The organism is Halopseudomonas sp., from assembly GCF_038130085.1.
In the GTDB taxonomy this organism is placed as follows: domain Bacteria; phylum Pseudomonadota; class Gammaproteobacteria; order Pseudomonadales; family Pseudomonadaceae; genus Halopseudomonas.
This window is the reverse complement of the sequence record NZ_JAYPMU010000018.1, coordinates 1-57671: the sequence shown is the minus strand read 5'-3', so window position 1 is coordinate 57671 and position 57671 is coordinate 1. Positions and strand designations below refer to the sequence as shown.

The 57671-nt window shown below is 59.6% G+C and carries 52 protein-coding genes (2 of these 52 only partly in view); 14 read left to right on the top strand and 38 right to left on the bottom strand.

What is annotated here, in order from left to right; all coding sequences use genetic code 11:
- Positions 1–23 carry the 3' end of a S9 family peptidase gene (locus AAFM31_RS13485; RefSeq protein WP_341708448.1) on the top strand. It extends 2125 nt beyond the left edge of the window, so only the last 23 of its 2148 coding nucleotides appear in the window; the start codon falls outside the window, past its left edge; the stop codon is at positions 21–23.
- Here AAFM31_RS13485 and putP read toward each other — a convergent pair.
- The 3 genes from putP to AAFM31_RS13470 all read right to left on the bottom strand — a co-directional run.
- A protein-coding gene (gene putP, locus AAFM31_RS13480; RefSeq protein ID WP_341708447.1) for a sodium/proline symporter PutP crosses the window boundary here: on the bottom strand, positions 1–1437 show its 5' portion. The gene continues 39 nt to the left of window position 1, outside the view; the window shows 1437 of its 1476 coding nt (coding positions 1–1437); its start codon is at positions 1435–1437; its stop codon lies off the left edge, out of view. The genes AAFM31_RS13485 and putP overlap by 62 nt on opposite strands.
- A gap of 163 nt (positions 1438–1600) precedes the next feature.
- Positions 1601–4756 carry a bifunctional proline dehydrogenase/L-glutamate gamma-semialdehyde dehydrogenase PutA gene (gene putA, locus AAFM31_RS13475; protein WP_341708446.1) on the bottom strand — a complete coding sequence of 1052 codons (3156 nt, stop codon included), beginning with the start codon at positions 4754–4756 and terminating at the stop codon, positions 1601–1603.
- Between the two features lie 347 nt (positions 4757–5103).
- The gene (locus tag AAFM31_RS13470) at positions 5104–5871 is read right to left on the bottom strand and encodes an AraC family transcriptional regulator (RefSeq protein ID WP_341708445.1); all 768 of its coding nucleotides are present in this window, start codon (positions 5869–5871) and stop codon (positions 5104–5106) included.
- Positions 5872–5998: 127 nt separating this feature from the next.
- On the opposite strand from AAFM31_RS13470, the gene lon reads away from it, so the two are divergent.
- The gene (gene lon, locus AAFM31_RS13465) at positions 5999–8401 is read left to right on the top strand and encodes an endopeptidase La (RefSeq protein WP_341708444.1); all 2403 of its coding nucleotides are present in this window, start codon (positions 5999–6001) and stop codon (positions 8399–8401) included.
- 56 nt (positions 8402–8457) lie between these two features.
- Here the strand turns inward: lon and AAFM31_RS13460 are convergent, their stop codons facing one another.
- The gene (locus AAFM31_RS13460; RefSeq protein ID WP_341708443.1) at positions 8458–10446 is read right to left on the bottom strand and encodes a FimV/HubP family polar landmark protein; all 1989 of its coding nucleotides are present in this window, start codon (positions 10444–10446) and stop codon (positions 8458–8460) included.
- A gap of 334 nt (positions 10447–10780) precedes the next feature.
- Between AAFM31_RS13460 and cmoA the strand changes: the two genes are divergently transcribed.
- Complete coding sequence (gene cmoA / locus AAFM31_RS13455; RefSeq protein ID WP_341708442.1) at positions 10781–11521, top strand: carboxy-S-adenosyl-L-methionine synthase CmoA; 741 nt, start codon at positions 10781–10783, stop codon at positions 11519–11521.
- Positions 11518–12486, top strand: coding sequence for a tRNA 5-methoxyuridine(34)/uridine 5-oxyacetic acid(34) synthase CmoB (gene cmoB, locus AAFM31_RS13450; protein WP_341708441.1), 969 nt, complete (start codon positions 11518–11520; stop codon positions 12484–12486). Before cmoA ends, cmoB begins: the two co-directional genes overlap by 4 nt.
- A gap of 3 nt (positions 12487–12489) precedes the next feature.
- On the opposite strand, the gene AAFM31_RS13445 is transcribed toward cmoB, so the two are convergent.
- The 4 genes from AAFM31_RS13445 to AAFM31_RS13430 are packed head-to-tail and all read right to left on the bottom strand — an operon-like array spanning position 12490 to position 16431.
- Complete coding sequence (locus AAFM31_RS13445) at positions 12490–13284, bottom strand: thioesterase family protein (protein WP_341708440.1); 795 nt, start codon at positions 13282–13284, stop codon at positions 12490–12492.
- A gap of 51 nt (positions 13285–13335) precedes the next feature.
- Positions 13336–14058: a hypothetical protein gene (locus AAFM31_RS13440; RefSeq protein ID WP_341708439.1), complete on the bottom strand. Its 723-nt coding sequence runs from the start codon at positions 14056–14058 to the stop codon at positions 13336–13338.
- On the bottom strand, positions 14045–15073 hold the full coding sequence (locus tag AAFM31_RS13435) for a TIGR01620 family protein (RefSeq protein ID WP_341708438.1): 1029 nt from the start codon (positions 15071–15073) through the stop codon (positions 14045–14047). The genes AAFM31_RS13440 and AAFM31_RS13435 overlap by 14 nt, the downstream gene beginning before the upstream one ends.
- Positions 15070–16431 carry a YcjX family protein gene (locus AAFM31_RS13430; protein ID WP_341708437.1) on the bottom strand — a complete coding sequence of 454 codons (1362 nt, stop codon included), beginning with the start codon at positions 16429–16431 and terminating at the stop codon, positions 15070–15072. The genes AAFM31_RS13435 and AAFM31_RS13430 overlap by 4 nt, the downstream gene beginning before the upstream one ends.
- A 75-nt stretch (positions 16432–16506) precedes the next feature.
- Here AAFM31_RS13430 and AAFM31_RS13425 point away from each other — a divergent pair, with 75 nt between their 5' ends.
- Positions 16507–16908, top strand: coding sequence for a TM2 domain-containing protein (locus AAFM31_RS13425; RefSeq protein WP_341708436.1), 402 nt, complete (start codon positions 16507–16509; stop codon positions 16906–16908).
- Positions 16909–17083: 175 nt separating this feature from the next.
- Here AAFM31_RS13425 and AAFM31_RS13420 read toward each other — a convergent pair whose 3' ends face one another.
- Together AAFM31_RS13420 and rnd are read right to left on the bottom strand one after the other, a co-directional pair.
- Positions 17084–17377 carry a YcgL domain-containing protein gene (locus AAFM31_RS13420; protein ID WP_341708435.1) on the bottom strand — a complete coding sequence of 98 codons (294 nt, stop codon included), beginning with the start codon at positions 17375–17377 and terminating at the stop codon, positions 17084–17086.
- Positions 17374–18495, bottom strand: coding sequence for a ribonuclease D (rnd, locus tag AAFM31_RS13415; protein ID WP_341708434.1), 1122 nt, complete (start codon positions 18493–18495; stop codon positions 17374–17376). The genes AAFM31_RS13420 and rnd overlap by 4 nt, the downstream gene beginning before the upstream one ends.
- A gap of 214 nt (positions 18496–18709) precedes the next feature.
- On the opposite strand from rnd, the gene AAFM31_RS13410 reads away from it, so the two are divergent.
- Positions 18710–20125: a methyl-accepting chemotaxis protein gene (locus AAFM31_RS13410; RefSeq protein WP_341708433.1), complete on the top strand. Its 1416-nt coding sequence runs from the start codon at positions 18710–18712 to the stop codon at positions 20123–20125.
- Between the two features lie 39 nt (positions 20126–20164).
- Here the strand turns inward: AAFM31_RS13410 and AAFM31_RS13405 are convergent, their stop codons facing one another.
- The 17 genes from AAFM31_RS13405 to leuC all read right to left on the bottom strand — a co-directional run bounded on the left by AAFM31_RS13405 (position 20165) and on the right by leuC (position 39077).
- Positions 20165–20443, bottom strand: a complete 279-nt coding sequence (locus tag AAFM31_RS13405; RefSeq protein ID WP_341708432.1) for a helix-hairpin-helix domain-containing protein — start codon at positions 20441–20443, stop codon at positions 20165–20167.
- A gap of 151 nt (positions 20444–20594) precedes the next feature.
- Positions 20595–21809, bottom strand: coding sequence for an O-succinylhomoserine sulfhydrylase (locus tag AAFM31_RS13400; RefSeq protein WP_341708431.1), 1215 nt, complete (start codon positions 21807–21809; stop codon positions 20595–20597).
- Positions 21810–21853: 44 nt separating this feature from the next.
- Positions 21854–23359, bottom strand: coding sequence for an amidophosphoribosyltransferase (gene purF / locus AAFM31_RS13395; protein WP_341708430.1), 1506 nt, complete (start codon positions 23357–23359; stop codon positions 21854–21856).
- Between the two features lie 48 nt (positions 23360–23407).
- Positions 23408–23890, bottom strand: a complete 483-nt coding sequence (locus AAFM31_RS13390) for a CvpA family protein (RefSeq protein WP_088275171.1) — start codon at positions 23888–23890, stop codon at positions 23408–23410.
- Between the two features lie 68 nt (positions 23891–23958).
- On the bottom strand, positions 23959–24543 hold the full coding sequence (locus AAFM31_RS13385; protein ID WP_341708429.1) for an SPOR domain-containing protein: 585 nt from the start codon (positions 24541–24543) through the stop codon (positions 23959–23961).
- On the bottom strand, positions 24536–25828 hold the full coding sequence (gene folC, locus AAFM31_RS13380; RefSeq protein ID WP_341708428.1) for a bifunctional tetrahydrofolate synthase/dihydrofolate synthase: 1293 nt from the start codon (positions 25826–25828) through the stop codon (positions 24536–24538). Before folC ends, AAFM31_RS13385 begins: the two co-directional genes overlap by 8 nt.
- Positions 25828–26721: an acetyl-CoA carboxylase, carboxyltransferase subunit beta gene (gene accD, locus AAFM31_RS13375; RefSeq protein WP_341708427.1), complete on the bottom strand. Its 894-nt coding sequence runs from the start codon at positions 26719–26721 to the stop codon at positions 25828–25830. The genes folC and accD overlap by 1 nt, the downstream gene beginning before the upstream one ends.
- Before the next feature lie 65 nt (positions 26722–26786).
- Positions 26787–27590 (bottom strand): tryptophan synthase subunit alpha, encoded by an 804-nt coding sequence (trpA, locus tag AAFM31_RS13370; RefSeq protein ID WP_341708426.1) that lies wholly within the window; start codon positions 27588–27590, stop codon positions 26787–26789.
- An 11-nt stretch (positions 27591–27601) separates the two neighbouring features.
- Positions 27602–28819, bottom strand: coding sequence for a tryptophan synthase subunit beta (trpB, locus tag AAFM31_RS13365; RefSeq protein ID WP_341708425.1), 1218 nt, complete (start codon positions 28817–28819; stop codon positions 27602–27604).
- Positions 28812–29426, bottom strand: coding sequence for a phosphoribosylanthranilate isomerase (locus tag AAFM31_RS13360; RefSeq protein ID WP_341708424.1), 615 nt, complete (start codon positions 29424–29426; stop codon positions 28812–28814). The genes trpB and AAFM31_RS13360 overlap by 8 nt, the downstream gene beginning before the upstream one ends.
- Positions 29427–29486: 60 nt before the next feature.
- The gene (gene truA / locus AAFM31_RS13355) at positions 29487–30347 is read right to left on the bottom strand and encodes a tRNA pseudouridine(38-40) synthase TruA (RefSeq protein WP_341708423.1); all 861 of its coding nucleotides are present in this window, start codon (positions 30345–30347) and stop codon (positions 29487–29489) included.
- On the bottom strand, positions 30347–33346 hold the full coding sequence (locus tag AAFM31_RS13350; RefSeq protein ID WP_341708422.1) for a FimV/HubP family polar landmark protein: 3000 nt from the start codon (positions 33344–33346) through the stop codon (positions 30347–30349). Before AAFM31_RS13350 ends, truA begins: the two co-directional genes overlap by 1 nt.
- A gap of 178 nt (positions 33347–33524) precedes the next feature.
- Positions 33525–34544, bottom strand: a complete 1020-nt coding sequence (locus AAFM31_RS13345) for an aspartate-semialdehyde dehydrogenase (RefSeq protein ID WP_341708421.1) — start codon at positions 34542–34544, stop codon at positions 33525–33527.
- Between the two features lie 102 nt (positions 34545–34646).
- Positions 34647–35759 carry an aspartate-semialdehyde dehydrogenase gene (gene asd, locus AAFM31_RS13340; RefSeq protein WP_341708420.1) on the bottom strand — a complete coding sequence of 371 codons (1113 nt, stop codon included), beginning with the start codon at positions 35757–35759 and terminating at the stop codon, positions 34647–34649.
- 80 nt (positions 35760–35839) lie between these two features.
- Entirely contained in the window at positions 35840–36922 is a 1083-nt protein-coding gene (gene leuB, locus AAFM31_RS13335; protein WP_341708419.1) for a 3-isopropylmalate dehydrogenase, read from the bottom strand.
- A 71-nt stretch (positions 36923–36993) separates the two neighbouring features.
- Positions 36994–37638, bottom strand: coding sequence for a 3-isopropylmalate dehydratase small subunit (gene leuD / locus AAFM31_RS13330; RefSeq protein ID WP_341708418.1), 645 nt, complete (start codon positions 37636–37638; stop codon positions 36994–36996).
- 11 nt (positions 37639–37649) lie between these two features.
- Positions 37650–39077, bottom strand: a complete 1428-nt coding sequence (gene leuC, locus AAFM31_RS13325) for a 3-isopropylmalate dehydratase large subunit (protein WP_341708417.1) — start codon at positions 39075–39077, stop codon at positions 37650–37652.
- Between the two features lie 148 nt (positions 39078–39225).
- Here leuC and AAFM31_RS13320 point away from each other — a divergent pair, with 148 nt between their 5' ends.
- From AAFM31_RS13320 to AAFM31_RS13310, 3 genes are all read left to right on the top strand, one after another.
- Positions 39226–40107 carry a LysR family transcriptional regulator gene (locus tag AAFM31_RS13320; RefSeq protein ID WP_341708416.1) on the top strand — a complete coding sequence of 294 codons (882 nt, stop codon included), beginning with the start codon at positions 39226–39228 and terminating at the stop codon, positions 40105–40107.
- Between the two features lie 136 nt (positions 40108–40243).
- Entirely contained in the window at positions 40244–43477 is a 3234-nt protein-coding gene (locus tag AAFM31_RS13315) for an EAL domain-containing protein (RefSeq protein ID WP_341708415.1), read from the top strand.
- Between the two features lie 132 nt (positions 43478–43609).
- Entirely contained in the window at positions 43610–44146 is a 537-nt protein-coding gene (locus AAFM31_RS13310; RefSeq protein ID WP_341708414.1) for a glycine zipper 2TM domain-containing protein, read from the top strand.
- 150 nt (positions 44147–44296) lie between these two features.
- Here the strand turns inward: AAFM31_RS13310 and AAFM31_RS13305 are convergent, their stop codons facing one another.
- On the bottom strand, positions 44297–45190 hold the full coding sequence (locus AAFM31_RS13305) for a LysR family transcriptional regulator (protein ID WP_341708413.1): 894 nt from the start codon (positions 45188–45190) through the stop codon (positions 44297–44299).
- Between the two features lie 101 nt (positions 45191–45291).
- Here AAFM31_RS13305 and AAFM31_RS13300 point away from each other — a divergent pair, with 101 nt between their 5' ends.
- Entirely contained in the window at positions 45292–46065 is a 774-nt protein-coding gene (locus tag AAFM31_RS13300; RefSeq protein ID WP_341708412.1) for a ferredoxin--NADP reductase, read from the top strand.
- A 49-nt stretch (positions 46066–46114) separates the two neighbouring features.
- Here the strand turns inward: AAFM31_RS13300 and AAFM31_RS13295 are convergent, their stop codons facing one another.
- From AAFM31_RS13295 to aroC, 4 genes are read right to left on the bottom strand one after another with little or no spacing between them, the layout of a single operon-like run.
- Positions 46115–46300 carry a PLDc N-terminal domain-containing protein gene (locus tag AAFM31_RS13295; RefSeq protein ID WP_371833037.1) on the bottom strand — a complete coding sequence of 62 codons (186 nt, stop codon included), beginning with the start codon at positions 46298–46300 and terminating at the stop codon, positions 46115–46117.
- Between the two features lie 60 nt (positions 46301–46360).
- Entirely contained in the window at positions 46361–46831 is a 471-nt protein-coding gene (locus AAFM31_RS13290; RefSeq protein ID WP_341708411.1) for a hypothetical protein, read from the bottom strand.
- Positions 46832–46844: 13 nt separating this feature from the next.
- Positions 46845–48005: an MFS transporter gene (locus AAFM31_RS13285; RefSeq protein WP_341708410.1), complete on the bottom strand. Its 1161-nt coding sequence runs from the start codon at positions 48003–48005 to the stop codon at positions 46845–46847.
- A gap of 16 nt (positions 48006–48021) precedes the next feature.
- A complete protein-coding gene (gene aroC, locus AAFM31_RS13280; RefSeq protein WP_104737528.1) occupies positions 48022–49113 on the bottom strand; it encodes a chorismate synthase in 1092 nt (363 codons plus the stop codon).
- A 117-nt stretch (positions 49114–49230) separates the two neighbouring features.
- Between aroC and AAFM31_RS13275 the strand changes: the two genes are divergently transcribed.
- Complete coding sequence (locus AAFM31_RS13275; RefSeq protein WP_341708409.1) at positions 49231–50004, top strand: sulfite exporter TauE/SafE family protein; 774 nt, start codon at positions 49231–49233, stop codon at positions 50002–50004.
- Between the two features lie 101 nt (positions 50005–50105).
- A complete protein-coding gene (locus AAFM31_RS13270; RefSeq protein ID WP_341708408.1) occupies positions 50106–50885 on the top strand; it encodes a hypothetical protein in 780 nt (259 codons plus the stop codon).
- A 57-nt stretch (positions 50886–50942) separates the two neighbouring features.
- Here AAFM31_RS13270 and prmB read toward each other — a convergent pair whose 3' ends face one another.
- Positions 50943–51854, bottom strand: coding sequence for a 50S ribosomal protein L3 N(5)-glutamine methyltransferase (gene prmB / locus AAFM31_RS13265; RefSeq protein ID WP_341708407.1), 912 nt, complete (start codon positions 51852–51854; stop codon positions 50943–50945).
- A 145-nt stretch (positions 51855–51999) separates the two neighbouring features.
- Between prmB and AAFM31_RS13260 the strand changes: the two genes are divergently transcribed.
- Positions 52000–52572 carry a Smr/MutS family protein gene (locus AAFM31_RS13260; RefSeq protein WP_341708406.1) on the top strand — a complete coding sequence of 191 codons (573 nt, stop codon included), beginning with the start codon at positions 52000–52002 and terminating at the stop codon, positions 52570–52572.
- A 54-nt stretch (positions 52573–52626) separates the two neighbouring features.
- Here AAFM31_RS13260 and AAFM31_RS13255 read toward each other — a convergent pair whose 3' ends face one another.
- Entirely contained in the window at positions 52627–53304 is a 678-nt protein-coding gene (locus tag AAFM31_RS13255) for a nitroreductase (protein WP_341708405.1), read from the bottom strand.
- A gap of 210 nt (positions 53305–53514) precedes the next feature.
- Positions 53515–54036 carry a hypothetical protein gene (locus AAFM31_RS13250; RefSeq protein ID WP_341708404.1) on the bottom strand — a complete coding sequence of 174 codons (522 nt, stop codon included), beginning with the start codon at positions 54034–54036 and terminating at the stop codon, positions 53515–53517.
- A 252-nt stretch (positions 54037–54288) separates the two neighbouring features.
- Here AAFM31_RS13250 and AAFM31_RS13245 point away from each other — a divergent pair, with 252 nt between their 5' ends.
- Positions 54289–54660, top strand: coding sequence for a hypothetical protein (locus AAFM31_RS13245; protein WP_341708403.1), 372 nt, complete (start codon positions 54289–54291; stop codon positions 54658–54660).
- Positions 54661–55052: 392 nt separating this feature from the next.
- Here the strand turns inward: AAFM31_RS13245 and AAFM31_RS13240 are convergent, their stop codons facing one another.
- The 3 genes from AAFM31_RS13240 to AAFM31_RS13230 all read right to left on the bottom strand — a co-directional run bounded on the left by AAFM31_RS13240 (position 55053) and on the right by AAFM31_RS13230 (position 57144).
- A complete protein-coding gene (locus AAFM31_RS13240; protein ID WP_341708402.1) occupies positions 55053–55352 on the bottom strand; it encodes a hypothetical protein in 300 nt (99 codons plus the stop codon).
- Between the two features lie 573 nt (positions 55353–55925).
- Positions 55926–56294 (bottom strand): hypothetical protein, encoded by a 369-nt coding sequence (locus tag AAFM31_RS13235; RefSeq protein WP_341708401.1) that lies wholly within the window; start codon positions 56292–56294, stop codon positions 55926–55928.
- Positions 56295–56388: 94 nt separating this feature from the next.
- The gene (locus AAFM31_RS13230; RefSeq protein WP_341708400.1) at positions 56389–57144 is read right to left on the bottom strand and encodes a hypothetical protein; all 756 of its coding nucleotides are present in this window, start codon (positions 57142–57144) and stop codon (positions 56389–56391) included.
- Positions 57145–57671: the final 527 nt, after the last annotated feature.

Here is a 57671-nt window from a genome sequence, read left to right as displayed (position 1 = left end):
CTTACCTTCCGGGGCCGGGGTAATCAGCGTCACCACGACAATCGCGATGGTTGCCAGGATGAAACCCGGGATGATCTCGTAGAGACCAACGCTATCGATCTGCTTCCAGACCACCACGGTCACACCACCAACGATGATGCCGGCCAGCGCGCCAAAGCGGTTCATCCGACGCCAGAACAGCGACAGGATAATCGCCGGACCGAAGGCAGCGCCAAAGCCGGCCCATGCGTAGGATACGAGCCCCAGTACGGTGCTCTCCGGGTTGAAGGCAAACACCAGAGCCAGTGCCGCGATACCGATCACCGCCGCACGACCAACCCACACCAGCTCCTGCTGGGATGCATCGCGACGGAACAGCGCCTTGTAGAAGTCCTCTGCAAGCGCAGATGAAGACACCAGCAGCTGAGAATCGGCGGTAGACATGATCGCCGCCAGCACGGCAGCCAGCAGAATACCGGCAACCAGCGGATGCATCAGCGCCTGAACCAGTGCGAGGAACACGGTCTCGGCATCAGCCAGACCGGCCTCACCAAAGTAGCCAATCCCGATCCAACCGATAACCAGGGACGCCAACAGGCAGACACCAGTCCACAGCACGGCAATGCGGCGGGCTGTCGGCAGGGCAGCATCACTTTCGATTGCCTTGAAGCGCGCCAGAATGTGCGGCTGACCGAAATAGCCGAGACCCCAACCCAGCAGCGAGATAATGGCAATGAAGCCCAGAGGCTCGCCTTCAACATTGGTCCACAGATTGAGCAGCTCCGGGTTGCGCGCCTCCATTGCACCATGCACGGCATCCCAACCACCTACGACGTTGAGCGCCATAACCGGCACGATTACCAGCGCGGCGGCCATCAACAGGCCTTGAATCACGTCTGTCCAGGACACCGCCAGGAAGCCACCAAAGAAGGTGTACGAGATGATCGCCAGAGTACCGACCACCACTGCCACCTCATAACCGAAACCAAAGGTGCTCTCGAACAGCTTGCCTGCCGCAACCAGACCGGAGCTGGTATAGAACAGGAAGAACAGCAGAATGAAGATTGCGGAAATCACGCGCAACATGCGGCTGTTGTCTGCAAAGCGGTTCTCGAAGTACGCGGGCAAGGTCAGCGAGTCGCTGGCCAGATGCGAGTAAACGCGCAGACGACGCGCAACAATCAGCCAGTTTCCCCAAGTGCCGAGTAGCAGGCCGATCGCAATCCAGGAGGCCTCATAGCCCGCCGAAAGTGCGTAACCGGGCAGCCCCAGCAACAACCAGCCGCTCATGTCCGACGCGCCAGCAGACAGCGCTGCGGTACCCGGACCGAGTGAGCGCCCACCGAGGATGTAGTCCGACAGGTTAGTGGTGCGCTTGTAGGCGATATAGCCCAACGCGAGCATCACCCCGATGTACACAATAAACGTCGCTGTAACGACTGCAGTATTACCTTCCATTTTTATTCTCTCTCTTAGAGATGCTTGAATCGGTCTCGCCGGCGGACTGCACACCCGCCGGCGCCATGACGGTCAATGTCGTCAGCGTGAGCCGCCCGCGCATCCATGGTTGCTGAACTGTCCTTGCTGCTCATTCATCCCTGTTGCTTCTTTACCAGTTACCTTACGGCTCCCCATCGCCCAGCGACAGCAGACTGGCGTTACCACCCACAGCTGTGGTGTTGATTGTCCGCGTGCGCTCAGTGACAAACCGTAGCAGATAATGCGGACCACCCGCCTTGGGGCCGGTACCCGACAAGCCCTGACCACCGAAAGGCTGCACGCCAACGACCGCACCGATCTGGTTACGGTTGATGTACACATTACCAATTCGTACCCGCGCATCAATATGCTCGGCGGTGTCCTCGTTACGCGTATGCACGCCGAGGGTCAGGCCAAAGCCGGTTGCGTTGATCTCGTCAATGATCTTGTCGAGATCACGTGCACGCCAAGTCACCACGTGCAGAATTGGACCAAAATGCTCGTCGGTCAATTCGTTGATGCTGTCCAGGCGGAAGGCAACCGGTGCCACAAAGTGCCCGTTCAGCGCGTCTGGAACCGGCGTCTCAGCGATCAGGCGACCAGCCTGCTTCATCTCACGCACGTGCTTGAGCAGACCGTCGCGAGCATCGGCATCAATCACCGGACCCACATCAGTATCGCGGCGTGCCGGATCACCGACATGCAGCTCGGCCATAGCCCCCTTTAGCAACTCGATTACGCGCTCGGCAATATCCTCCTGCACGAACAGTACCCGCAGCGCCGAACAACGCTGGCCAGCGCTCTGGAAAGCAGAGCTGACTACGTCGTTCACGACCTGCTCAGGCAGCGCGGTGGAATCCACGATCATAGCGTTCTGACCGCCGGTTTCGGCAATCATTGGCGCGATGGCGCCGTTGCGCGCAGCCAGCGCGCGATTGATCACGTGCGCTGTCTGCGTAGATCCAGTAAAGGCCACGCCAGCAATGCGCGGGTCAGACGTGATCACGCTGCCTACCTGCGCTCCATCACCCGGCAGAAGCGCCAGCACGTCACCGGGCAAACCGGCCTCGTGCATCAGTTCAACACAACGTATAGCCACAAGACTGGTCTGTTCAGCCGGCTTGGCAACCACGGTGTTTCCGCAAACCAGCGCAGCACTGACCTGACCCAGGAAGATCGCCAATGGGAAGTTCCACGGACTGATACAGGCGAACACCCCCCGCCCCTGCAGGTACAACTCATTGCTTTCGCCAGTCGGCCCGGGCAGCGTAATGGTGGCGAAGCGCTGACGCGCCTGCATCGCGTAGAAACGGCAGAAGTCGACCGCTTCGCGCACTTCATCGATACCGTCCTGCAGCAGCTTGCCAGCCTCGCGGGTACACAACGCCATCAGCTCGGGCATGTGCTCTTCAAGCTTATCCGCGGTGCGTTCAAGAATCGCCGCGCGCTCATCAACCGGCGTTGCATTCCAGCGTACGAAAGCGTCACTGAGGCCATCAATCGCTGTACGGGTCTGATCTGCCGAAGCCCACACTACCTCGCCAACCTGATGACTCAGCTCGTACGGACACATGACTGCGCGCGACTCACCGTTCAAGCGCTTGCCGTTGACCAGCGGAGCGCCGGTCCAGCGGGCATCCCACCACTTGTCCAGCTCCTCTTTGAGAGGCAACCATTCGCTCAGGATATTCATGTTCACGCCGCGTGAGTTGCGGCGTGACTCGCCGAACAGTGCTGGCGGCAGCGGAATACGCGGATTAGCTAACGGCTCATGGCGCTTGAGCGTGGTAACCGGGTGTGCAGTGAGGCTCTCGACCGGCACTCGCGGATCAACCAGCTTATGCACAAACGACGAGTTGGCCCCGTTCTCCAGCAAACGGCGCACCAGATAGGGCAGCAGATCCTTGTGGGCACCAACCGGCGCGTAAATGCGGACCGGGCACTTGGCTTGCTCGATAACGGTATCGTAGAGCGCATCGCCCATGCCGTGCAGGCGCTGGAATTCAAACTCGCGGCGACCTGCCAACTCCAGAATGCAGGTAACAGTGTGTGCGTTGTGGGTAGCGAACTGCGGGTAGATATGCCCTTCAGTCAGCGGGCTGAGCAGGTAGCGGGCACAAGCCAGATAGGAGACATCAGTCGCCTCCTTACGGGTAAATACCGGGTAGCTGCTAAGACCAGCCTGCTGCGACCACTTGATCTCGGAGTCCCAGTAGGCGCCCTTGACCAGACGGACCGGGATACGGTCGCCCTGCGAGCGGGCAACCAGTGTCAGCCAGCACAGGACTGGCAGTGCACGCTTGGAGTAGGCCTGAACCACGAGGCCGAAGTTGCCCCACCCCTGCACATCCGGGTGGCGGTAAACGCGCTCGAACAGCTTGAGTGACAGCTCAAGGCGGTCCGCTTCTTCGGCGTCGATGGTAATACCAACATCGCCAACACGGGCCTGACGCACCAGAGCAAGAACGCTATCTCCCAGCTCCTTGAGCACCTGCTCCTCACGGGCGGTGTCGTAATGCGGATGCAGCGCAGACAGCTTGATCGAAATAGTTGGCTTCGGACTGCGGCCTTTGTATTTGTCTTCTACCAGCGCGGCAATCGCCTTGCTGTAATCCTGAAAGTACTTTTCGGCATCGGCGCGGGTCAGTGCTGCTTCGCCGAGCATGTCAAAGGAATAGGTGTAGCCATCATCGCGCTGGGGCTTACCGTTCTTCAGCGCTTCAGTAATGGTGCGGCCAAGCACGAACTGACGGCCCATGATTTTCATGGCCTGCATCATTGCCGCACGGATAACTGGCTCGCCGCTGCGCTTCACCAGGCGACCCAGAACGGTACCGGGCGTGCCATCCTGTCGCTGGTCCATGTTGACCACTTTGCCGGTCATCACCAGCCCCCAAGCGGCGGCATTAACCAGGGTGTGCTCACTCTGGCCCAGATGACGATCCCACTGCGCCGCGTTCAGCTTGTCGCGGATCAGTGCGTCAGCGGTGTCGGCATCCGGCACGCGCAGCAGCGCTTCAGCCAGACACATCAGCATGATGCCTTCCTGAGTATCCAGGCTGTATTGCTGCAGCAGCGCATCGATACTGTCGACCGCGTTGTCACGCTTGCGCACGTCCACGATCAACTGACTGGCCTTGCGCGCGATAGCGCTCAGATCCTGCCCCTGCGCCAGCTCAATCAGTTCACGCAGGTAGCCGTCTTCGTCAACGGCGTAGTTGGCACTGACCCTGTGCAGGAATTCACTTGGCTGGCTGCGCAGGAAATCGCCCTGCAGCACCTCGCTGGCTTTAAACATTCTGGCATGCTCCTGGATTGACCGACGCTCAACGGAGCGCTCGGACATATGAGTTCGCCTACTACAACCCTAGACCATCCGGGCACAGAGAACGAATCATCCCGTTTGTTGTGATTGACTCGGCACGATCGCCGACCGGCCCATGGGCAGTCACAGGGGCCGACAGTCGACTGTAGAAGCGCAGAACGCAGGAATCTTGCAGAAAGCTCTGATGTTTTTGTTAAAAACTCGGGACACTGCCGCAGCATTCGGCGGCTTGATTGCCGATAAGACGCGCGCGTCGTTGGCGATCAGAGGGGTGGTAACGTCAAGGCTGGCGGCCACACGGGACCGCGAGAGGGATTAGTTCAGAGGCGCCCGAGACGCAAGCCGCGGGGCGTCTGCCCCCACTGACGACGCACTGCATGGGTCAGCGCACTTTGACTGGAGAACCCGCAGCGACTGGCGACCTCCGCCACCGGGAGGTCGGTCTCCTGCAACAGCCGCGAGGCCTCCCGCAGACGCAATGCAAGTACATACTGATGAGGAGTCACCCCGGTAGACTCGCGAAACAGCGCATGAAAGTGGCTGCTGCTCACGCACACCTGAGCAGCCAGCGCAGCAACGCTGATCGGATGATCCAGGTTGGCTGCAACGTAGGCGTCCAGACGCTGCAATTCCGTGGAGTTCAGCGCACTGCGGCGTGGCGGCTCGACCAGATTATCCGAAACCCGACGCTGCAATGCGGCCAGTAGCACCCCACCCAGATGCCAGTTGAGCCCATCCTGGTCAGGCCGCGGGTCAGCCAGCGCGTGCTGGGCGAAATCCAGCAACCCCTGCATCTGATGATCCAATTGCAGAAAACGTGGTCGCTCAAACAGCCGCGCCATGCTGTCGCCCAGACCGTACTCACCGCCAGCGCCCGGCAGGTCCATTATCAGCATGTGGTTCTGGCCGCGCCCGGAAAAGGCATGCGCCTCGCCCCCCGGCACCACACAAGCGTGCAAACGATTGACCGCTCCGCCTTGCCCCTGAACCTCAAAATCGGCGCAGCCGCTCAAGCCGATCACCAGCTGGTGCTCGGGGTGCGCGTGAATCGCGGTCTGAACGGGCAAATCCAGTATTCGGGTTCGCATCAGGCGGACATCGGGAAAAGGAAAAACGACGCTCATCCTGCCACAAAACGCTACACATTTCTGCTATTGAAATCGTTCTGCGCCGTCGCCACTTCTTCAACATGAGCCGTACACACAAGGTGAACCGATGAACGATCAGGATACCGATTACATTGAGCACGCCGCCGAGGATGCCAACGAAGGGCGCGGCACTGGTCTGGTAGTACCCGAGCAGAACCTGCCAGACAAACTGTACTTACTGCCGATCAACAACCGACCTTTTTTTCCTGCCCAGGTCATGCCTGTGGTGGTCAATGAGAGCCCCTGGCACGAAACCATCGAACGCGTCGCCAACACTCAGCACAAAGCCTTGTCGCTGTTCTACGTTGACGCACCGCTGCCCGCAGACGGCGAGCTCGACCCAGCCCAGTTGCCCACAACCGGCTGCGCAGTACGCATTCACCACGCGGTCCGTGAAGACGGCAAGATCCAGTTCATTGCGCAGGGCCTGACGCGAGTCCGCATTACCCAGTGGCTAAGCCACAAGCCACCCTACCTGGTCGAGGTCGAGTACCCCCGCTCGCCCGCTGATGAGCGTGATGAGGTACGCGCCTATGCGATGGCCCTGATCAATGCGATCAAGGAGCTGTTGCCGCTAAACCCGCTCTACAGCGAGGAACTGAAGAATTACCTCAACCGTTTCAGCCCCAACGACCCGTCGCCGCTTTCAGACTTTGCTGCCGCACTGACATCCGCCAAGGGCGGAGAACTGCAGGAGGTGCTCGACACGGTTGGCGTCCTGCGCCGAATGGAGAAGGTGCTGGTACTGCTGAAGAAAGAGATCGATGTCGCCCGCCTTCAGGGAGAGATCACCGCTGAAGTGAACCGCAATCTGGGCGAGCATCAGCGCAAGTTCTTCCTTAAGGAGCAGCTCAAGATCATCCAGAAAGAGCTGGGCATGTCCAAGGATGACCGTACCGCCGATATCGAACAGTTTCGTCAACGCCTGCAGGGCAAAACCTTGCCCGATGCAGTAGCCCAGCGTATCGACGAGGAGCTGGACAAGCTGTCAGTGCTGGAAACGGGCTCGCCCGAGTACGCGGTAACCCGCAACTACCTGGACTGGGCAACCGCCCTGCCATGGGGTATTACCCATCCCGATCGTATTGACCTGAAACGGGCACGACGCATTCTTGATCGCGATCACGACGGCCTGGAGGATGTCAAAAGCCGGATCCTGGAGTTCCTTGCCGTTGGTGCGTTTCGCGGATCGATCTCTGGCTCAATCATTCTGCTGGTAGGCCCACCCGGCGTGGGCAAGACCAGTATCGGTCGTTCGATCGCAGAAAGCCTGGATCGTCCCTTTTACCGCTTCAGCGTTGGCGGCATGCGCGACGAGGCTGAGATCAAGGGCCATCGACGCACCTATATCGGCGCGATGCCCGGCAAATTTGTGCAGGCATTGAAAGACGTTGGCGTCATGAATCCGGTGATCATGCTGGATGAGATCGACAAACTCGGTGCCAGCCATCAAGGTGACCCAGCCTCTGCGCTCCTGGAAACCCTTGACCCTGAACAGAACAGCCAGTTCCTCGATCACTATCTGGACCTGCGACTGGATCTGTCCAACGTCTTGTTCGTCTGCACCGCCAATACGCTAGACAGCATTCCGGGCCCACTGCTGGACCGCATGGATGTGATTCGGCTGTCCGGGTATATCAGCGAGGAAAAACTGGCGATTGCCAAGCACCACCTCTGGCCGCGGCAGCTGGAACGCGCCGGGCTGCGCAAGAGCCAGCTGCGCATTACTGATAAGGCGTTGCGTGAGGTCATCGAAGGCTACGCCCGCGAGGCTGGCGTACGGAACCTGGACAAGCAGCTCGGAAAACTGGTGCGCAAATCCGTGGTGCAACTGCTGGAAGAGCCGGACACCCGCATCAGCATCAAACCGGCGGATCTGAAGAAGCTGCTCGGCACACCCGCCTTCCGCACCGAAAAGCAGCTCAAGGGTACCGGCATCATCACCGGGCTTGCTTGGACCTCAATGGGCGGAGCAACGTTGCCGGTCGAAGCTACGCGCATCCACACCCTTAACCGCGGTTTCAAGCTCACCGGCCAATTAGGCGACGTGATGAAGGAGTCGGCCGAGATCGCCTACAGCTACCTGTGCGCCAATCTGGCTGCTTACAAAGCGGATCGCAGCTTCTTCGACGAAGCATTCGTGCACCTGCACGTTCCGGAGGGTGCCACGCCGAAGGACGGCCCATCCGCCGGGATTACCATCGCCAGCGCACTGCTGTCGCTGGCCCGACAGAAGGCCCCCCGCAGTGGCCTGGCAATGACAGGAGAGATCACCCTGACCGGACACGTTCTGCCAGTGGGAGGCATACGCGAAAAGGTTATTGCTGCCCGCCGGCAGGCAATCCATGAACTGATTCTGCCTGAGGCCAACCGTGGCGATTACGATGAACTACCCGCCTACCTGCGCGAAGGCATGACGGTTCACTTTGCCAGCCACTTCCGCGACGTAGCCAAACGCCTATTCGACTGAAGGCGTAAACACAAAAAAGGGCGACCACAGGGTCGCCCTTTTTCTTACCGGCGCTTTCAGCGCTTGTTGCCCTCATCATTCAGGGTGCTGAGGTTAGCCTGCGACTCGAAGTCATCCAGATCGTCTAATTCCTCGATTTCCGGAAACTCGTGCAAGCTGCTCTCGAACACCTCGTCGTCGAGCGCAATCGGATCAAGCTTGCTGTTCTTGCGCGCCGGCGTGGGGTTCAACCCCTCGATCAAGTCCCAATCGGGGTCCAGGGTAAAGTCGTTCAGGTTCAGCTGGGAGTCAGCCAAATCGGCGTCCTCCAGCTCGGCGCCGGACTCAAGCACATCTTCCACGGTATCTACCGGGGCTGCTACCTGGTCAAGCTGCGGGAAACGCGCCCGGAGCTGATCAACCCGCAGCATGTCACCACCCAGCGCGCGAATCGCCTCAGCCTGCTCAGCAAAGCCGTCTGAATCGCCCAGCTCGCCCATAACCCGCGCCTGCTTGAAACGCAGCTCCAAACGCTCAGGCTCCTCGGCAATCGCCTTCTCCAGCGCATCGCGAGCTTCGGGGAAACGCCCGTAGGTGATGTACAGCTCGATACCACCAAGGTTGTCCACTACCTCGCTCTCCGAACCAGCCACGGCAGCGGCTCCGGCGACGGCTGCCGGGGCAACAACACGCACCGGGGAGGCCGCTTCGGACGCTGCCGTCGGACGCGCCATTGGCGTCGGACGGGTTGGCGGTACAAAGCGTTCTTCGTCAGGTTGCTTGCGCTTGCGAGACACCAGCCAGCCAACAAAGAAGGCGAGCACCGCGAGCAATACCGGCCACCAGACAAACGAAGACTTCGACTCCTCAGTCGCGGTGGGCACATCCGCGGCAATCGCGCCCGCGACGGGGTCATCACTACCCGTTGGAGATACGGCGTCACCGCCCTCTCCCTCGCCCAACGTACCACCCACGGCGGTGCGCGCAGCAGCGGCTTCCTCGGCCTCGCGGGCGGCATTCAATACTTCCAGCTCAGCCTGCAGGCTGGCTATCTGGCGATCACGACTATCCAGCTCACTTAGCAGCGTATTGAAACGCCCTTCCAACTCGTTGAGGCGTGACGCCAGGACTGCAGATTCGGCTTCCGCCTCGCTGACTGCGTCTTCCTCAATGCGCAAGCGACCTTGCGTACTATCAGTAGTTGCCGCAGCCCCGACGGCATCATCTGCACTGTCTTCGACGGTCTCGGCAATGCGCTGCTCGGATGTTGGTTGCGGTGCAGGAGCAGTTGGTCCAGGAGGTGCCGAGGGTGCCGACTCCCTGACAGGTGCCTGCCCACCGCTTGCTCCCAGCTGCTGTGCCGTCGGCAACACCAGCGTCTGGCCCACCTTGAGACGATTGATATCGCCATCAACAAAGGCTTGCTGGTTGAGCGCGTGAATAGCCGTCATGGTGTCGCCGATGGACACGCTGGCCGCCGGACGACTGCGCTCGGCGATACCCCAAAGAGAATCCCCTGAGACGGTAGTGTAACTTCCGGCATCGGGTTGTGGGGTCAGATTCGGCAGCGGAGCCTGCGGGCGAGGAGCAGTCCGGACTGGCGCTGCGCTGGGCCGCGCTGGGGCGACAACCGGTGCAGCAGCAACCGGCGCAGAGGCGGTAGATGTATACACCGGCGGATCAAGCAGCACAGTGTATTCACGCAGCATCCGGCCATTGGGGCGGCGCAACTCAACCAGGAAATTCAGGTAGGGCTCGCGTACCGGCTGGGTGGAGCGAACCAGTATCGTCAATCGTCGATTCTGCAGAACCGGTGTAAAGCGAAGACTGTCGAGAAAGTAAGGCTTATCAATACCGGCGTTGTCGAAGTCTGTCGTCTGCGCCAGCCTTACGACCACATCATCGGGACCAAGCCCCTCGGCGCCCTGCAGTTCGATCACTGCGTTCAGCGGCTGATTCAGTGCTGACTCCAGCTGGATTTCCCCCAGCCCCAGCGCACCCGCAACACCTGCATACAGCGCTGCCAGTGAAGCAGCACCCAGGACTATTTGGCGTTTCGCAGCCATACCCTTTCCTCGTTTAACTGTGAGCGCCGGTAAAATCCGGGCACTCTGCATCCATTGCTCTTGTAGAAGGCGATTTGGAGTCCAAAGCACCTGTCCTGCACAAGGCCGCAGCAGCGGCATTATGCCATCCGCCAGCGCGGAAACGAATGCCGAACAAAGCCCCATAGTCAAAAAAACGATACAAAACCGCGACCCAAGAGCGCCCAGCCAATAAATCGTCCATGTGACTCAGCGCACACTCTATGGTTCAGTCAAGCAATCAGCAGTCCATCCTGTCAAGGCAGGCGACTTGAGTTAGAATGCGCAACCTCACGATGCCACCCGGGATCCCGCCATGTCCGAGGTAGACAAACTGTTCGCCAGCCCCATCAGCAAAGTCGATGATTTTCGCTTCGACGACGCGGTCGCGCGCGTGTTTCCCGACATGATCAAGCGCTCGGTACCGGGCTATCCAACCATCATCGAAAGCATCGGCGTGATCGCCGGGCAATATGCCCAACCCGACACACTGATCTACGATCTGGGCTGCTCGCTTGGCGCCGCCACCCAGTCCATGCGCCGTCATCTGCCGCTGAACGGCTGCCGGATCATCGCGGTCGATAACGCCGAGGCCATGAGTGAGCGCTGCCGGGAGTACTTGAGCGCGCAGGACGCCATGCTCGAAGAGGCAATCCCGGCCGAAGTAGTGACCGCCGACATCAACACTCTGGCGCTGCAGCCCTGCTCGATGGTGGTTCTGAACTTCACCCTGCAGTTCATTCCGCCGCACCAGCGCCTGGCGCTGTTACAGCGCATCCGCAAAGCACTGCTGCCGGGTGGCGTGCTGGTGCTGTCAGAGAAGCTCAACTTCACTGACAACCAAACCCAGAACTCGCTGGAATCCCTGCACTACGCCTTCAAGCGCGCCAACGGCTACAGCGAGCTGGAAATTGCCCAAAAGCGTACTGCGATTGAGAACGTGATGCGCCCAGACCCGCTGGAAGTGCACCAACAACGCCTGCACGACGCCGGATTCAGCCACAACCACCTGTGGTTCCAGTGCCTCAACTTTTGCTCAATGATTGCCCACACGTGATTGATTACAGCCCCCTGCTCGACACCCTACAGAACTCCCCCTTGGCCAGCTGGCACGCACCGCTGGCAGAAGGGCTGCAGGCACGCTTGGACGAACTGCAACATGGCGACCTGGAGCGCTGGCAGCAAAGCCTGCGTAACCTGCCGCCGCTGGCGGGTGTGCAACACGACTTCAGCCAGAGCGTTACGCTCAATGGCCCGTCAATGGACCCCCAAACCCGGCAGCAATTGCATGACGCACTGCAGGGGCTGCATCCCTGGCGTAAGGGGCCGTTCCATCTGTTCGGAGTACACATCGACACCGAGTGGCGCTCGGACTGGAAGTGGGAACGGGTAGCACCGCATGTCGACCTGCGCGGGCGCCGGGTGCTGGATATTGGCTGCGGCAATGGCTACTACATGTGGCGCATGTGGCACGCCGGCGCCGCGATGGTAATTGGCGTCGACCCGAATCTACTGTTTCTCAACCAATTCGAGGCGGTAAAGCACTACCTGCCAAACGCTCCAGTCTGGCAACTGCCCTTTACCCTCGAAGACCTGCCGGAGCCGACCAACGCCTTCGACACCGTGTTTTCAATGGGCGTGCTCTATCACCGCCGCTCGCCAGTCGACCACCTCCTGCAACTCAAGGCCTGCCTGCGCCCGGGCGGCGAGCTGGTGCTGGAAACACTGGTTGTGGAGGGAGATGAAAACGACTGCCTGCTGCCGGAAGACCGCTACGCGCAGATGCGCAACGTCTGGTTCCTGCCGTCGGTAGCCATGCTGGAGCGCATGCTGCGACGCGCAGGATTTATAGATGTGCGCTGCGTGGATCTGAATCGCACCAGCGTTGAGGAGCAGCGCAGTACCGACTGGATGCGTTTCCAGTCACTGCCGTCGTTCCTAGATCCCAACGACAGCAGCAAGACCATCGAAGGCTACCCGGCGCCGCTACGTGCCACACTGGTCGCGCAGCGGCCAAACTGACCGTCAGCCGAACACCGCAACCGTCTGACGGCTGATGGCGACCAGCTCGCCTGCCTTGTTCCAGACCATCGCGGCGCAGTGACCGTAACCATCGCGGGCATGCTCGATGGTCGCTTTGTAGAGCAACCAGCCATCCTCATCAATGGCAGGCTGTGGCTGCACGAACTCGATGGTCCAGGTCAGCGAACTGGCAGGCGCGCGCTCCTTCAAGTGCGGCAGCACAGCAGGTGGCCAGACATCGACGAGGCCGACCAGATGAACCTCATCGAAGTGCTCAAAGGATTCATCAAAGCGCATCCAGCCGCCCATCTCCCGCTTGCGGCTGTTGGTGCAGGGGTAATCACCAAAGGTCCATCGGGTGTCGAAGTAGCGCAGGAAGTTGGGCATGACGCCCTCGACGTAAGGCGTGCGCTGACATTCGCCAGCAGGCGGAGCGCTCGGTGCAGGCTCAGCGACCACATCGACACTGGACTCACGTCCCGCCCCGAAGCTGCCCTGGATAATGCACATGGTCTGGCCGTTCTGCACTGCGCGACCAAGCATCTGGGTCACCGCGCGGCCTTCGCGCAGAATCTCGGTCTGCACCTGCATCGCCTCACCCGGCTGCACCGGCCCAACAAACGTAATCGCTAGCGAACGAACTGGACGCGCATCGCTGAGACCCGCGCGCATCCCGCGCAGTACCAGCGCGGCGACCAGTCCGCCATAACTAGCCCGCCCCTGGGCCCACTCGGCGGGAATGGTGACGCTGGCGTCGGGTGACTGATCAAAGGCGTTCAGCAATGCGGAGAAGTTCATCAAACGAGATCCTGAGCGTGACAAAGCCCGCTATGGTAGGCCAGCCAGACGTCACTGACCAGCGTCACTCCCCTGCTGCAATCGCAACCCGCAAAGCCAGCCCAGTGCCAGCCATGCTGCAGGAATATCGGGCCAGTCCTCAGGCGCCGCACCTGCAAGATCATATTTGCGCTCCCCCGTACGGGCCATCAGTCGTTCATACCACCAACGAACGTAATAACCACGTCCGGTGGGATGCTGACCGGCGAGTTCCGCACGCAAACGCAGAGGCAACGAGCCAAACAGGCGTTCATCAATCGCGCAATAGATCCGCTGTTCATTTTCAAGATAAGCCGATTCTGCGGCCGCGGGGATATCCAGCATACGAGCCAGCGTAGCCAGCTGGGCGGCGTACTCGCGGTGCGTCTTCAACGGATTTAACTGACTGCGCCAGTCGAGCTGCTGACGTTCCAGCGCTTCCAACAAGGTCAGCGATCCCGCACTGGGCGCATCGAGCAAACTGGCCAGCCAGCGGCGCTGATATGGCCGCAGGCGCCGCAACCAGACCAACAGCTCGGCACTGCTGGAGCCCTCTCGCGGTTGCCAGCGCACAGTTTCACCATCGCTGATCTCCGCCACCCGCGCCATGCGCGCTTCCCAGGTCGTAGGAAGCAGGTGATCACGCACCCGTTCCAGGCGCGCAGACCACTGCGCCTGGTGCTTTGCCAGGGATTCCTGCTGTCGAGCAAGCCAGCGTTCCGCCAGCCAACGACGTCGAGTTTTATAAGCCGCCATCGATACTGCGCCCCAGGCGCTCCTTCATCATTCGAACAATGCCCCGATTGTCCTCGATCAGCTGCTGTTTTTCTGCCAACGGCGCCGCACGACTGAGATCCAGCGTGAAATGCCCAAGCCGAGCGCTGTACAAACCAACACCGACGCCCTGCCCTATGCGCGCGGCGACTTTTTCCAGTAGCCCTGAAAGCAACGAGTCACTCAGCGCACTCATCGCCACCTCGGTGCCACCAGCGAGCGCGATATTGCGCAATACATGACGCGCCAGGCGCCAGCGGCTGAACCGCCCGATCGGCAAGCCATAACAGACCGCCACCCGCTGCATGAGTCGAATGTTGCGCCAGACCACCAGCAGCAGATCGACCGCCACCCAAGGGCTGGAGGCCACCAGCACGCCGGTAGTGACCGACTCCTGGCGAATGATCTGCCGTGCCTGCTGATCGATCGGCTGATAGAACTGCAGATTCAGGCGCCGCGCCACCTCCTCGGCGCTATGCGAACCATCCAGCCCGGCGCAAGCCTGCTGCAAGCTGGTTGCCAGCGGCGTATCGGCATAGACCTGCTGCAACCGATCCAGCCAGTCGACTGCCAGCCGCTTATCGTGTTCGCGCAGTGCTGCCTGCATTTCCGCACGCAACTGCTCCAGTGCACTCAACCGGTGACGCTGCCGACGCAGATCGCGCCAGGCCAGCAGACCGCTGCCAGCCAGCGCAGTACCCAACCCACCGACTAGCGCCCCCCACAACGGCTGCCACTGCCAGGCAGCCCAAGTCCACTGCCCCCACTGCAACGCAGCACCACCCAACGCCGTCATCAGCGCCAGCGCCGCCAGGCGGCCCGGCCAGCGGCTGGCCGGGGGCGCATTCAGGGTGGAAGGCAACGTGGGCTGGGTGGCGTCGACGAAGGCATCAGGTACTGCATCTGAACTGCCCAGCACTTCAGTAGTGCGACTCGGCTGGGCATCCAGCGCGTCCTGCCAGCTGTCGAGAATCCGGGTTTTCTTGTCACTGCTCACAGATGCGCCCCCTCAAGCAACCAGGCAACCAAGTCATCCATGCGGTAATGGGGAAATGGCTCGCTGCGGTGCAAGCCCGGCGGCGGCCGCAGTGGCAACAGCTCCGGACTGCTCAATTGCAGCGACTGCGGCAGGTGCTCCGGAATACTGCCGGGGCGATAGCGTACCCAACCATCCTGCCCTTCCAGCCCGGCAACCAGGTTCTCGCCGTCTTGGCGGGTAGCCCGGATGGCAGACAGCGGCAAACCTCGCACCTCAACACCGCCATGACGTACCTCAGCGAGTCGGTCGAGCATTAAGTCCTCCAGACACTGCTGCACCGAACGCTGCTGCTCCGGGCTGACCTTATCGACCTTGGTGGCACAGAACGCCAGGCGGCGAATACGGGGGCGAAAGCGCAGCAGACGCGCCAGCAATCCGCTACGACCGTAATCAAAGCTCGACAGCACCGCTTCCATCGCGTCACGCAGATCCACCAGCGCATGCTCGCCCGCGTCCATCGGGCCGAGCATATCGACCAGCAGCACCTGCTGATCCAGATGGCGGAAGTGCTCGTCATAGAAGCCGCGCACCAGATAGTCGCGGTAGTAATTGAACCGCGCCGCACAAGCGCCGTACCAGCTGTCCGCCGTCTCGCTGCTGTGGCGATTGGCGCGCAGCAAGGGAATAAACCGCAACATCTCCGGCGCTACCCCACTGCCCGGCTGCAGGAAACGGGCGGGCTGATTGCGCGACAGGCCGGCCTCGCGTCGGCAGCGCTGCAGAAACCCGGACCATGCTTCTTTCAATTCGGCGAGCCTCGCCGCGTCGACCGGTGCGGCGGGGTCGATTGCCAGCAACTGCTCACGCAGCGGGCCGGCAAGCGTACGTCGAGGTTCCTGCTCCAGCCATCCCGCCATTTGCTCACACCACTGGCCATAGTCCAACTGTAGCAATGGCAAATCCAATAGCCACTCGCCGGGATAGTCGAGGATATCGATACGCACCTGCCTGACCGGTTGCACCTTGCGTAGCAGACCTTGTGGCCGAAAACGCAGATCAATCACCACCCGAGACAGGTCAGCCGTAGAGTCCGGCCAGCGCGCAGGATTGGCAGACAGCGCTGCCAGAGACTCAAGATACGGAAACGGTTGTTCGACACCTTCACGCTGCCAACGCACAGATTCCAGCCGATCGAAAGGCGCCCGCCGTGCCAGCAAACCTTTGCTGTGATTCTCAAGCTGATTGATTAGACTGGTGATAAACGTGGTCTTGCCAGCACCACTGAGGCCGGTAACGCCGATTCGCAGGCGCTGCTGCGCCAGCCCTTCTGCGCGCTGTGCCACTTGCTTGAACCAGTTCGCACTTTTATTTTGCACGCTGCAGGCACTCCACAAATCGTTTATGGTCTATGACCAGTATTACACACACACTTTTGGAGAGAGGCACCCCGTATGGCGTATTCGGATACTCACAGCAAGGCAATCGGCTACCTGCTCTGGATATTCGGATTCATGGGAGCGCATCGTTTCTATTACGGAAAACCCTGGACCGGGACCCTGTGGTTTTTCACCCTCGGGCTGTTCTTCATTGGCTGGATCATCGACCTGTTTCTGATCCCCAGCATGGACCGCGAAGCTGATCGCCGGTTCCGCACCGGCCGGGTCAACTTCAATCTGACCTGGATCCTGCTGACCTTCCTTGGCATCTTCGGTGCCCACCGCCTGTACATGGGCAAATGGGTCACCGCGATCATCTACTTCTTTACCGGCGGGCTGTTTCTGGTGGGCGTGCTTTACGACTACTGGACCCTTAACGAACAGATCTCCGTGGAGAATATGCGTCGCGAATGGTAAGCGGCCTGCTCTTAACAAACTGACAGGTTCCGTCCACGCAAGGCAAGCCTGCCCCAGGCAGAGACACATGTGTCATGTATTAAGTCTCCAGCCCACCCGATCTTCCACGTTCGAACCCTGAAAAAAAACCGTCGCAGTAGCGACGGTTTCTAACAACTATTGGTTTCAACCAGCACTAGACCGGATCGTTGCGATTGAGCAGCTCTGGCGGAAGGTGCTGGATGTAATCATCTTCCTGAGGCGGCATCTGCAGGTGAAACCCCTGCTCTTTCAGATTGAGCAGCACTGTTGCGATGTCTTCTTGGGCCAGCTTACGCTCCTCATGCAGCACAAGATCCATCGCATGCTCACCGCGACCGAACAGTTGCATCAGCGCTTCAGGAATTTCACTTAAACCTTTTTCACGAGGCACATACAGGTACATACCCTGCTTCTTGGTGCTACGGAAAATGGAACACAAAACCTTCATTCAACTACCTCCACCGCGCTATTGGCGGCCTTCAGCAATGCCTCACCCATGAGTTCCCGGCGCCAGCCGCTCAACTCATCGGGCAAACGATAGGGTCCATTGGGAAAGCCGGTACGTACCATCGCTTCGAGCACCTTTTTACGCAGCATGATCTCAACCGCAATACCCCGCGCCTCAGCCTCTTGCTGACCAACCTTGCGCAACAGTTTAAGCAGACGATTGGCTGCGGAAGGCAACGGCTCAGGCAAAACCTCTGGGTAATCGGCTGGAGCAACAGCTCGGCCCTGGCGAATCAGTTGCAGGATGGTCTCACCTTCGTGACGCACTGTCCGCGGATGCATATCCTCAATCCGGGACAAGGCCTGCAAGGTGTCCGGCTGACGCTGCGCCAAGGGGCAGAGGGTGCGCTCACGCAGCAACCGGTTACGGGCGACATCGCGCGCTCTGGACTCCCGCTCACGCCAAGCGGCAAGAAGCCGCAAGATCGCCAACTCGGCAGGTTTAAGTCGCCATGCCTGCTTCACCTGCTGGTACGCCTGCTCCGGGTCAATCACCTGACCGGAAGCGGCGACCTGCTCGGCCGTGTCGGAAAACAGCCAGTCGGCAACACCCGCCTCCGCAATACGCGGCGCCAAGATCTGATACAACTCGGCCAGATGCTGGGCGTCGCGCGCGGCATATTCAATCTGAGCCGCACTCAACGGGCGCTGCAACCAGTCGGAGCGCGTCTCATCCTTGGGCAGGTCGATATTCAGCAGCGCGCTGACCAACCGTGAATAGCCCATGGAAAAATCCATTCCGAGGAAAGCCGCGGCCAGCTGAGTATCAAACAGCGGCGCGGGCGCAGCACCACAAAGCCGGGAAAAGACTTCCAGATCCTCGCTGCAGGCGTGCAGCACCTTGACCACGGAAAGATCCTCCAACAGCGCAACAAACGGCGCCCAATCGGTGATCTTCAGGGGGTCAATCAGAGTCGCCCGCTCACCATCACCAATCTGGATCAGGCCGGCGATAGGGTAGAAGGTTTCGGTACGAACAAACTCGGTATCCACTGCCACAAAAGGCAGCTGCCGCCATTGTTCACAGCAACGCGCCAGGTCGGCATCGTTGTCAATCATCACAGGTTGCGTCAGCGCAGGAGTCATGTGCAGTCTTTCCTAAAGTTGCGCGCAGTATAACCGATGCACGCGGACGCTGCCGCAGCCTCTAACCTGCGGGAAAGCTTCAAGTTTGACCGGGATCAACCGATATACCAAAGTGACGGGACATACTGGCGCCCTTCAGCCGTGATGTCGTCTACAGCCAACGGTCTCAACATGCTCTGGAGTATGCATGCAAGCGTTCAAGAACCTGCCACTGAAATACAAGTTCTGGGCAGTCAATGGCGTTGCTTTCGCGGCAACCCTGATGCTCGTCCTCGTTGCCATCTGGGTCGAGCAACGCAGTATCGAACAGACCAGACAGGAGCTAGCCAAAGTGCTGGTCAGCGAGCAACCGGCCGACGGCAAGATTCATGGCCTGAGCTGGGTCAGCGTGCCAAGCACCACTGCAACTCCCGGCCGCTGGCTTGATGCCAGCCAGCTAGGTACGGTCGGACGCGAATACACCGGCGCGTGGGCTGCCGGTGACGGACGTGCGCTCGCGATTGAGCACCAAGGCTTCGTCGACCTGCTGATCGCCCGCGCGCCGCTATATGCAGGCGTTGTCGCAATCCTGATGCTGATGGTGCTGTTCTTCTCCCAACTCCTCATCCTGTTCATTACTCGCCACATCATTACCCTGCGCGACGTCATGCTCGCCGTGGAGAGCACTGGCGATCTGACGCTCCGTGCACCAGCCAGTGCCCGTGATGAAGTCGGCTCGATGGCGCGCGCATTCAACGCGATGCAAGAGTCACAGCAGAAGGTTGTCGGCTCGGTGCGCCAGGCCGCTTTGGAACTTGATCAGCGCTCTCGCGGGCTAGCCGACACCATGATCCGCATGCGCGACGGGATGGTCATCCAGCAGGGTGAAACCGACCAGGTTGCCGCCGCGGTGAACGAAATGAGTGCGACCGTACAGGATATTGCCGGCAGCACGTCGATTTCTCGAGACCAATCCAATCAGGCCAATACCCTAGCGACCCGCGGCCGAAACCAGGTCTACCAGGTGCGCAAGACCATTGCAGGACTCGTTACCAGCATTGACCGCTGCACCGAACACATGCATCAGCTGTCGACTCACAGCCAGGAAATCAGCGGTGTGGTGCGGGTGATTCGCGAGATCGCCGAACAAACTAACCTGCTGGCATTGAACGCCGCTATCGAGGCCGCTCGGGCGGGCGAATCAGGCCGTGGCTTCGCCGTCGTAGCCGACGAAGTACGCGCTCTCGCACAGCGGGTGCAAAACTCGACCGACGACATCCAGCGCATGATTGAAGCGCTGCAGTCAGGAACCGAAGTGGCGGTTGAGGACATGCAGGCCAGCGCGGGCCTGACCCATGACTCCGTCCAGCAAGTTGCCGAAGCGGGAGACTCGCTGCAGGAAATCGCTGACGCGGTCAGCCAGATCAGTGAAGGCAACAGCGAGATTGCTTCTGCGGTGGAACAGCAGAGCCTAGCTGCCGATGCCATCACCCAGAGCGTGGTGGAGATTCGTGACGTTACCGAGCGTACCGTCGAGCAGACCGCACAAAGCGCTGACACCAGCGATCAACTAGCCCGTCTCGCGCATCAATTGACCGAGGCGGTCAGCCGCCTGCGTACCTGAACAAGAAGGCGGCGCCTTGCAGCGCCGCCGATACCACTACTACTCCAGGACAATCCGCCCTTCGTTGTTGGCCAGCGTGCTGGCACCGATCCCCTTGACCTCTGCCAGCGACTCTACCGAAGCAAACGCGCCGTGTTCGGTACGATAGGCAACGATGGCATCGGCCTTGGCCTGCCCTACTCCCTGCAATACCTCGGCAATCTCGGCAGCACCTGCGCTGTTGATATTGACCGTCGGCCCACCAGCCTCCTGGGCCCAACTCGGCGAGACCAGCAGCACACTCAGGGCAACGCCTAGCGCAGCAATCAAATGACGCATATTTCATCCTCCGTGTAATTGTTAAATGCCGCACTGAAGGAACATCACTCCAGCGCTATCCCTGCGGCACGAAGGACGCTAAAACAAAAAGGCCGGAGAGCGCATGACTCTCCGGCCTTGATGTGACCAATAACGCAACTGTGTCACGAAATCAGTGCTGCGCGTCGAACCCACGCTGCAAATCAGCCCTGATATCGTCCAACTCCTCCAGGCCAATAGCCAGTCGGATCAGGCCGTCACGGATACCTGCCGCCTCACGAGCCTCAGGCGTCAAACGCCCGTGCGTCGTCGTCGCCGGATGGGTGATCGTGGTTTTGGCATCACCCAGGTTCGCCGTAATCGAAAGCAGCCGCGTCGCATCGATGAAGCGCCATGCTGCGTCACGCCCGCCACGCAGCTCGAAGCTCACTACCGCACCAAATGCTGTCTGCTGAGCCTTTGCCAACTCGTGCTGAGGATGCGATGGTAAGCCGGCGTAGTAGACGTGCTCAACCTCAGGGCGCTGCTCCAGCCACTCTGCAATCTGCTGCGCCGACTCACAATGGGCTCGCATGCGCAGACGCAGCGTTTCCAGACCCTTGAGGAAGATCCAGGCGTTGAATGGGCTGAGTGTCGGACCGGCCGTGCGCAGGAAGCCAACCAGCTCCTGCATCTGCTCGCGACGACCAACCACCACACCGCCAAGGCAGCGGCCCTGACCATCGATGTACTTGGTGGCCGAGTGAACAACCACGTCCGCCCCAAGAGCAAGTGGCTTCTGCAGCGCCGGCGTGCAAAAACAGTTATCAACGACCAGCAACGCGCCCTGCTCGCGGGCGATGGCACCCAGCGCGCCAATGTCCGCCAACTCCGCCAGCGGGTTGGAGGGTGACTCGAGGAAGAACATCCGCGTGTTCGGCTTACAGGCGGCACGCCAGGCCTGTGGATCTGTCAGAGGCACATAGTCGACTTCAATCCCAAACCGTTTGAAGTACTTTTCAAACAGCGTCACCGTGGCGCCGAATACGCTACGAGACACCAGAATGTGGTCGCCAGCAGAACACAGGCTCATGACCGTTGCCGTAATCGCCGCCATACCCGAGGCAGTCGCAACGGCTTGCTCACCCCCTTCCATCACCGCCATGCGCTCCTCGAAGTTACGCACAGTCGGGTTCATGTACCGGGAATAGACGTTTCCACCGGTTTCCCCGGCAAAGCAGGCTGCGGCCTCAGCCGCACTGCGGAACACATAGCTGGAGGTCAGAAACAGCGCTTCGCCATGTTCAGCCTCAGGGGTGCGGCGCTGACCAGCGCGCACCGCCAGCGTGTCAAAGCCGGCACCTTCCAGGTCACTATCCAGGCGGCCGGGCTGCCATTGTTCACTCATGCAAAAACCTCACATATCCTGCGGCAACAGGTTGCCGCCGGGAATCAGTTGTTGTGCAGATCAATGATCGCACTTACCCGCTCGACAGTAGACTTGGCAGCGTCGTTGCGCGCCTGTTCGATACGATCCAGATACTGCTCGTTGACGTCTCCAGTCACGTATTCACCATCGAATACCGCGCAATCAAAGTGCTCGATCTTGACCTTGCCGCCACCAACCGCATCTTTCAGATCGTCAAGATCCTGATAAATCAGCCAGTCTGCGCCGATCAGCTCGGCAACCTCGTCAGTGGTACGGCCATGAGCGATAAGCTCGTGGGCGCTCGGCATATCGATACCGTATACGTTCGGATAGCGAACCGCAGGTGCTGCAGAGCAGAAAAACACCTTCTTCGCGCCCGCTTCACGGGCCATTTGAATGATCTGCTTGCAGGTCGTACCACGCACGATGGAGTCATCCACCAACAGAACATTCTTGCCACGGAACTCAAGATCGATTGCATTCAGTTTCTGGCGTACCGACTTCTTGCGCGCAGCCTGCCCGGGCATGATGAAGGTGCGACCGATATAACGGTTCTTTACGAAGCCCTCACGGAACTTGACGCCCAGCTGGTTGGCCAGCTCAAGTGCCGAGGTGCGGCTGGTATCGGGAATCGGAATGACCACATCGATGCCATGCTCGGGACGCTCGCGCTGGATCTTGTCTGCCAGCTTCTCGCCCATGCGCAGACGTGCTTTGTAGACCGACACACCGTCCATCAGCGAGTCAGGCCGCGCCAGATAAACGTGCTCAAAGATACACGGCGAGTACTGCGGATTCTCTGCGCACTGGCGAGTATACAAACGACCGTCTTCGGTAATGTAGACCGCCTCGCCCGGCGCCAGATCACGGATCAGACTGAAACCCAGCACATCCAAGGCAACGCTTTCAGAGGCGATCATGTACTCGACGCCTTCGTCGGTGTGACGCTGGCCGAATACGATCGGACGAATCGCGTTGGGATCACGGAAGCCAACAATGCCATAGCCGGTGATCATCGCCACCACTGCATAACCACCACGGCAACGCTTGTGTACCTGGCTGACTGCTGCGAACACGTCTTCCTCGGTCGGCTGCAGCTTGTTACGTACTGCCAGCTCATGGGCGAATACGTTGAGCAGGACTTCCGAGTCAGAGGTTGTGTTCACGTGACGCAGGTCGGACTCGTAAATCTCACGAGACAGCTGTTCGACGTTGGTCAGATTGCCATTGTGCGCAAGGGTAATGCCGTAGGGCGAGTTTACGTAGAAAGGCTGCGCCTCAGCGGAACTGGAGCTGCCTGCGGTCGGGTATCGTACGTGACCGATCCCCATCTGGCCGACCAGTCGCTGCATGTGCCGCTGCTGGAACACATCGCGCACCAGGCCATTATCCTTGCGCAGGAACAGTCGACCCTGATCGCTGGTTACAATGCCGGCGGCGTCCTGGCCGCGATGCTGCAGGACGGTCAAGGCATCATAGAGCGCCTGATTGACGTTCGATTTGCCCACTATGCCAACAATGCCACACATGCCTGAGTACCTTCTTGATTAAGGGCGGCTCTGTCCGGTACTGCCGGATCAGCGACCCGCCATTTGCAGAATGAGATTTTTCGACCAGTCAGCGACCAGCAGAAAATGGGGGATCACTACCGATTCACGCCACCAGGCGTCCGCTTCTACGGGCGCCAGGCTCAATAGACCGACGGCGACGACCACCAGCAGCGCACCACGCGCTGCGCCGAAAACCATGCCAAGAAAGCGGTCAGTACCGCTGAGACCCGTCGCCTTGACCAGTTGACTGATCAAGTAATTGACCAGCCCGCCCAGCAACAATGTCATGACAAATAGAATGGAACACGCGGCGATAACCCGCAGGGAGGGAGTTTCGATGTAGGGCACCAGCAGCTCTGCGAGTGCGCCACCGAACAGCCAGGCAACCAGCCCCGCTATAACCCACGTCAGCAGGGACAATGCTTCCTTGACGAAGCCTCTGGTCAGACTGATCAGGGCCGAGACTGCAATGATGGCAACGATAGCCCAGTCAACCCAGGTCAAAGACACGATTAAGTACCCTGTTCTACAAAGGCCGCCATTCTAGCAGAGCTGCCCCGTCCATCGAAACAGCAGAATCAGCCTCGACCGCTATCCGCATCGTAAGCAACAACAAAGCCTTTGCTGCCGCGTTTGCGCTCCAGTTCGTCGCGCAGGCGATTGGCGGCCTCGCGACTGGCAAGCGGGCCGACGTAGACACGAGTAATAGGCTTGCCCTGCACCGTCGCACTGTGGGTATAGGCGTTGTACCCCTGAGTGCGCAACTCCTTACTGAGACCCTCGGCGTTGGCAGCACTGGAGAAGCTGCCCAACTGGATAACCCAGTCGCCCGTTGCCGCCGCCGCAGGTGCAACCGCAGGCGCTTCGGCTGGTTCAGGCTCGGCCGCAGGAACCGGTGCTGATGCAACAACGGGAGTTGGAGCAGGTTCTTCAGGTGGAGCTTCTGACAGAGAGGAAGGCATTTCTGGTACCGCGGCGGGCTCAGGCAGCTCAACAGGAGCCACAGGCTCGATCAACTGAGAATCCAGCACAGGCGCCTCGGGCACCTCAACTTCGACCTGCACGGTCTCATCCTGACCCGACAGCAGCATCGGCAAGAACACCACCGCGGCAATGATCAGTACAACCGCGCCAATGATGCGTTGCTTCAGACCTTCATCCATCCTCAGATACTCCGGCATGTTCAGATAGCCAGAGTATGGCGTCGGCGACGCAGAAAAACGACCCAAATATGACAACTTCAGTGCCTGGGTCGGTGTTATCCAGCGCCAACTCTATGGCCTGCGCAATGGAGTCACAGCTGGCCACTCGCTCTCCGACCGCACTGAGCCCGGCGCTCAGCACCTGCGCGGAGCGACTCCGCGGACTGGGCAACGGCGCGGCAAACCACTGGGAAAACACCCCGCGCAACTCAGCCACGACACCATCAAGGTCCTTGTCAGCGAGCAACCCAAAGACGGCGACCCGATTTCGCGGCGCATCAGCACGCAGGCTTTCAGCCAAAAAACGTGCGGCATGCGGGTTATGACCGACATCAAGGCGCAGATCACGGCTCTCGCCCTGCCACATGACCTGACGCGCCTCCAGTCGTCCGGTGGCACTGGCTGCCTGCAGCGCTGCGGCAACTTGGACGTCTGCCAGATCCAGTCCGGCGGCCCAGAACGCCTGTAACGCCACCGCCAGGTTGTCCCGCGGCAAACTGACTGCCGGCAGATGCAGCTGCCGCGTCTGCCCTGCTCCGTCAACGCCTTCGAAAACCCAGCTCCCATCATCAGCCAGCTGCGTCCGGAAATCACGATCACGCTGGTAAAGCTGGCATTCCAGTCGGGCGACGGCGTCGGTGAAGGTGGCTGGCAAGTCTCGCTCACCACTAACGACTGGACGGCTTGCCCGCATGATCCCGGCCTTCTCGAAGGCGACTGACTCACGGGTAGAGCCCAGATACTCTTGATGGTCCAGACCAATGCTGGTGACGACGGCTACGTCTGCGTCCACCACGTTGACAGCATCCAGCCTGCCGCCAAGCCCCACTTCCAACACGACCGCATCCAGCCCAGCGCGCTGGAACAACCAGAAAGCTGCCAGCGTGCCAAACTCGAAGTAAGTCAGCGAGATATCGCCACGAGCCTGATCAATCGCCGCAAAGGCATCGCAGATTGACTGATCGTCAGCCAATTTGCCGTTAAGGCGGATACGCTCGTTGTATTGGTGCAGGTGCGGAGAGGTGTAGCAACCGGTGCGCATGCCACTGGCCCGCAACAGCGAATCCAATGCGGCGCAGGTGGACCCCTTGCCGTTGGTACCGGTTACGGTAAACACACGCGGGGCCGGACGGAGTACGTCCAGTCGCTTCGCGACTGCACGTACCCGATCCAGCCCCATATCGATTTCGCTGGGATGCAAGACCTCCAGCACGGCCAGCCATTCGGCAAGACTACGCTGCGACATCAGGCCTCGTCGGCAACCTCTTCAGAGGGCTCCGGAGCCGGCGCACCGGTAAGCATGGACAGCAGGCTAGCCAGTCGATCACGCATTTCGTTACGGGAAACGATCATGTCCAGAGCACCGTGTTCCAGCAGGAACTCACTGCGCTGGAAGCCCGCAGGCAGCTTCTCGCGCACCGTTTGCTCAATAACACGCGGGCCGGCAAAACCGATCAACGCATTGGGCTCAGCCACGTTCAGGTCACCCAGCATCGCCAGACTTGCCGACACACCGCCGTAAACCGGGTCAGTCATAACCGACACGAACGGGATACCTTCCTCACGCAGACGAGCCAGGGCGGCACTGGTCTTGGCCATTTGCATCAGCGAAAACAGCGCTTCTTGCATACGCGCACCGCCGGAAGCAGAAAAACAGACATACGGAACGCGGTCACGCAATGCAGCTTCAGCGCCACGCACGAAGCGCGCGCCAACCACGCTGCCCATGGAACCGCCCATGAAGTTGAACTCGAATGCGCTGGCCACGATCGGCGCGCCCTTGAGCTTGCCCTGCATCACAACCAGCGCGTCTTTCTCACCGGTGTCCTTCTGGGCAGCCGCGAGGCGGTCTTTATACTTCTTGCTATCGCGGAACTTGAGGCGGTCTACCGGCTCCAGTTCGGCACCCAACTCAGTGCGCCCTTCCGGATCAAGGAAAATATCCAGCCGGCGACGGGCGCCGATGCGCAGATGGTGGCTGCACTTGGGGCATACATCCAGATTTTTCTCCAGCTCGGGCCGGTACAGCACCGCGTCGCAGGACGGACACTTGCGCCACAGCCCTTCAGGTACGCTGCTTTTCTGTGCCTCGGAGCGCACGATGGAGGGAATCAGTTTGTCCACCAACCAGTTGCTCATCGCCTTTCCTTCTCTGAAATTGTCATGTCAGTCTGAGCTCCGTCAGCGGAGAATCAGAGCATTGTTCAGCGGTCCATTGAACTGCGCATTTCTGCCACGATGGCGGCGATAGCCGCTCGGGCCTGATCCGGGTTGCTCGCGTTAGCGGCAATCTGATTGACCAGAACCGAGCCTACCACCACACCGTCGGCGACTTCGGCAACAGCGGCGGCGGATGCACCGTCGCGAATACCAAAGCCCACACCGATCGGCAAATCGGTGACCGTGCGCAGCATGTCCAGTTTGTTAGCTACATCGGTGACGTCCAAAGCACTGGATCCGGTCACACCTTTAAGAGAAACATAATAGACATAACCGCTCGCCTGCTCACAAATCAGCCGAGCTCGCTCTGCTGTTGTAGTCGGCGCCAACAGGAAAATGGTGTCCAGCCCCTGCGCCTTGAACAGCGGCACCACATCGGTCGCCTCTTCCGGTGGCAGATCAACAGTTAGCACGCCATCAACACCAGCCTCTGCTGCTGCCTTGGCAAACTGCTCATACCCCATCTTCTCGACCGGATTCAGGTAACCCATCAGCACAACAGGCGTCTCGTTGTCCCGGGTGCGGAACTCGCGAACCATCTCGAGCACCTGACTCAAACTGACGTGATGCTCGAGCGCGCGCTCCATCGCCAACTGAATGACCGGGCCGTCAGCCATCGGGTCAGAAAATGGAATGCCGAGTTCGATCACATCGGCACCGGCGGAAACCAGATCATGCATCAGGGGCAGCGTCACAGCAGGAGTCGGATCGCCAGCAGTAATGTAAGGGATAAGCGCCTTGCGGCCAGCAGCCTGCAGAGCGGAAAAACGGGCTTCAATTCGGCTCATGAACGTCTCTTTTAAATGCTGATGCCGTCGATACCGGCGACGGTGTGAATATCCTTGTCACCACGACCTGACAGGTTGATCACCACGATCTGATCCGGGCTCATGGTCGCAGCGAGCTTCATGCCGTAGGCGACCGCGTGGCTGGACTCCAGTGCCGGCATGATGCCCTCGACCCGGGTGAGCTCGCGGAACGCGTGCAGCGCCTCGTCATCGGTCGCATCAACATAGTCAACCCGGCCGATATCCTTCAGCCAGCTGTGCTCCGGACCAACGCCCGGATAATCCAGACCTGCAGACACCGAGTGCGTTTCAATAATCTGCCCCGCCTCATCCGACATCAGGTACGTACGATTACCATGCAGAACGCCAGGCTTGCCAGCACTCAGCGGCGCAGCATGCTCGCCGGTCTCGATACCGTGACCGCCTGCCTCGACGCCATACATGCGGACGCTCTCATCATTGAGGAACGGGTGGAACAGACCGATTGCGTTAGAACCGCCGCCAACACAGGCAACCAGGGCATCAGGCAGACGACCAGCCTGATCCAGGCACTGCTGCCGCGCTTCACGACCAATCACGCACTGAAAATCGCGAACCAGCTCAGGATAGGGATGCGGCCCAGCGACGGTACCAATGATGTAGAAGGTGTCATCGATGTTGGTAACCCAGTCACGCATGGCTTCGTTCATGGCATCTTTCAGCGTCCGAGAGCCGGAGGTCACAGGAATAACCTCAGCCCCCAGCAGCTTCATGCGATAGACGTTCAGCGCCTGGCGACGGACGTCTTCTGCCCCCATGTAGACCTGGCACTTCAACCCCAAACGCGCGGCGACAGTCGCGGTCGCAACACCGTGCTGACCCGCGCCAGTTTCAGCGATCACTCGTGGCTTGCCCATGAATTTAGCAAGCAGCGCCTGACCAATGGTGTTGTTTACCTTGTGCGCGCCGGTATGGTTGAGGTCTTCGCGCTTGAGGAAGATCTTCGCGCCACCCACCTTCTCAGTCAGGTGTTCGGCAAAATACAGTGGTGACGGGCGGCCGACATAATGGGCCAGGTCGCGATCAAACTCAGCCTGAAACTCGGGGTCAGCCGACAGCTTGCGGTATACGCTTTCCAGCTCATCCAGCGCATCCATCAGCGTCTCGGACACAAAGCGGCCACCGTAGGGCCCAAAGTGGCCGCGCGCATCCGGGACCGCTGAATAATCGATAGAGTTGGACTCAGACACGCTTCACCTCTTGTACAAACGCGTTAATTTTTTCCACATCCTTGATGCCCTTGCTGGCCTCAACACCACCACTGACGTCGACGGCCCAAGGGCGCATTTCGGAGATCGCCTGATGCACATTAGCGGCGGTCAGTCCGCCAGCCAGCACCAAATTCCAGTCACGATTGGCAGGCACCAAACGCCAATCAAATACCTCACCTGTGCCGCCAGGCACGCCCGGCTTGTAGCTGTCGAGCAGGATGCCGCTCGCACCGGGCCAACGCGCGGCGACATCTGCGAGTTGCTCTGCACTTTGCACCCGGACCGCCTTCAGGAATGGGCGTCCGAACTGCCGACAATATTCGTCACTTTCCTCGCCATGAAACTGCAGCACATCAAGCGGGACGCAAGCAAGTACCTCGCGCACGTCACCGGGGTCGGCATCGACGAACAGTCCTACCGTCGTCACAAAAGGTGGCAGCGCGGCGATAATCCGGGCGGCTTGTTCGGCATCAACCGCGCGTGGACTCGGCGCATAAAAAACCAGTCCAATCGCATCAGCACCGGCCTCTGCCGCTGCTAATGCATCCTCGACCCGGGTTATCCCGCAAATTTTGATGCGCGCCATGTAACCTGCTCTAGCCTCTGCCCTTAAGGGGCTCGATGTTAGCAGATCGAATCATGAGCGTCAGTTTGCCACATCAGGTAGCGCGGACAGGAAGTGTGGCCCGAGATAACGCTCGGGCAGAGCAAAGGTTTCGGGATAGGTCACGTCAACCAGGTACAACCCATACGCTGGCGCAGTCAGGCCACCCTGCGCACGGTCACGCACATCGAGCACTTGCTCCGCCCACTCAACCGGTTGGTCGCCGCAGCCAATCTGCATCAAGACACCAGCGATATTACGCACCATGTGATGCAGGAAGGCGTTCGCGCGGATATCGAGCACGATAAAGCGGCCAAACTCCAACAGCTCAAGATGGTGAATTGTCTTGATTGGCGACTTGGCCTGACAGCCCACTGCGCGATAAGACGTGAAGTCGTGCGTGCCGACCAGCGCTTTCGCCGCAGCGCGCATGCGCTCGACATCCAGCGGGCGATAATTCCAGGTCACTTCGTGGGCGAGGTGCGCAGGGCGAATCGGATCGTTGTAGATCACATAGCGATACCGACGGGCAACGGCGGAGAAACGCGCGTGAAAATCCTGACCAATGGGGGTTACCCAACTGAGCGAAATATCTGCTGGCAGATTCGCATTGGCGCCGTGAATCCAGTTCCGCGGGGAACGCACTGCTTCGCTGTCAAAATGAATTACCTGGCAGGAAGCATGAACTCCGGCATCAGTCCGGCCAGCACAAAAAATCTGCACCGGGTGGTTAGCCACTCGACTGAGCGCCTTTTCAACCGCCTCCTGAACACTTGGCACACCCGGCTGCTGACGTTGCCATCCGCGATAGGCCGTACCCTTGTACTCAACGCAAGCGGCAACCCTGGAAACAACTGCGGCCGCCTCAGGGGCGGCCGCAATAGCTACTTCTTGTTCACTCATCAGTCAGCCAGACGCTCCATCATGCTCTGAGCTTCCTGCTTTTGTTGGTCTGTACCCTCTTCGATCACTTCATTGAGGATGTCACGCGCCCCTTCTTGGTCACCCATATCGATATAGGCACGGGCCAAATCCAGTTTGGTAGCGCACTCATCGGTGCCGGAGAGGAAATCAAACTCATCGTCCTCTTCATCCAGCGCATCAGCAGGCGGCACGTCTACTGCAGCCTCAACAGCAGCTGGCGCGACGTCATCCAGTTCTGGCAATTCAAAATCCTCAAGCGACAGCTCATCTTCCGCCGGCAGCTGGACCTCCTCCGGCAGCGCAATATCTTCCGGAAGGTCAAATTCTGCCAGGCTGCCATCCTGCAACGCCTTGGCTTCATCCGACAGCTCAAGCGACACATCATTGGCACTTGAATCAGGCTCTTGCTCATCGCTCAGCGCAGCAAAGTCCGCCAACAGTTCATCTGTCTGCAAATCATCTGTCATTGCCAGATCAAAATCCGCTTCCAGTGACGGTTCCGCAGGTGCCGGGGACGAGTCATCTTCTGCTGCAGGTAGCTCAAAGCTATCGACATCCAGATTAAAGTCGTCCAGCTCAATGTTCTTCACTTCCTCGCTGGGCATCTCAGGCTCAAACGCAAGCGGAGCTGCCGGCTCTGCGTCCTGCGGGGCTGCATCACCCAGACTGTCGCCATCTTCCAGATCAAAGTCCAGATCAAAGCCGTCGCTTTCCAGCTCGGCCTCAGGTTCAGCAGCAGGCTCTTCAGCTGGCGCCTCAAAGGCAAGATCTGCAACGGGAGCCGCATCAGCAGCATCACCAAGATCAAACTCGCTGAAATCAAAGTCCATGTCTGCATCGTCTTCAGGCTTGTCAGCCGTCTCAGACGATTCAGCAGCCTCAACCGCAGGCTGATCAAAGCCAGACAGCGCATCGTCATCCCAATGCGCAGCAGCCGCTGCTGCACCGGCTGCCGCAGCCGCCATCAGCGGAAAGCGCGCGTCCAGCTCAGCCACGCGTGCAGAGTCAGGGTTCTTCGATACGACGGCTGCACGCTGCTCGAGATAGCCCTCGCTGTGATCCAGCAAACCTTCAACTTCCATCAGCTTGAGACGCAGCTCTTCGCGCTGCGGATCCGCGGCAACAGCCGCCACCAAGACTTCGCGCGCTTCCTGCGGCTTGCCGTATGCAAGCAGCGCATCGGCTTCAACCAGCGGGTCTGCGGCCAGGTCAAGATCATCGCCACCTGCAAAGGCATCAGCATCTGCCAGAGCGACGTTGAAGTCATCGGCATCACCGGCGTGCTCACCATCCTGCTCGGCAGCGTCAGCAATAAAGTTATCCGCCATCGCCTCTTCACGACGCGCGTTACGACGCGAAATAGACATCAGGACCAGCAGCAGCAACAAAATGGCAACAACACCGCCACCAATCATCACCATCTGGTTCTGCATCAACCCCTTGAGCATCGCCATCGGATCATTGCTGGCCGGCTCCGAAACAGGTGCTGCCTCGACCGGAGCAACTTCTGGCTCAGGTTCTGCAACTGGAGCAGGCTCTACCGCGGGCTCAGGCTCCACTGCTGCGGGTGCTTCCTCCACAACAGGCTCGGCGGCGTCGGCGGTCATTGTTTCATCAGTTACCTCAGCGACCTCTTCAGTAGCCGACTCATCCGCAGCGACCTCATCAGGGACTGAGGCCTCCGGCTCAGCCGGCACGCTTGCGTCGACAGCCTCTGCCGTGACCTCTGGCTCTGGCGCTGGCTCTACCGCCTCGGACACATCCTCCGCAGCGGCAGCCGGCTCACCACCCGCTTCAGTCACTTGCTGCTGCAGCGCAGCAAGTTGGGCATCTTTAAGCTCAAGCAAACGCTGAAGAGTTTCCAGCTGACCTTGAACGTCGCCCAGACGCTCGGTCATTTCCGCCTTTTCACGCTCGGCGGCATCGAGTTGTTCCTTGGTTCGATCCAGCGCGTCACGCAGCTGCTGACCGCCCGCGTCGGCGCTTTGGTCACCTGCTGCTTCTGCTGCTGTACCCTCAGTGCCGGAAACCAGGCGGAGCGAATCCTGACCACTCACCGCCTCAGGCGCTGCCCCGGCTGACTGGCGCTCACGCGCATCCAGCTGGGGCGCCTCAGCCTGCGCAGCCGTTGGTGCGCGACGACCTTCGCGCCAAGCGTTGTTTTGAGCCGCAACCTCGGCAATCGCCTCGGCGCTGGTGCGCCCGGTCGCCTGCTCCGCGCTCGGCAGGGTCAGCGTCTGGCCTGCTTTGAGCTGATTGATATTGCCGTTGATAAACGCGTTGGGATTCAGATCCTGAATCGCCAGCATGGTCTGGTGCACGCTTGCACCCTGTGGCCGATTACGCAGCGCCAACTCCCACAAGGTGTCAGAGCGCGTCGTGGTCACCTGACCGTCACGGGCAGTCGCCGCTACAGGTGAAGACGTTGCAGTAGACGCGGGTGCTGGTGAAGAAGTCGGAGAGGAGACTGCCGCCGCAGAGGCGAGCCCTTCGGGACTCGGGCGAGCTGCCGCAACCTGCGGGGCTGACGATGAGACCGGAGCAGCCACGCTGGAGCTACTGACAACCGGCGTCGGCTGATACATCGGCGGATCAAGCAGGATGGTGAACTCGCGCAGCACACGGCCCGAGGGCCAGCGCACTTCCATCAAGAAGTTCAGGAACGGCTCGTTGACAGGGCGACTAGAGGTAACGCGGATAACTGAACGACCGTTGGGCTTTACGACTGGCTGGAATTTCAGATCAGTGAGGAAGTAAGTTCGATCGATGCCGGCCCGTCCAAAATCATCGGGAGACGCCAGCATCGTACGAATTTCGTCACCGGACAGGTCCCGGATCTGCGTGAGATCAATCTCCGCGTCCAGCGGCTGATTCAGCGCAGAGTTCAGATGGATATCGCCTACCCCCAATGCGTGAACCATCCCGGACGACATCACGGCACTTGCTGCGGCGACAGCGATAACCAATTTGCGAACCATAGCGGTAATCCTTTGCTCTTATCGTTTTCTCACGTCCCAACGCACCTCATGCTCGGACTGGCTTACGCCAAAGGCTCCCCACCCGGCCCGAGCAAGTTGCGAATGCAACGCCATGCCCAAACGGTCTTTGTCCTGCAAAACCTAACCTGCTTGATACAAAAACACCAGCAAGTATCGATTACAAATAGTCTTTTATCAACAAGCCAGCCACTGCCAGACTGTTAAGTGCTACACCTTTTCGAAGATTATCAGACACAATCCACAAATGCGTGGTGTTCGGATCAGTGACATCCTGACGAATCCGCCCCACCCATACCTCGTCCGAACCGGTCGCATCGGTCACCGGAGTCGGGAATCCACCGGCGCCCTCCTTGTCCAGCACCTTTATACCCTTGACCCGACGCAGGATGTTGCCCACTTTCTTGCTGTCGAGTGGCTCGGCAGTGGTGACCTGCATCATCTGAGCGCTGCCGTAGAACAACGGTACCAGGACACAATTTGCCAGTACCGGGACATCAGACAGCCCCAGCACCTCAGTCACACCACTTACCAGGTCACGCTCTTCACGGCTCGCGCCCGATGCATCGATATCCGAGGTGCACGGCAGCAAGTTGAACGCCGCCTGCTTATCCAGCACGCCACCTTTTTCGATGGGCTGACCGTTGAGCAAACGACCGGTTTGCATCGCGAGCCCCTCTACCGCAGCCTTGCTGTGCGTAGACATGGACTGATAGGTCGCAATACTTACGCGCTGCAGCGGCGCCATACCCGCCAGCGCCTTGAGCACCAGCGCGCTCTGCACAACCTGCGCATCCGGGCAGGAGACAGCGCGGCGACTGACTGCGTCAGCCAGAGCCGTTGGATTTACCTCTGCAACAACGCTCGCACCCTGCCCGGCCAGCAGTCCGGTGGTGTCCACCACCAGCGCACCCGCATCACGAATAGTGCCGATACACTGCAGGCCAAACTCGCGCTCACCAGCAACAATGGCGACGGCAACTGAGGAAAAGTCAAAGCTGGAAAGCGCTTCGACTCGCACGCTCTGCCCCTTGATCATGCGCCGCTCACCCGCTTCATCATCCACATCGACCAGCGCGATGGAGGAAAACGCATACTCCTGCTCGTCCAGCATGTTGACCAGCATGTCACCTACCAGACTACTGACACCAACAATCGCCACACCCGTTGCTTTGCTCATACCCTGCCCTTCATTCACTTCATGCATTACACAAACACAAAGGGCACCCCGACGAAACGGGATGCCCTGATCTTTACCGCGGACGCGCAGAGCGCGCCACGATCAACCTTCCTGCAGGATCCGCAGCATGCGACGCAGCGGCTCTGCCGCGCCCCACAACAGCTGGTCACCGACAGTAAAGGCCGACAGGTACTGCGAACCCATGTTCAGCTTGCGCAGGCGACCAACCGGCACACTCAGCGTGCCGGTAACGGCAGTCGGAGTCAGACCTGCCAGAGTGTCGTCCTTGGTATTCGGAATCACCTTGGACCACGGGTTGTGCTCGGCCAGCATGGACTCGATGTCCGCCAGCGGCACATCCTTGTTCAGCTTGATGGTCAGTGCCTGGCTGTGGCAACGCATCGCACCGATGCGCACGCAGATACCATCAACCGGGATCGGACGACCGCTGCGACCAATGATCTTGTTGGTCTCGGCCTGCGCCTTCCACTCTTCACGGCTCTGGCCATTGGGCAGCTGCTTGTCGATCCATGGGATCAGACTGCCAGCCAGCGGCACGCCAAAGTTGTCAGCCGGGAAGGACTCACTGCGCAGCGTCGAGGCAACAGTGCGGTCGATCTCCAGAATGGCACTGGCCGGATCTGCCAGCTGGTCGGCAACGGACGCATTGATTGCACCCATCTGGCTGATCAGCTCACGCATGTTCTGCGCGCCAGCACCACTGGCTGCCTGATAGGTCATGGCACTCATCCACTCAACCAAACCTTGCTCAAACAGACCACCCAGACCCATCAGCATCAGGCTGACGGTGCAGTTGCCACCAACAAAGGTTTTGATGCCGTCACGCAGCGCCTGATCAATGTTACGACGGTTGACCGGGTCCAGCACGATAACCGCGTCATCTTCCATGCGCAGGGTAGACGCTGCATCGATCCAATAGCCCTTCCAGCCCTCGGCACGCAGCTTGGGATACACCTCACTGGTGTAGTCGCCGCCCTGACAGGTAATGATGACGTCCATCGGCTTGAGTGCTTCAAGGTCAAAAGCGTCCTTGAGCGCAGGAATGTCCTTACCAATATCCGGACCCTTGCCACCTACGTTAGAGGTGGTAAAAAACACCGGATCGATATCGGCAAAATCATTCTCGTCGCGCATGCGTTGCATCAGCACAGAGCCGACCATGCCACGCCAACCAACCAAACCAACTTGTTTCATAACAACAACCCCCGTGGGGTAACAGATTCAAAGACACATACGCCCGGCCGAAGCCAGGCGCAAATGGATAATCGGACAGATTACAGGTTTTTCAGTGCTGCGACCACGGCGTCACCCATTTCCGCAGTGCCAACCTTGCGGCAACCTTCGGACTGGATATCACCGGTGCGCAGGCCCTGATCCAGCACCTGACTGACCGCCTGCTCGATGGCATCGGCAGCGGCCACCTGAGCGAAGCTGTAACGCAGCATCATGGAAACAGACAGGATGGTCGCCAGCGGATTGGCGATGCCCTGGCCGGCGATGTCCGGCGCGCTGCCATGACACGGCTCGTACATACCCTTGTTGTTCACATCCAGCGATGCAGACGGCAACATGCCGATAGAACCAGTCAGCATGGAGGCCTGATCGGACAGAATGTCGCCGAACATGTTGTCGGTCACGATCACGTCAAACTGCTTCGGCGCGCGGACCAGCTGCATCGCTGCGTTGTCGACATACATGTGCGACAACTCGACTTCCGGGTAATCCTTGGCTACTTCCTCAACCACTTCGCGCCACAGCTGGCTGGAGGCCAGAACGTTGGCCTTGTCGACCGAGCAAAGCTTCTTGTTACGCACCATCGCCATGTCGAAACCGACCTTGGCAATGCGGCGCACTTCGCTCTCGCTGTAGGGCAGTGTGTCGTACGCCATGCGCTCGCCGTTTTCCAGCGTGGTGCGCTCGCGCGGCTTGCCGAAGTAGATACCACCGGTCAACTCACGCACGATCAGGATATCCAGACCGGAGACAACTTCCGGCTTGAGCGTCGACGCCTCGGCCAGCTGCGGGTACAGAATCGCCGGACGCAGGTTGCCAAACAGCCCCAGCTCGGAGCGAATTTTCAGCAGACCACGCTCCGGGCGCAGCGCCGGATCAATGGTGTCCCACTTCGGACCACCCACAGCGCCCAGCAGCACCGCATCGGCAGCACGGGCGCGCTCAAGGGTTTCGTCTGCCAGCGGCACGCCGTAACGGTCGTAGGCTGCGCCGCCCAGATCGTCAAAGCTCAGTTCGAAGCCGAGATCGAACTTGCTGTTAGCCACTTCCAGCACCTTGACCGCCTCGGCCATGATCTCCGGACCAATACCGTCGCCCGGCAGGATCAGAATCTGTTTACTCATGTCGTTCCTCGTAATCATTCATGGCGCAGAGCGCTACTGGCCCTGCACCCACTATTCATGTGTGGCGCGTATCAAGCGTCGCGAAACAGCCAAGGTTGACGCTGTTTGTGGCCAACCTCAAAGGCGCTGATCGCATCGGCGTCACGCAGAGTCAGACCGATATCATCCAGACCATTAAGCAGGCAATGCTTGCGGAACGCGTCAATCTCGAAGGCGTACTGTTTGCCGTCCGGGCGGGTAACCGTCTGCGCTTGCAGATCGACGGTCAGCTGATAGCCCTCAGTCGCCTCACATTGCTCAAACAGCTCATCCAGCGCCTCGTCCGGCAGGATGATCGGCAGCAGGCCGTTCTTGAAGCTGTTGTTGAAGAAGATGTCAGCAAAGCTCGGCGCAATCACCGTGCGGAAGCCGTACTCGTCCAGCGCCCATGGCGCGTGCTCACGGGAAGAGCCACAGCCAAAGTTTTCACGCGCCAGCAGCACGCTGGCACCTTGGTAACGCGGAAAGTTCAGCACAAAGTCTTCGTTGATCGGACGCTTGGAGTTGTCCTGATTCGGCTGACCGACATCCAGGTAACGCCACTCGTCAAACAGGTTCGGACCGAACCCGGTGCGCTTGATCGACTTCAGAAACTGCTTCGGAATGATCTGGTCGGTATCGACATTGGCACGATCAAGCGGGCAGACCAGGCCGGTATGTTGGGTAAAGGCTCTCATCTCGACTCTCCTCAGGCCTGCATCAATTCGCGAACATCAATGAAACGACCGGTCACCGCAGCGGCAGCAGCCATCGCCGGGCTCACCAGGTGGGTACGACCACCGTTGCCCTGACGACCTTCAAAGTTACGGTTGGAGGTGGAAGCGCAATGCTCACCACTTTCCAGGCGGTCCGGGTTCATCGCCAGACACATGGAGCAACCGGGTTCACGCCATTCAAAACCGGCTTCGATAAAGATCTTGTCCAGACCTTCCTTCTCGGCCTGCGCCTTAACCAGGCCAGAGCCCGGGACAACCAGCGCCTGCTTGACGGTCGCCGCAACCTTACGCCCCTTGGCGACGGCTGCAGCCGCACGCAAGTCTTCAATACGCGAGTTGGTGCAGGAACCGATAAACACGCGATCCAGCTGGATGTCGGTGATCGGCTGGTTGGCAGTCAGGCCCATGTACTTGAGCGCACGCACGATAGAGTCACGCTTGACGGCATCGCTCTCAGCAGCCGGGTCTGGCACGTTCTGATCAACGGCCAAAACCATTTCCGGCGACGTACCCCAGCTCACCTGCGGTTTGATGTCTTCAGCGCGCAGCTCGACGATGGTGTCGAAGTGCGCATCGGCATCAGAAACCAGATCTTTCCAGGCTTCGACGGCGCGATCCCACTCAGCACCCTGCGGCGCAAACGGACGGCCCTTGACGTATTCGATGGTCTTTTCATCAACGGCGACCATACCAACGCGCGCACCGGCTTCGATGGCCATGTTGCACAGCGTCATGCGGCCTTCGACCGACAGGTCGCGGATCGCGCTACCGGCGAACTCCAGCGCGTGACCGTTGCCACCCGCAGTGCCGATCTTGCCGATCACGGCCAGTACGATGTCCTTGGCGGTCACACCGAAGGGCAACTGGCCTTCAACGCGGACCTGCATGTTCTTCATTTTCTTGGCGACCAGACACTGGGTCGCCAGCACGTGCTCAACCTCGGAGGTACCGATACCGTGCGCCAGCGCACCAAAAGCGCCGTGGGTAGAGGTGTGCGAGTCACCACAGACCACCGTCATACCCGGCAGGGTTGCACCCTGCTCCGGGCCAACGACGTGCACGATGCCCTGACGGACGTCGTTCATCTTGAATTCGAGGATGCCGAAATCATCGCAGTTCTCATCCAGCGTTTTGACCTGAATGCGCGAGACCTCATCAGCGATAGCCTCCAGGCCGCCCTGACGCTCGGCCTTGGTGGTCGGTACGTTGTGATCCGGGGTGGCAATGTTGGCGTCGATGCGCCACGGCTTGCGGCCAGCCAGTCGCAGCCCTTCAAACGCCTGCGGCGAAGTCACTTCGTGGAGAATGTGACGATCGATGTAGATCAATGCAGAACCATCATCTCGTTGTTTGACGAGATGGTTGTCCCACAGCTTGTCGTAAAGCGTTTTCGCAGACATGGGTTACTCCTGGGTATCAGACTGTGGCCACCGTCCCCTGCAACTGCAGGCCCTGCGGCGGCTCTTTCATTGGGCACAGAATAAATTTTGCCCAGAGATAAAACAAAGGAATATTATTTATGAAACAGATAACCAACTGGAATGCGAGATGGATACCGCCAACCTGCAGGCTTTTCTCGCCGTCGCCGAGACCGGCTCGTTCTCGCGGGCAGCAGAACAGCTGCACCTGACCCAGCCCGCCGTCAGCAAGCGCATTGCTATGCTCGAGCAGCAACTTGACGCGCGCCTGTTCGACCGCATCGGTCGCCACGTCTCATTAACTGAGGCCGGGCTCGCGCTAAAACCCCGCGCCGAGCAGGTCCTCAGCCTGCTGAATGATACGCGCCGCGCCCTGAGCAATCTATCCAGCGAGGTCTCCGGCCGTCTGAGCATCGCCACCAGCCACCATATCGGCCTGCATCGTCTGCCTCCGGTGCTGCGGGAATTTACCCGCCGTCACCCGCTGGTGTCCTTCGACATCCAGTTTCTCGACTCAGAAGTTGCCTACGACAAGGTGCTGCACGGCGAGATCGAGCTGGCGGTCATAACCCTGGCTCCGGAAGTCGAACCGCCGGTCATTAGCGAGCTGATCTGGGACGACCCGCTGGACTTTGTCATCGCCCCCGAGCACCCGCTAGCGCAACAGGGCTCACTGGAGCTGGCTCAGCTGGCCGCCTATCCGGCAGTGTTTCCCGGTAGCAATACCTTTACCCATCAGGTCGTCAGCGATCTGTTCGAACGCCACCACGTACAACCGCAGATCAGCATGAGCACCAACTACATGGAGACGATCAAGATGATGGTCTCCATCGGTCTGGCCTGGAGCGTGCTGCCACGCAGCATGCTGGACAATCAGGTCAGCGTGCTGCAACTACCCAACGTACACCTGCAGCGCCAACTGGGCTGCATCTGGCACAGCGGACGCACCCAGTCGAACGCTGCCCGCGCTCTGATCAACCTGCTTCGTGACGCCCGTCACCAGACCGGCTGATTTCGACTTTCGGTTACTTGTTCAACGGCAGGAGCACGTCTATCGTCAAAAGGTACGGAATCAGCCGAGCGGCAGGCCACCAACCTGCCTTGAACGGTGTCGGGGCCGCCAGCCCCACTGAATGGATCAGAAACGCATGTCAGGCAACACAGGCGCTTACCCACCGGATGTGGCTGCTGCGTCCGCCCCTCCCTTTAACGTGCTGTTTCAAGGCATGCCTTGCCCTGCGCTACTGATAGACCTGCGCAGCGAGCAAATCTGCGACATCAACCCAGCCTTTGAGCAGCAGTTCCAGTGGCAACGCTCTGCCCTGATTAATCAGGCCGCAGCCACGTTTCCGCTATGGGGGCGCCCTATTCACTGGCGCAGCCTGCTGACCGAGCTCGAACGTAATGGTTGTTTGCGCGATCGCCAGCTCAACCTGCTCGGGCGCGACGGCAGGCTGCAGCGCTGCCGCCTGAACATGGACTACATCGATCAGGCCGAAGGCCGGCAGCTACTGATCACTATCGCCATACCAGCCGGCGCGGTTGAGCCGCCCCAAGCCGACTACCGTGCAGCCTTCAACGCCAGCGGCGCCGCGCAGTTGATCATGGACCTCGACAGGCGACGCATTCTCGAAGTAAACCCGTGTTTCGAGCGTCTCAGCGGCCTGAGCAATGATCAGTGCCGGGGCCGCAATGCCGCCGAACTTGGCATTCTGCCAGCGGCAACCGGCAATCGCCTATACGCTGCGTTGAGCAGCGGCAGCCTGATCCCGGGCGAGGAAGTAACGGTCACCCTGCCCGGTGGCATAGTGGCAGACGTCATGCTGCACGCAGAAGCCGTCGTGCGCGATGCTCACCGCTACCTGATCGTTACCGTCACAGACCTGACCTGGCAGAAACGCCGCGACCGGGCGCTGAAAGACAGCCAGGAACGCCTGCGCATGGCACTTGATGCCGCCCAGATGGGAACCTGGGACTGGCGGATCGATACCGACACATTGCACTGCTCGTCGCGCGCCGCCGAGCTGAACGGATTCGCTGCTGAAGATTGGCAGGGATCAGCCAGAGCGTTTCTCAAGCAAATAATCAGCGAAGACAAGCGCGCCATCCGTCGCGCCCTGGTAGCCATCTGTCGGGGGCATCAATCCCACTATCGCCTGACCTACCGCGTCCCACACGGCAAAGGCGTTCGCTGGCTGCAGGCAACAGCCACACTGCATTTGAACGACGCAGGTCGCCCTACCCGCATGATCGGCACGCTGCTGGATATCACCGAGCAACGCAAGAGCCAGAACGCACTGGTCGAAAGCGAAGCCAAGTTCTCGATGCTGTTTCAAAGCGCTCCTGATGCCTACTGCCTGATCCATTGCGACAGCCAGCGCATCATTGAGGTCAACCAGAGTTTCTCGCGCACCTTCGGTTACCCGCCCCTTGATCTGGTCGGGCACACCCCGCAACAGGCCGGACTGTGGAGCGCTCAGGCTGCCCACGCGGCGCTGAACGAGGCGATCAAGGGCATTCGCGAACTGCATAACCAGATAGAAACCTTCGCAACCCACAACGGGCGCGTCCTGCTGTGCGAAACATCCACCTCACGCCTGCGCATCAACCTGCAGGATTGCGTGCTGTTCAGCTTCCGCGACATTACCGCCCGTACGCAGGCCGAAGCTGCATTGCGTGCATCGGAAGACAAATTTGCCCGCGCTTTCAAAGGCAGCCCCGACTCAATCACGATCAGCGAAAAGGCCTCCGGTCGTCACCTGGAGGTCAACGAAGGCTTCAGCCGTCTGACCGGATACCGCGCGGAGGAAGCCATAGGCCGCACATCGGCTGAACTTGGACTGTGGGTTGACCCGAATGAACGCGACGAGCTCATTCGCCAGATGGAACTCCACGGCGGCGTATACCACCGGGAGCTGCGCATGCGCACCCGCGAAGGGGTTGAGTTGACGGTCGCCGTCTCGGCCCAGCCGCTGGAGGTGGACGGCCTGGAATGCCTGCTTTTAACCGCCCGCGACGTAACTGAACAGAAACGCATCGAGGCCAAGGTTAAACACCTCGCTTACCACGATGCGCTGACCAACCTGCCCAACCGACTGCTGCTCAGTGATCGTCTGGGCCAACTGAACGCGCTGTATCAACGCCATGCCCTGCGGGGTGCATTGCTGTTCTTCGACCTCGACCACTTCAAGCACATCAACGACTCGCTCGGCCACTCCTGCGGTGACGCTGTGCTGCAGGAGGTCACCCGTCGCCTGCTCAGCCGCGTTCGAACCGAAGACACCGTTGCCAGGCTCGGCGGAGACGAGTTCGTCGTCCTGCTCAGCGGCCTGAACAGCACCGGGACCGCTCTGCGCAAGGAAGTCCTGCAGACAGCACGCGAGCTGCTGGACACCATCTCCGAACCCATGCAGGTCGAGGGCCACGCACTGCAGTTGAGCGCCAGCATCGGCGTGGCCTTGATACCAGAGCACGGCGACGGCGCCGAAGACCTGCTCAAGCGCGCAGACATCGCGCTGTACCGGGTGAAAGAGGACGGTCGAGACGGTATCGCCTTCTTCGAGCAGTCGATGCAGGTTGCGGCCAGCGAGCGCCTCGCAATCGAATCGGAGCTGCGCAAGGCATTCAGCGCCGAGCAGTTCAGGCTGCATTTTCAGGCCCAGGTTGCCCACGGCAGCCAGCACATCTTCGGCGCCGAAGCGCTGCTTCGCTGGCACCACCCTCGACGCGGAATAATCGGGCCCGCCGCCTTCATTGACGTACTCGAACAAAGCAGCCTGATTTTCGAGGCCGGCCGCTGGATTCTCAACAAGGCCTGCGAGTGTCTCGCCCAGTTGCTCGCTGATCAGCTGATCAATCCCAACAGCTTTTGTCTGAGCGTCAACATCAGCCCCCGGCAGTTCCGCCACCCCACCTTCGTCGGCGATGTGCTAGACGCTATGCGTAAACACGCCATTCCAACCCGCTGCCTGAGCCTGGAGATCACCGAGGGTATCGTTATCGAAAATATCAACGACACCATCGACAAGATGAACGAACTGCGCAGCCACGGCGTGCATTTTTCCATCGACGATTTCGGCACCGGCTACTCATCGTTGAGCTATTTGAAACAGCTTCCGGTCGACCTGCTGAAAATCGATCAATCCTTCGTGCGCGAGTGCACCAGCAACGCAAACGACGCCGAGATCATCCGCGCCATCATTGCCATCGCTTCCAGCCTGCACATGGATCTGATAGCCGAGGGCGTGGAAACCCGTGAACAGCTCGACTTCCTTCACGCCCAGGGCTGCAACCAGTTTCAGGGTTACTTGTTCAGCCCACCGATTGATGAAGAAGCGTTCCGCACCCTGCTCCAAACCGACAGCTTCGCCAAGCACTTCTGAACCGCCAAGTCCGTCACAAAGCCGACGTATGGCGCGGCCTGCAGGGAACCTGTCTCCACCTGCAGTAGTCCATAAACGCATGAACCGCAAACCCTGCGGCGGAAAAATCATAGGCAATAAGGAGTTTTCATCATGAACAAGTCTATGTTGACGGGCATTTTGGTAGGCGCGGCGCTGGCAACAGCGGGTGGCGCCATTGCGGGTTACACCGCGTTCGCAGACAGAACCCCCACCGAGGCTGAAGTTCTTGATGTTGCCGAAATCACCCAGACCCAGCGCACCCCGCGCGAAGTCTGCAACGACGTTGCAGTAACCCGCCAGAAGCCGGTACAGGACGAGAACCGTCTGCTTGGCACCATCGCTGGTGCAGTCGTTGGCGGCGCACTGGGTAATCAGGTCGGTGGCGGCAACGGCAAGAAGATCGCGACTGTTGCAGGTGCCGCCGCCGGTGGCTACGCGGGTAACCGCATCCAAGAGAATATGCAGAACAACAGCACGTACACCACCACCGAACGCCGTTGCCAGACCGTCTACGACAGCCACGATGAAGTGGTTGGCTACAACGTTCAGTACCGTATCGGCGACCAAACCGGCACCGTGCGCATGGACCACAAACCCGGCGACACCATCCCGCTGAAAGACGGTGAACTCGTGCTCAGCAGCAACTGATAGCTATCTGCGGCAAACAAAAGCCGTGACGCGCAGTCGTCACGGCTTTTTTGTTTTATCTCGAGACAACCACCCTCCCGACCGCAGCAGCGACAGCAGAGCAACAAGCCCGATCATGCGGGCGAACAGCGCAGCGTGCGCCGAATGCCGTCAGGCCAGCCCCTCGGTACTCTCCCGGCACAGCTCCAACCAGCGTTCCACCCCTGCACTGCGAAACTTCTGCCGATGAAGGGCAAAGTAGAAACGGCGGTGAAAGTCCCGATGGGGAACCGGCAGCGGCACCAACCGGCCGCGCTCAAACGCATCGACCAAAGTGATCTCCGACAGACAGCCCACCCCCAACCCCGCCTCTACCGCCCGCTTGATGGCTTCGGTGTGCTGCAGCTCCAGCTTGATATTCAGCTCGGGCAACAGGCCGTGCATAGCCCACTCAAAGTGCTGGCGGGTACCCGAGCCGGGCTCGCGAACGATCCACGCGGCGCTGAGCAGGTCTTCATCGGTCAACCAAGGTTTGCCCGCCAAAGGATGGTCCGGCGCGCAAAACACCACCAGTTCGTCGTCACGCCAGTGCAGCATCTCCAGATCAGGGTGACGGCTCTCCCCTTCGATCAAGCCAAGATCGAGCTCAAAATTCGCCACTTTGCGCACGATCGTCTCGGTGTTCGCCACCTCCAGTTCGACCCGAGCCCCCGCCTGCTCACCCATGTAGCGAGCCATGATCTCGACCGCCAGGTAGTTGCCGATACTCAGGGTGGCGCCAACCTTCAGATGGCCGATATCCTGATGCCGAGCCAGTGCGGTTTCCAGACTGCGCGCCTGTTCCAGCAACGCCTCGGCCCGCGGCCGGATGCTCTCCCCCAACTCGTTGAGCTGCAGGCGCTTGCCGACCCGATCAAACAACTGCACATCAAACTGGCTCTCCAGATCCTTCAGCGCACTGCTGGCCGCCGACTGCGACATCGCCAGGCTGGCCGCCGCGCGCGTGAGGTTTTCATGGAAGGCCGTGGCAAGAAAGACCTCAAGCTGACGCAGGGTGTATCTCATAATCGGTTTTTCCGAATAGATATATATGAATTATTCGTTTCTCCGATAGATTAACCCTGCGTAGACTCGCCGGCCAAGAGATGTTCACTTCTGGAGGCGTCATGTCAGGCTTCAACACCGAAAAAGTACTCAGCGTGCACCACTGGACAGATACCCTGTTCAGCTTCAAGACCACCCGTGATCCCGGTTTCCGCTTCAAGAACGGGCACTTCATCATGATTGGTCTGGAAGTCGAAGGTCGCCCGCTGATGCGCGCCTACAGCATCGCCAGCCCGAATCATGAAGAAACCCTGGAGTTCTTCAGCATCAAGGTGCCGGACGGCCCGCTGACCTCGCGCCTGCAGAACATCAACGAAGGCGACCAGATCATGATCAGCCGCAAGCCTACCGGCACGCTGGTGCTCGATCACCTGATCCCCGGCCGCAACCTGTACCTGCTGAGCACCGGCACCGGCCTTGCGCCCTTCATCAGCATCATCCAGGACCCAGAGACCTACGAGCAGTACGACAAGGTGATCCTGACCCACGGCTGCCGCAACGTCAGCGACCTGGCCTATCAGGAACTGATCAACGATGTACTGCCGAACAACGAGTACTTCGGTGATCTGGTACGCGAGAAGCTGATTTACTATCCGACAGTCACCCGCGAGCCGTTCCGCAATCAGGGTCGCCTGACCGACCTGATGAGCAACGGCAAGCTGTTCTCCGACATCGGCCTGCCGCAGTTCGATCTGGAGCAGGACCGCTTCATGCTGTGCGGCAGCCCGAGCATGCTCAAGGACTGCTGTGAGATTCTCGACGCCAACGGCTTCAAGGAAGCTCGCCACGGCGATCAAGGTCACTACGTGATCGAGCGCGCGTTCGTCGAGAAGTAAGAAGACGAGCGTAACAAAAAGGCCCCGGTGCGCTGCACCGGGGCCTTTTCTATGCCTTGTTTCCGCGCGGCCCTGCCACGAACCAGATGATCAGCCCCAACAGCGGCAGCAGCACGACCAGCAAAATCCACAGCAGCTTCATGCCCATCTCGGACCGGCTCTGCAGAATGTTGATGATGGCCCAGATATCCCCGATCAAAATCAGCAGCCCAAGCAGGCCACCGCCCATTCCCATATTCATTGCCTTCCCCCTTGGCGTTGGTGTGTCCAACACACTATAGATCATGCAGGGAAATCAGATATCCAATGGCAACAAGCCCGTCAGCGTTGGTGCTTCAAGCGGATGGTATGTCAATGCCGACTCTTCAGCCGCGCTGTCCTGCCAGCGGCAATCGATCCCGGCGGCAGGCAGAATGCACTGCTCAAGCCCCGTCGGCAGCTGGATACAGTCACCGGCACGCAATGCGATAACCAACGCCCAGCCATCGCCGCCGACACATAGCCGCAACTGCCCCGCCAGCACCTGCCGCGTTACATCGCCACTGGTGAAGATATTGGCTTCGGTAAGCTGGTCTTGCACCTGCTGATACGCAGGCAGCCCGTGCGCATCATGGGTGCGAGTGACAGCAGCGGCCGAGAGGCCTGCATCCTCCGTGGTCAACGACAGACCCAATTCAGCCAGCGCGCGCTGAATATCCTCAACATGGGTCAGCACCCGTCGCGGGCACTGCAGATCACCGCTTTCGTAGACCGCCAGTATGCTCATCAATCCCCCGTGTTCAATCGCCTTCACGCAACCGAAGGCTAAGAATCAGCGCCGCCGCAAACGCCGCTACTGCCGCTATGCCAAAGGTCAACGCAGGCCCGATCCCCTGCCATGCGTAGCCGGAATAGAGCGCCCCCAAGGCGCCGCCAACACCTGCCAGCGTCGCATAAAGTGCCTGCCCCTGTCCCTGATACCTTTCGCCAAAACGGTGCTGAACGAAGTGAATGGCCGCCACATGGAACGCACCGAAGGTAGCTGCGTGCAGAACCTGCGCAAAGATCAGTACCGTCAGATACTCAGCCAAGGTGCCGAGCAACACCCAGCGCAGTGACGCGATCAGAAAACTCGCCACCAGCAGTGCGCGCAGGCTGAACACCCCCAGCACCCGGTGCATGACCAGAAACAGCACGATCTCGGCGACCACACCCAGCGCCCAGAGCGCCCCAATCAGCCCGCGCCCGTAACCCAGCGCCTCCAGGTGAATACTCAGGAAGGTGTAATACGGCCCATGTGACAGCTGCATCAGCGCCACACAGAGGAAGAACGCCGGGACGCCCGGCCGCCAAAGCCGCAGCAGAAAACCGTCTGCGTGCTCCTGGCTGGCAGCGGTTTGCCGCGGTGGCGGCGGCACCAGGGCGCTGCACAGGCTGATCAGCAGCATGATGCCGAGCATGGCCACCGGATAGACGCCCATCCCCTGACGCTGCAGCAGCAAGCCCAGCAATACTACGGTGAGAATAAAGCCGACCGAACCCCAGAGCCGGAGTTGACTGTAACGGGAGGACTGATTGCCAAGATGGGCCAGGGTAATGGCTTCAAACTGCGGCAGCACGGCGTGCCAGAAGAAACTGTGGGTCGCCATGATCGCCGCCAGCCACCAGTAGTCCTGCCGCCAGAAGATGCCGGCAAAGGTCAGTGCTGTAAGCAGCGCCCCCACCCGCACAATCAACAATCGTTGGCCGGTTGCATCACCCAACCAGCCCCAGAGATTGGGGGCAACGCAGCGCATCAGCATCGGGATGGCAACCAGCTCGCCAATGCGCGCCGGTTCAAAGCCGAGGGATTCGAAATACAGCGAGAGGAAGGGCGCTACCCCGCCCAGCAGGGCGAAGTAGGCAAAGTAGAAACCGGACAGCCGCCAGTACGGCAGCGGGGACCCTGCGACCGCGCTCACGGCTGACCGAGCCGACTCAAAGCTGACCCAGTACCGGGGTCGTCACCTTCACGTCAGCGTTCTGCGCACGGTGGCGCAGCAGATGATCCATCAGCACCAGCGCCATCATCGCCTCTGCGATCGGCGTTGCACGGATGCCCACGCAGGGATCGTGGCGGCCCTTGGTGATGACGTCGACCGGCTGGCCGTTAACGTCGATCGAGCGGCCGGGGGTGGTAATGCTGGAGGTCGGCTTCAGCGCCAGGCTCGCAACAATCGGCTGGCCGGAGGAGATACCGCCCAACACGCCGCCGGCCTGGTTGCTGAGGAAGCCTTCCGGGGTCAGCTCGTCACGGTGTTCGGTACCACGCTGGGCAACCGACGCAAAACCCGCACCGATCTCGACGCCCTTCACCGCATTGATGCTCATCAGCGCATAAGCCAGCTCCGCATCCAGACGGTCAAAGATCGGCTCGCCCAATCCCGGCGGCACACCTTCGGCAACCACGGTGATCTTGGCGCCAACCGAGTCCTGATCACGGCGCAGTTGATCCATGTAGGCTTCGAGCTCGGGAATCTTGTCCGGATCAGCGCTAAAGAAGGCGTTGTCGTTGACGCCGTCCCAGCTCTTGAACGGAATCTCGATCGGGCCCAACTGGCTCATATAGCCGCGGATCTGGATACCCAGGGTTGCCAGATACTTCTTGGCAATCGCACCGGCGGCCACGCGCATCGCGGTTTCCCGCGCCGAAGAACGGCCACCGCCGCGGTAATCGCGCAGACCGTACTTGTGGTGGTAGGTGTAATCGGCGTGAGCCGGACGAAACAGATCCTTGATCGCCGAGTAGTCCTTGGACTTCTGATCGGTGTTGCGAATCAGCAAACCAATCGGGCAACCGGTGGTGACGCCCTCAAACACGCCAGACAGAATCTCGACCTCATCGGGTTCCTGACGCTGGGTGGTGTGACGGCTGGTGCCGGGCTTGCGGCGATCCAGATCACGCTGCAGGTCTTCGCTCGACAGTGGCAGGCCGGGTGGGCAGCCATCGACAATGGCGACCAGCGCCGGGCCGTGGCTTTCGCCGGCCGTGGTGACGGTGAAGAGGGTACCGAGCGTGTTTCCAGACATACCAAGAACCTGATCTAAACGTGGGCAGGGCGGCAGTATACCCGCTGGCCGCGGACGGTGACAGCCTGCAGCCCTGCGCGTAGGCTACGCCCTTCCCTTCGTTTCCAGAGCTTCCCGATGAGCGAACTGTTGCCGCTACTGCTGCCCGAGAACCTTGCCCCGCACTGGGCGTTGCTGCTCATCCTGGCAGCCGCGCTGACCTCCGCCGTGACTGCCGCCATGGGCGCGGGTGGCGGCGTGATGTTGCTGGCGATCATGGCGCTGGTGATGCCGGCAGCAGCAATCATCCCGGTGCACGGCATGGTCCAACTGGGGTCCAACGCCAATCGGGCGCTGATGACCTGGCGCCATATCAACTTCCGGGTGATCGCCTGGTTTGCCCCCGGCGTGATCCTCGGCGCGTATGCCGCCAGCCTGCTGCTGGTGCGCCTGCCGCTGGGGGTGGTGCAGCTCAGCATTGCCCTGTTCATTGTCCTGCTGTGCTGGGGCCCGGCCATTCCGAAAGTTGCTACCGGCCCAATCGGCACCCTGCTCGCCTCCGCCATCACCAGCTTCCTTAGCCTGTTCGTCGGCGCTACCGGCCCGCTGGTAGCGGCGTTCATCAAACAGCAACAGGCGCACCAGCGGCTGCAAACGGTCGCCACCTTCGCCGCAGCCATGACGCTGCAGCACCTGCCAAAAGCCTTCGCCTTCACTGCTGCCGGCTTCATCTTTCACGATTGGCTGGCTCTGATCGCCGCGATGATCGTCGCGGGCGCAGCCGGCACCTGGCTCGGCCTGCATCTGCTTAAACGCATGAGCGACCGATATTTCAGCCGGCTGTTCAACATCGTGCTTACCCTGCTGGCCGCACGCCTTGCCTGGGAAGCAGTTCACACCTGGATCGCATGACACGGTAAAACGGGGCGATTACATTACAGAAAAACGGCAAAGCGCCGATAAACCGTGGGAGAGATGCCACCAGCCGCATCCGCAGTACCCTGGACAACTGAATGACCCAAACCGACACGCTTGACGACAACGCTACCCCGGAGCAAACCGCCCCGCGGGACCCGTTCGCCCGCGCCAAGCCGTCAGATTCCTACTGGGTTCAGCTCAAGCCGGTATTCAAGGCGCGCATTCTGGTCCACCCAGAGCGCCTGGCGCAGATCGCCGTGACCCAGGAACGCATTGGCGCACTGGAACTGCTGCGCTTGCAAGTACGCTTTGAGGGCGAGCCGCTGCCGGAAATCGGCAACCGCGTGGAAGTGCTGGTCGACCATAAGCACAAGCGCGTGCGCTTCGGCCCAATCGAAGGCGTGCAAATTCAACCTGCCCAACGCGGCTTGGGCACCTTCATGTTTGCCCAGCTGATTCACTGGTGTCAGCGCCACTGTGGCGATTACGCCGTCACCCCGATCACCCTGCGCGGCAGCGATGGCACCACCGAAGACGCACGCACCGCCCGTGACAACATCCTCACCCATGCCGGCTTCAACATCACTCCCCTGGACGGCGAACCCGGCGCTGCGTTAGCCCAGGCCAACCGCGTCAATGACCTGATCGGCAGCTGGAACACCGAGCGCATTCAGCCCCTGCAGATCAACACCCTGCTCGCTCAGCTGCGCGAAAGCGAAACCCAGAACCAGAAGCAGGAAGCACGGATCAACCAACTGCAAGCCGCCATCGCCAGCTACAAGCGCTCGGATCTGGGCAATCGCTTTGCCATCGGTTGTCTGATTGCCTTCTCTATCTTCCAGGCGTTGATGCTGCTATGGGTGGTACTGCGCTGAGCAACCGCTCAGGGAAGACCTGCGCAGCGAGCGCCGCGCAGGGATAGTCAAAAAACCTCAGAGACTCTCGGCAAACAACGACTGAAAGTGACGGCACTGCTCGGCACTCAGTACGAATACGCCGTGCCCGCCGTTGCGGAACTTGACCCACTCAAAATCCACTTCCGGCCACTCGGCCATCACGTGAACCATGCTGTTGCCTACCTCGATCACCAGCACACCGTCTTCGGTCAGATAGTCCGCCGCCTCCGCCAACATGCGACGCACCAAATCCAGCCCGTCTTCACCCGCAGCCAAGCCCATTTCCGGCTCGTGGCGGTATTCATCCGGCAGCGAATCCATGTCCTCGGCATCCACGTAGGGCGGGTTGCTGACGATCAGGTCAAATCGCTCACCAGCCAACCCATCAAACCCGTCGGACCAGCGCGCCTCGACCCGCTCACCCAACTCGTGCATCTCGATGTTCTGCTCAGCTACCGCCAGTGCGTCCGACGACAGATCCGCCAGTACCACTTCGGCCTCGGGGAAGGTATAGGCACAGGCAATGCCGATACAGCCGCTGCCGGTACACAAATCCAGAATGCGTTCAGGGTCGCGTTCCAGCCACGGTTCGAAGCGGCTCTCGATCAACTCGGCAATTGGCGAACGCGGCACCAGCACCCGATCATCAACCACAAAGTCCAATCCGGCGAAGCGCGCGTGCCCCGTCAGGTACGCCGCAGGCAAGCGCAGACGAATGCGCTCCTCCAGCAGCGCCACCACCGCATCGCGCTCCTCCTCGGTCACCCGGCACTGCATGTACTCCAGCGGCGTTTCCCACGGCAGGTACAGGGCGTGCAGCACCAGCAGCCGTGACTCATCCCAGGCATTGTCTGTGCCGTGGCCAAAAAACAGCTCAGCCTGATGGAAGCGGCTAACGCCCCAACGGACGAGATCCTGAATGCTCTGCAGTGCAGCGTGTTCGCTCATGGGCAAATCCTTGTTCGGTTCAGGCCGCCATTCTACCGTGCAGCGCGCCGGCGACCAGCAGGCTGATGAAAAACGCAGGTAACACGGCTAGTTTTTCACCAGCCTGCAGCTGTTACACTCCGGTTTTTGCATGACGATCAGCAGCATGACACAGGATTCCTTCTCCGACGACGATCTCGACCTGTTCCGTCAGGCCGTCAAGGGCGCCAAGCCCATCAAGCACCAACAGGCCGATGTCGGCAAGCCGCCGCGCGACCGCGCCAGCATTGCCGCCAGCCGCCAGCGCGCCACCGTCAAACAGAATGAAGTGGTGGTCGACGGCTTGTCCGATCAGTTTGTGATCGATGTCGACCCCGAGCAGGAATTGGCCTGGGCGTCCAACGGCGTGCAGGAATCGCAGCTACGCAAGCTGAAGCAAGCGCACATCCCGTTTGATGGCTCGATAGACCTGCACGGACTGACCATCGAGCGCGCCCGCGAACAGCTCTGGGCATTTCTGGCTGAAGCAGTAAAGCAGGAAATCCGTTGCGTGCGCGTCACCCACGGCAAGGCCCGTCGACTCGATGGCCGTAAGCCGATGATGAAGAGCCACGTGAACACCTGGCTGCGCCAGCACGACAGCGTGCTCGCCTTCGCCTCCTGCATTCCGCGCCACGGCGGCACCGGCTCGGTCTACGTGCTGCTGCGCAGAACCATGCTTGAAGGGCGGGACGACTAAACCGTCGCCCTGCCCCTCGCCGGGCGTCTATGCCCTCGCCCGGCGGTGCCCGACTTAGTCAGCAAACCCGACGAAATTCGCCACCTCAGCCACCTCACGCCGACGCGATACCACCGCGTTGGCCGGAAAGCTGTCATCCGGGTAACCCATCGCCACGCAGATGATGATGACCTGATCATCCGGAATGCCTGCATGCTCGCGCACCACAGGTGAGTGCATGATGCCTTGGCTGTTGACCACACAGCCCAGGCCGCGCGACCAGGCCGCGTTGACCAGCCCATTCACCAGTGCGCCGCAGTCGAACTGGGCGATATCGCCTTCACGCAGTTCTCGGTCGTAGGTCACCACAATAGAGACCGGCGCATCAAACTGGCGAAAGCCGCGCAGCACCCAGTCCTGACGCTTCTCCTTGTCATCGCGGGCGATCCCCATCGCCTCGAACAGCTGCACCGCAATCTCGACCTGACGCTGGCGGTGCAGGCCCTCATAACTGCCGGAATCGCGGGTTTCCTTTGAGGGCTTCACGCCGGTGATCATGCGCTCGGTGTTCTCGGCGCGAATGCTGTCCAGCGGCTCGCCGGTCAACACATGCAGATGCCAAGGCTGCGAGTTCATCGACGACGGCGCGCGCGTCGCCAGGCTGATTACCTCTTCCAGCACACTGCGCGGCACCGGCTCGGGTTTGAACGCCCGGATACTGCGACGACCCAAAACCACATCATCGTAATTCATTGTTGTTCTCCCACGACAAGTCCTGCCCAAAGCGCATGCCTCGGGGCCATTGGGAGCGGACGTTAGCACAGCACAAGGCGCAGCTGATGCGGGTCAGCCGGTTGAAATGGCGGATTATCAAACCGCTGGATAACGTAAAGCGGGCCGGTGCATACGCAACGGCCCGCGCGGTCAAAGTCAACGAGCAAGGGATGGGACTAGAGCGGCGCCCTACTCCCGCTCACCCACCGGCACCATCAGATGCGCATACGGCGTGTCGCCCCACATCACATAGGGGCCACCCGCGTGCGGATCATCGGTAACGCCCTGCAGCAGCGCCTTAGGCACAATCAACATCAGGTGTGGCCCTTCCTTGATCATGTCTGGCGCATGCGCGTGATCGGCGTGATACGGGTCGGAATTACTGACCCCGCCGTCGCCCGCCAGCATATACGAGATGCCGAGCTTGTCGGCCTCATACGGCGCCTTGCTCATCAATGCACCAAACACCGCCATCCACACCGCGTCATTGCAAATTGGCGCGTTATCACCCGGCAGCGTCTCCGGCATGCACACCCAGCCGTTGGATCCCTCCGCCAACACCTTGCCCTGATACATCACCGTTGCCGCGTCGCTCACCATCGACGGCGCAGCACTGCGGGCCTGATCGATCAAAGCCTGATCGTCAGCCCACACCGCAGAGCAGACAAAGGGAATAACAGCGCACGCAGCCAATCGAGTTGCAGTACTCATGTGACCTCCTCATTCAGTCAAAAGACATCAATCGGGAAGTACGAACACTCAGAACCAACCTGGCAGTCGGTGAAAAATGTCATGAGTACAAACCGCGAAAACGCTGGCGCTTTTCATCGGCTTGCTAGATTGATTACCTAGAAAGTCTAGGTCGGTATGTGACAGCTTGGTGAAAAGCTGACCAGTGGCTCACGGCGAGCAGAACCACTGCCTGTGCTAGAGTACGCCCTGACGCCAACCTGGATAGCCCACATGCTGATATACATTCTCATCGCCTGCGACCGTCTTGACGAAAAGCAGGAAAAAAAGCTCAAACAGAACCTGCCGGCGCTGCAAGCGGCCTTGCAGGGGTATGCCGATGAGTACGCAGCGAACAAGGTAGTCCTGATCAACGAATGTGAAAGCGGCGACTGCGAAGACTGGCAGCTGGGCATCAGCCAGCCGGTGAAGAAGCCACTTCACCTCAACCCGCCAGTAAATCTGTTCAACAGCCTTGCCGAGCAATACGACATTGATTGCGAGGTGGGTTACATCGAAGACGACGCTCGTGAAGCCGTCAGCTACTTCGGCAAACACGAAGGCCGGGGCGAGGCGTTTCTGATCGCGGAGTATCTGGGGCTGTAGTGGTTTGAAGCAGCGAATGCGTGCTGGCAACGGAGACTCAAGCGGCCTGTCGTTACCCCCTGGGAATCGCCCTCTGCACCCCGCACCAACTCGATCGTCTCACTAGCCATGCTCTCTTGCTGGTAGTAAACAAGCCCGCCGAAATCAGTATCGATCAGCACACCGGAGCGCAAATAGCTCCACAACGCACTGGGGTACTCGGTCGAGTATTCATTTGCATCGATATTCACCACCACAAGCCCGAGATATTGACCATCAATAGGACCGTATCTCCGACCTTCACCAACCTGCCATCTGTATATTTTATGGGGACTATTAACGTCTGAACCTGAATAGCAGGAATATCGAAGAACACTCTGGCGCTGGGAAAAAGATGCCGTTTGCTGTGGCTTTCAGGCTACAGAATGGAGCCGTTTTCTGATTGAAAGCACGATGTCGTTATATTTCTTGTCCCTTGGCTCCAGCTGTATAGAAGACTGGAAGTCGTCATAGGTTATCCAGAAACGGCCACCGTCAACTTGTACTTCAAGCAGGCATTCGTCGAAAGTGATAACTGGCTCGGAAACCTGCTTGGCACCCAGCCTCTCCGCCCACTTTTTGGCGTAACCGGGGAAGTCCTCCCACGCTGCTTCGGGCTCCAGAACAAGTGCTATTCCACCAGAGGCCATATCAGCAATATCAAACCTATTCACAAAGAAGCCCCCACTTAGCGCCTGGGTGCACCGCAAGCAAACAAACGCGCAGCTTGTCACATGCAGCGCAGACAGCCGCCACCGAAAACAGCTGGAGCAATGGGTTAGGAGTCAGTACTAAACCACGGTGGCTCACCATGATATTCCTCGTGCGTAATCCAGCCCTGTTCGAGACTGTCCCGTCTCCAGCTCCTTTCACAATCCTGTGGAATGCCTTCACCAATCCACGGGTAGGTAAGAACCCCTTCTTTTTCCCTTAGCCGATCCGTGGTTCCGATAAGGGTCGCATGCTGCATGAATGCAGCCACCGGCCTGCCACCTGGAGCACACAAGGGAATCCTGAGGAGAATGGGATCAGCGATCGCTGCTGCGCGCTCCAGTGTTTCTGCTCGCACAATCATGTTCGTCTCTTGTCCGTCTGGCCCTTCGGGGTCTTCACCGTTACCCCAGTGAGCCAAGAGATACACGTTCATGGGTCTTCTGCCAGGCTCCCAGCTTTCAGGAGCGAATGAATCGCCGAATGACACTTGCTCAGAGCACGCATTCTAGGGCTCTACAGCGGCTTGCTACGGTTCACTTTATGAAATCGGTAATGGAATACATCTTCTTGTTATCTGGAGCGTATTGCTTGCCTGGGTCAAAAGTAACCCTGACCGTAGCCTCCTGCCCATCGTCGTATTCGATAGATTCACACAAGTCGGCCTCCGCGTGGAGTTCTATGCTCTGCTCCCCATCTGAAAGAGTGCCAAAGCAACCCGCATCACCTTCCCAAAACCACCATGTCATCGCTCCGGTTAGCTCTACAGAATCGGATGTAGACATTGGCAGCACCGGAAACGCCGAACCACCAGCGGCACCTACGTTCACTGAACCCTGCTCTTCCGCAGACTCTGAGCATCCAACCAGCAGCGAAAGTAAAACCATCAACCCAACAATCTTCATATTTTCATCCTTGTATCTCTATCCGTGGACTTAAAACCCTGGATTCCATAACGAGCTTAGGCATAGCTAAAAATCAACCCGGGTAACGTCTGACTTAGAGGGAAGCCAGCTCAACCTTCGACATGGGAATTGCGGCCTCCATAACGATACCCAGCGAGATGTGGGGTTGAATTGAGGCTTTCGCCATGTCCATTGCTGCTTGAATTGCGAAGCCATATGCCACAGGCCAAAGCACAGGGTCACCCGACAACTTCTTGACCACCGGAAGTAGTGCTGGCCACAAGGCGCGCAAGTATGCGATCGGAAGATCCCCGGCGGTGTGACCTTCAATGGAATTTGGGACTCCGAACTTATCGGAGCCGATGTTCGAAGCAGTGCGCTGGAATATCTCGTTGATGTCCGGGAGTGACTTCGCGCCGTTGTGTTGTGCCGCGCCAGCGGCCAAGCTCCAGACAGAAAGCTTTCCCTCTGCCAAGGAACCATTCAGTGGATCGCCAAAGTAGTAGCGCTTCCCGTCTTTGGTCGTTGCCACCTGAAAAGGGGAATCCGGGTTCATGCCGCGAGCGATAGCCTGCTCGCGCAGATTTGCTTGGCACGCGTATCCGGCTAGCGCCCCTAGTGCGCAGAACAGGGACTCGACGTGAACTCCCTTCTCGTTCTTCATCGCGGCGAGAAGTCGATTGAGGACTTCCTTTCCGGCAATCTTTGCGCCGACTAGAGGATCGGTCTTCCTCTTCTCTTCAATCGCGCTCAGCAGCGCAGCCTCTTGCCCGTTGCCTGTGCCAGAGCGTGGCTTGGCCGGTTTTTCCCGGTCTTCCTTTTTTGAGCCTCCAAAGAGCTTGCCGAACATCCTGGTTCTCCGTTTTGTTGTGTAGCGAGAGCGAGAGTTCCTTCCCTTTAACGCCCGGCATACGCGCCGATTTGGAGCCGCAAAGCGGCGAAAAAACGGTCGCCGTGGTGCCGTTTGTTAGCTGACCTCTGCAACGTTCTCCACATGATATTTGCCATTCTCATCTAATACCAAGTCGAACATTTTATTATAGGAGTTCGTATTTGCATCCTTGCAGCTGACGATTAGCTTTAACTGGGAAGGCGCATCACCACTTTTCTCTGTATCCCACTTCAAAGTGTGAGTTTGACCTTCATTGAAATAATGTACGATGCTTTTTGGATTGATTTGATCAATCTCTGGCACAGTACTAAATCTAACACTGGATGCAGGCTTTCCTGAGTTGATTAACCCTATTTCAAATGAAATCTTCGAACCCGATTTTGAGCGCCATCCTGCGGAAGTAATCGAAAAATTAGGATGCGCCTCTCTCCTTGAACCGCCCCGGGTTTCGCGGAGGCTTCAACTCCTGAGAAGATGAAGCCATG

What these genes read in the sequence shown, in the direction of transcription:
- putA (WP_341708446.1), bottom strand. Translation starts at nt 4,756, where the DNA reads ATGTTTAAAGCCAGCGAGGTGCTGCAGGGCGATTTCCTGCGCAGCCAG.
- AAFM31_RS13470 (WP_341708445.1), bottom strand. Translation starts at nt 5,871, where the DNA reads ATGCGAACCCGAATACTGGATTTGCCCGTTCAGACCGCGATTCACGCG.
- lon (WP_341708444.1), top strand. Translation starts at nt 5,999, where the DNA reads ATGAACGATCAGGATACCGATTACATTGAGCACGCCGCCGAGGATGCC.
- AAFM31_RS13460 (WP_341708443.1), bottom strand. Translation starts at nt 10,446, where the DNA reads ATGGCTGCGAAACGCCAAATAGTCCTGGGTGCTGCTTCACTGGCAGCG.
- cmoA (WP_341708442.1), top strand. Translation starts at nt 10,781, where the DNA reads ATGTCCGAGGTAGACAAACTGTTCGCCAGCCCCATCAGCAAAGTCGAT.
- AAFM31_RS13445 (WP_341708440.1), bottom strand. Translation starts at nt 13,284, where the DNA reads ATGAACTTCTCCGCATTGCTGAACGCCTTTGATCAGTCACCCGACGCC.
- AAFM31_RS13440 (WP_341708439.1), bottom strand. Translation starts at nt 14,058, where the DNA reads ATGGCGGCTTATAAAACTCGACGTCGTTGGCTGGCGGAACGCTGGCTT.
- AAFM31_RS13425 (WP_341708436.1), top strand. Translation starts at nt 16,507, where the DNA reads ATGGCGTATTCGGATACTCACAGCAAGGCAATCGGCTACCTGCTCTGG.
- AAFM31_RS13420 (WP_341708435.1), bottom strand. Translation starts at nt 17,377, where the DNA reads ATGAAGGTTTTGTGTTCCATTTTCCGTAGCACCAAGAAGCAGGGTATG.
- rnd (WP_341708434.1), bottom strand. Translation starts at nt 18,495, where the DNA reads ATGATTGACAACGATGCCGACCTGGCGCGTTGCTGTGAACAATGGCGG.
- AAFM31_RS13410 (WP_341708433.1), top strand. Translation starts at nt 18,710, where the DNA reads ATGCAAGCGTTCAAGAACCTGCCACTGAAATACAAGTTCTGGGCAGTC.
- AAFM31_RS13405 (WP_341708432.1), bottom strand. Translation starts at nt 20,443, where the DNA reads ATGCGTCATTTGATTGCTGCGCTAGGCGTTGCCCTGAGTGTGCTGCTG.
- AAFM31_RS13400 (WP_341708431.1), bottom strand. Translation starts at nt 21,809, where the DNA reads ATGAGTGAACAATGGCAGCCCGGCCGCCTGGATAGTGACCTGGAAGGT.
- purF (WP_341708430.1), bottom strand. Translation starts at nt 23,359, where the DNA reads ATGTGTGGCATTGTTGGCATAGTGGGCAAATCGAACGTCAATCAGGCG.
- AAFM31_RS13385 (WP_341708429.1), bottom strand. Translation starts at nt 24,543, where the DNA reads ATGGATGAAGGTCTGAAGCAACGCATCATTGGCGCGGTTGTACTGATC.
- folC (WP_341708428.1), bottom strand. Translation starts at nt 25,828, where the DNA reads ATGTCGCAGCGTAGTCTTGCCGAATGGCTGGCCGTGCTGGAGGTCTTG.
- accD (WP_341708427.1), bottom strand. Translation starts at nt 26,721, where the DNA reads ATGAGCAACTGGTTGGTGGACAAACTGATTCCCTCCATCGTGCGCTCC.
- trpA (WP_341708426.1), bottom strand. Translation starts at nt 27,590, where the DNA reads ATGAGCCGAATTGAAGCCCGTTTTTCCGCTCTGCAGGCTGCTGGCCGC.
- AAFM31_RS13360 (WP_341708424.1), bottom strand. Translation starts at nt 29,426, where the DNA reads ATGGCGCGCATCAAAATTTGCGGGATAACCCGGGTCGAGGATGCATTA.
- truA (WP_341708423.1), bottom strand. Translation starts at nt 30,347, where the DNA reads ATGAGTGAACAAGAAGTAGCTATTGCGGCCGCCCCTGAGGCGGCCGCA.
- AAFM31_RS13350 (WP_341708422.1), bottom strand. Translation starts at nt 33,346, where the DNA reads ATGGTTCGCAAATTGGTTATCGCTGTCGCCGCAGCAAGTGCCGTGATG.
- AAFM31_RS13345 (WP_341708421.1), bottom strand. Translation starts at nt 34,544, where the DNA reads ATGAGCAAAGCAACGGGTGTGGCGATTGTTGGTGTCAGTAGTCTGGTA.
- asd (WP_341708420.1), bottom strand. Translation starts at nt 35,759, where the DNA reads ATGAAACAAGTTGGTTTGGTTGGTTGGCGTGGCATGGTCGGCTCTGTG.
- leuB (WP_341708419.1), bottom strand. Translation starts at nt 36,922, where the DNA reads ATGAGTAAACAGATTCTGATCCTGCCGGGCGACGGTATTGGTCCGGAG.
- leuD (WP_341708418.1), bottom strand. Translation starts at nt 37,638, where the DNA reads ATGAGAGCCTTTACCCAACATACCGGCCTGGTCTGCCCGCTTGATCGT.
- leuC (WP_341708417.1), bottom strand. Translation starts at nt 39,077, where the DNA reads ATGTCTGCGAAAACGCTTTACGACAAGCTGTGGGACAACCATCTCGTC.
- AAFM31_RS13320 (WP_341708416.1), top strand. Translation starts at nt 39,226, where the DNA reads ATGGATACCGCCAACCTGCAGGCTTTTCTCGCCGTCGCCGAGACCGGC.
- AAFM31_RS13315 (WP_341708415.1), top strand. Translation starts at nt 40,244, where the DNA reads ATGTCAGGCAACACAGGCGCTTACCCACCGGATGTGGCTGCTGCGTCC.
- AAFM31_RS13310 (WP_341708414.1), top strand. Translation starts at nt 43,610, where the DNA reads ATGAACAAGTCTATGTTGACGGGCATTTTGGTAGGCGCGGCGCTGGCA.
- AAFM31_RS13305 (WP_341708413.1), bottom strand. Translation starts at nt 45,190, where the DNA reads ATGAGATACACCCTGCGTCAGCTTGAGGTCTTTCTTGCCACGGCCTTC.
- AAFM31_RS13300 (WP_341708412.1), top strand. Translation starts at nt 45,292, where the DNA reads ATGTCAGGCTTCAACACCGAAAAAGTACTCAGCGTGCACCACTGGACA.
- AAFM31_RS13295 (WP_371833037.1), bottom strand. Translation starts at nt 46,300, where the DNA reads ATGGGAATGGGCGGTGGCCTGCTTGGGCTGCTGATTTTGATCGGGGAT.
- AAFM31_RS13290 (WP_341708411.1), bottom strand. Translation starts at nt 46,831, where the DNA reads ATGAGCATACTGGCGGTCTACGAAAGCGGTGATCTGCAGTGCCCGCGA.
- aroC (WP_104737528.1), bottom strand. Translation starts at nt 49,113, where the DNA reads ATGTCTGGAAACACGCTCGGTACCCTCTTCACCGTCACCACGGCCGGC.
- AAFM31_RS13275 (WP_341708409.1), top strand. Translation starts at nt 49,231, where the DNA reads ATGAGCGAACTGTTGCCGCTACTGCTGCCCGAGAACCTTGCCCCGCAC.
- AAFM31_RS13270 (WP_341708408.1), top strand. Translation starts at nt 50,106, where the DNA reads ATGACCCAAACCGACACGCTTGACGACAACGCTACCCCGGAGCAAACC.
- prmB (WP_341708407.1), bottom strand. Translation starts at nt 51,854, where the DNA reads ATGAGCGAACACGCTGCACTGCAGAGCATTCAGGATCTCGTCCGTTGG.
- AAFM31_RS13260 (WP_341708406.1), top strand. Translation starts at nt 52,000, where the DNA reads ATGACACAGGATTCCTTCTCCGACGACGATCTCGACCTGTTCCGTCAG.
- AAFM31_RS13255 (WP_341708405.1), bottom strand. Translation starts at nt 53,304, where the DNA reads ATGAATTACGATGATGTGGTTTTGGGTCGTCGCAGTATCCGGGCGTTC.
- AAFM31_RS13250 (WP_341708404.1), bottom strand. Translation starts at nt 54,036, where the DNA reads ATGAGTACTGCAACTCGATTGGCTGCGTGCGCTGTTATTCCCTTTGTC.
- AAFM31_RS13245 (WP_341708403.1), top strand. Translation starts at nt 54,289, where the DNA reads ATGCTGATATACATTCTCATCGCCTGCGACCGTCTTGACGAAAAGCAG.
- AAFM31_RS13235 (WP_341708401.1), bottom strand. Translation starts at nt 56,294, where the DNA reads ATGAAGATTGTTGGGTTGATGGTTTTACTTTCGCTGCTGGTTGGATGC.
- AAFM31_RS13230 (WP_341708400.1), bottom strand. Translation starts at nt 57,144, where the DNA reads ATGTTCGGCAAGCTCTTTGGAGGCTCAAAAAAGGAAGACCGGGAAAAA.